The 46,002-nt window shown below is 60.4% G+C and carries 43 protein-coding genes; 27 read left to right on the top strand and 16 right to left on the bottom strand.

Annotated features, from left to right (window positions below):
* Positions 1 to 92 precede the first annotated feature (92 nt).
* Positions 93 to 1,517, bottom strand: coding sequence for a glycosyltransferase family protein (locus BAUR9175_RS16365; protein WP_257944361.1), 1,425 nt, complete (start codon positions 1,515 to 1,517; stop codon positions 93 to 95).
* A gap of 540 nt (positions 1,518 to 2,057) precedes the next feature.
* Here BAUR9175_RS16365 and BAUR9175_RS16360 point away from each other — a divergent pair.
* From BAUR9175_RS16360 to BAUR9175_RS16325, 8 genes are all read left to right on the top strand, one after another.
* Complete coding sequence (locus BAUR9175_RS16360; protein WP_180959267.1) at positions 2,058 to 3,974, top strand: polysaccharide biosynthesis protein; 1,917 nt, start codon at positions 2,058 to 2,060, stop codon at positions 3,972 to 3,974.
* The gene (locus BAUR9175_RS16355) at positions 3,974 to 5,011 is read left to right on the top strand and encodes an MraY family glycosyltransferase (protein ID WP_101584541.1); all 1,038 of its coding nucleotides are present in this window, start codon (positions 3,974 to 3,976) and stop codon (positions 5,009 to 5,011) included. Before BAUR9175_RS16360 ends, BAUR9175_RS16355 begins: the two co-directional genes overlap by 1 nt.
* Positions 5,008 to 6,369, top strand: a complete 1,362-nt coding sequence (locus tag BAUR9175_RS16350) for a glycosyltransferase family 4 protein (RefSeq protein WP_101584539.1) — start codon at positions 5,008 to 5,010, stop codon at positions 6,367 to 6,369. The genes BAUR9175_RS16355 and BAUR9175_RS16350 overlap by 4 nt, the downstream gene beginning before the upstream one ends.
* Positions 6,366 to 8,111 (top strand): glycosyltransferase family 4 protein, encoded by a 1,746-nt coding sequence (locus BAUR9175_RS16345; RefSeq protein WP_101584537.1) that lies wholly within the window; start codon positions 6,366 to 6,368, stop codon positions 8,109 to 8,111. The genes BAUR9175_RS16350 and BAUR9175_RS16345 overlap by 4 nt, the downstream gene beginning before the upstream one ends.
* Entirely contained in the window at positions 8,108 to 8,989 is an 882-nt protein-coding gene (locus BAUR9175_RS16340) for an ABC transporter permease (RefSeq protein ID WP_101584535.1), read from the top strand. The genes BAUR9175_RS16345 and BAUR9175_RS16340 overlap by 4 nt, the downstream gene beginning before the upstream one ends.
* On the top strand, positions 8,976 to 10,280 hold the full coding sequence (locus tag BAUR9175_RS16335) for an ABC transporter ATP-binding protein (RefSeq protein ID WP_101584534.1): 1,305 nt from the start codon (positions 8,976 to 8,978) through the stop codon (positions 10,278 to 10,280). Before BAUR9175_RS16340 ends, BAUR9175_RS16335 begins: the two co-directional genes overlap by 14 nt.
* Positions 10,277 to 11,167, top strand: a complete 891-nt coding sequence (locus tag BAUR9175_RS16330) for a DUF6270 domain-containing protein (RefSeq protein ID WP_101584532.1) — start codon at positions 10,277 to 10,279, stop codon at positions 11,165 to 11,167. Before BAUR9175_RS16335 ends, BAUR9175_RS16330 begins: the two co-directional genes overlap by 4 nt.
* Positions 11,168 to 11,468: 301 nt before the next feature.
* The gene (locus BAUR9175_RS16325) at positions 11,469 to 12,830 is read left to right on the top strand and encodes a hypothetical protein (protein WP_257944360.1); all 1,362 of its coding nucleotides are present in this window, start codon (positions 11,469 to 11,471) and stop codon (positions 12,828 to 12,830) included.
* A 2-nt stretch (positions 12,831 to 12,832) separates the two neighbouring features.
* Here the strand turns inward: BAUR9175_RS16325 and BAUR9175_RS16320 are convergent, their stop codons facing one another.
* The 6 genes from BAUR9175_RS16320 to BAUR9175_RS16300 form a co-directional block, all read right to left on the bottom strand.
* Positions 12,833 to 13,744, bottom strand: coding sequence for an LCP family protein (locus tag BAUR9175_RS16320; RefSeq protein ID WP_101584530.1), 912 nt, complete (start codon positions 13,742 to 13,744; stop codon positions 12,833 to 12,835).
* A gap of 112 nt (positions 13,745 to 13,856) precedes the next feature.
* The gene (locus tag BAUR9175_RS16315) at positions 13,857 to 15,032 is read right to left on the bottom strand and encodes a YbfB/YjiJ family MFS transporter (RefSeq protein WP_257944359.1); all 1,176 of its coding nucleotides are present in this window, start codon (positions 15,030 to 15,032) and stop codon (positions 13,857 to 13,859) included.
* 248 nt (positions 15,033 to 15,280) lie between these two features.
* Complete coding sequence (locus BAUR9175_RS16310) at positions 15,281 to 17,254, bottom strand: DUF3732 domain-containing protein (protein ID WP_101584527.1); 1,974 nt, start codon at positions 17,252 to 17,254, stop codon at positions 15,281 to 15,283.
* Positions 17,254 to 17,745 (bottom strand): three component ABC system middle component, encoded by a 492-nt coding sequence (locus BAUR9175_RS19970; protein ID WP_219618140.1) that lies wholly within the window; start codon positions 17,743 to 17,745, stop codon positions 17,254 to 17,256. The genes BAUR9175_RS16310 and BAUR9175_RS19970 overlap by 1 nt, the downstream gene beginning before the upstream one ends.
* Entirely contained in the window at positions 17,742 to 18,932 is a 1,191-nt protein-coding gene (locus BAUR9175_RS19215; protein WP_141322680.1) for an ABC-three component system protein, read from the bottom strand. The genes BAUR9175_RS19970 and BAUR9175_RS19215 overlap by 4 nt, the downstream gene beginning before the upstream one ends.
* Before the next feature lie 608 nt (positions 18,933 to 19,540).
* A complete protein-coding gene (locus BAUR9175_RS16300) occupies positions 19,541 to 20,920 on the bottom strand; it encodes a cation:dicarboxylate symporter family transporter (RefSeq protein ID WP_101584524.1) in 1,380 nt (459 codons plus the stop codon).
* A gap of 163 nt (positions 20,921 to 21,083) precedes the next feature.
* Here BAUR9175_RS16300 and BAUR9175_RS16295 point away from each other — a divergent pair, with 163 nt between their 5' ends.
* From BAUR9175_RS16295 to BAUR9175_RS16240, 11 genes are all read left to right on the top strand, one after another.
* Entirely contained in the window at positions 21,084 to 21,521 is a 438-nt protein-coding gene (locus BAUR9175_RS16295; protein WP_101584522.1) for a hypothetical protein, read from the top strand.
* Between the two features lie 40 nt (positions 21,522 to 21,561).
* Complete coding sequence (locus tag BAUR9175_RS16290; protein ID WP_101584520.1) at positions 21,562 to 23,262, top strand: ATP-binding protein; 1,701 nt, start codon at positions 21,562 to 21,564, stop codon at positions 23,260 to 23,262.
* A complete protein-coding gene (locus BAUR9175_RS16285; RefSeq protein WP_096146897.1) occupies positions 23,249 to 23,950 on the top strand; it encodes a response regulator in 702 nt (233 codons plus the stop codon). Before BAUR9175_RS16290 ends, BAUR9175_RS16285 begins: the two co-directional genes overlap by 14 nt.
* Positions 23,951 to 23,988: 38 nt before the next feature.
* On the top strand, positions 23,989 to 24,888 hold the full coding sequence (locus BAUR9175_RS16280; RefSeq protein ID WP_240513796.1) for an alpha/beta fold hydrolase: 900 nt from the start codon (positions 23,989 to 23,991) through the stop codon (positions 24,886 to 24,888).
* Positions 24,889 to 25,051: 163 nt separating this feature from the next.
* Positions 25,052 to 26,137, top strand: a complete 1,086-nt coding sequence (locus BAUR9175_RS16275; RefSeq protein WP_092104163.1) for a helix-turn-helix domain-containing protein — start codon at positions 25,052 to 25,054, stop codon at positions 26,135 to 26,137.
* 11 nt (positions 26,138 to 26,148) lie between these two features.
* Positions 26,149 to 26,745, top strand: a complete 597-nt coding sequence (locus tag BAUR9175_RS16270) for a hypothetical protein (protein ID WP_096146896.1) — start codon at positions 26,149 to 26,151, stop codon at positions 26,743 to 26,745.
* A 153-nt stretch (positions 26,746 to 26,898) separates the two neighbouring features.
* Positions 26,899 to 27,606 carry an NADP-dependent oxidoreductase gene (locus BAUR9175_RS16260; protein WP_096146895.1) on the top strand — a complete coding sequence of 236 codons (708 nt, stop codon included), beginning with the start codon at positions 26,899 to 26,901 and terminating at the stop codon, positions 27,604 to 27,606.
* Positions 27,561 to 27,863 carry a zinc-binding dehydrogenase gene (locus tag BAUR9175_RS16255; RefSeq protein ID WP_101584518.1) on the top strand — a complete coding sequence of 101 codons (303 nt, stop codon included), beginning with the start codon at positions 27,561 to 27,563 and terminating at the stop codon, positions 27,861 to 27,863. Before BAUR9175_RS16260 ends, BAUR9175_RS16255 begins: the two co-directional genes overlap by 46 nt.
* Positions 27,864 to 27,916: 53 nt before the next feature.
* Entirely contained in the window at positions 27,917 to 28,561 is a 645-nt protein-coding gene (locus BAUR9175_RS16250; RefSeq protein WP_101584517.1) for a 2-keto-4-pentenoate hydratase, read from the top strand.
* A gap of 105 nt (positions 28,562 to 28,666) precedes the next feature.
* Positions 28,667 to 29,440: a type II toxin-antitoxin system antitoxin SocA domain-containing protein gene (locus BAUR9175_RS16245; protein WP_009881659.1), complete on the top strand. Its 774-nt coding sequence runs from the start codon at positions 28,667 to 28,669 to the stop codon at positions 29,438 to 29,440.
* A gap of 14 nt (positions 29,441 to 29,454) precedes the next feature.
* Complete coding sequence (locus tag BAUR9175_RS16240) at positions 29,455 to 29,805, top strand: type II toxin-antitoxin system death-on-curing family toxin (protein WP_164513785.1); 351 nt, start codon at positions 29,455 to 29,457, stop codon at positions 29,803 to 29,805.
* A gap of 36 nt (positions 29,806 to 29,841) precedes the next feature.
* Here the strand turns inward: BAUR9175_RS16240 and BAUR9175_RS16235 are convergent, their stop codons facing one another.
* Positions 29,842 to 30,474, bottom strand: coding sequence for an AraC family transcriptional regulator (locus tag BAUR9175_RS16235; protein ID WP_101584515.1), 633 nt, complete (start codon positions 30,472 to 30,474; stop codon positions 29,842 to 29,844).
* Between the two features lie 48 nt (positions 30,475 to 30,522).
* Between BAUR9175_RS16235 and BAUR9175_RS16230 the strand changes: the two genes are divergently transcribed.
* Both BAUR9175_RS16230 and BAUR9175_RS16225 read left to right on the top strand, forming a co-directional pair.
* Positions 30,523 to 31,011 (top strand): DUF2000 family protein, encoded by a 489-nt coding sequence (locus BAUR9175_RS16230; protein WP_096146892.1) that lies wholly within the window; start codon positions 30,523 to 30,525, stop codon positions 31,009 to 31,011.
* 78 nt (positions 31,012 to 31,089) lie between these two features.
* Entirely contained in the window at positions 31,090 to 31,956 is an 867-nt protein-coding gene (locus tag BAUR9175_RS16225; protein ID WP_009881655.1) for a uroporphyrinogen-III synthase, read from the top strand.
* On the opposite strand, the gene BAUR9175_RS16220 is transcribed toward BAUR9175_RS16225, so the two are convergent.
* The 4 genes from BAUR9175_RS16220 to BAUR9175_RS16205 all read right to left on the bottom strand — a co-directional run bounded on the left by BAUR9175_RS16220 (position 31,932) and on the right by BAUR9175_RS16205 (position 35,475).
* Positions 31,932 to 32,549 carry a DUF4166 domain-containing protein gene (locus tag BAUR9175_RS16220; protein WP_096161056.1) on the bottom strand — a complete coding sequence of 206 codons (618 nt, stop codon included), beginning with the start codon at positions 32,547 to 32,549 and terminating at the stop codon, positions 31,932 to 31,934. The genes BAUR9175_RS16225 and BAUR9175_RS16220 overlap by 25 nt on opposite strands.
* 62 nt (positions 32,550 to 32,611) lie before the next feature.
* Positions 32,612 to 33,313 (bottom strand): GntR family transcriptional regulator, encoded by a 702-nt coding sequence (locus BAUR9175_RS16215; protein ID WP_101584514.1) that lies wholly within the window; start codon positions 33,311 to 33,313, stop codon positions 32,612 to 32,614.
* 6 nt (positions 33,314 to 33,319) lie between these two features.
* Positions 33,320 to 34,255: a hydroxymethylglutaryl-CoA lyase gene (locus BAUR9175_RS16210; RefSeq protein ID WP_069599434.1), complete on the bottom strand. Its 936-nt coding sequence runs from the start codon at positions 34,253 to 34,255 to the stop codon at positions 33,320 to 33,322.
* Positions 34,255 to 35,475: a CaiB/BaiF CoA transferase family protein gene (locus tag BAUR9175_RS16205; protein ID WP_069599435.1), complete on the bottom strand. Its 1,221-nt coding sequence runs from the start codon at positions 35,473 to 35,475 to the stop codon at positions 34,255 to 34,257. The genes BAUR9175_RS16210 and BAUR9175_RS16205 overlap by 1 nt, the downstream gene beginning before the upstream one ends.
* Positions 35,476 to 35,630: 155 nt before the next feature.
* Between BAUR9175_RS16205 and BAUR9175_RS16200 the strand changes: the two genes are divergently transcribed.
* Positions 35,631 to 36,983, top strand: coding sequence for a 2-hydroxycarboxylate transporter family protein (locus BAUR9175_RS16200; protein ID WP_257944358.1), 1,353 nt, complete (start codon positions 35,631 to 35,633; stop codon positions 36,981 to 36,983).
* A gap of 7 nt (positions 36,984 to 36,990) precedes the next feature.
* Here the strand turns inward: BAUR9175_RS16200 and BAUR9175_RS16195 are convergent, their stop codons facing one another.
* On the bottom strand, positions 36,991 to 37,644 hold the full coding sequence (locus BAUR9175_RS16195; RefSeq protein ID WP_101584511.1) for a histidine phosphatase family protein: 654 nt from the start codon (positions 37,642 to 37,644) through the stop codon (positions 36,991 to 36,993).
* 224 nt (positions 37,645 to 37,868) lie between these two features.
* On the opposite strand from BAUR9175_RS16195, the gene BAUR9175_RS16190 reads away from it, so the two are divergent.
* Both BAUR9175_RS16190 and BAUR9175_RS16185 read left to right on the top strand, forming a co-directional pair.
* Positions 37,869 to 38,801, top strand: a complete 933-nt coding sequence (locus BAUR9175_RS16190; RefSeq protein WP_226824082.1) for a CoA transferase subunit A — start codon at positions 37,869 to 37,871, stop codon at positions 38,799 to 38,801.
* Positions 38,798 to 39,610: a CoA-transferase subunit beta gene (locus tag BAUR9175_RS16185; protein WP_096158173.1), complete on the top strand. Its 813-nt coding sequence runs from the start codon at positions 38,798 to 38,800 to the stop codon at positions 39,608 to 39,610. The genes BAUR9175_RS16190 and BAUR9175_RS16185 overlap by 4 nt, the downstream gene beginning before the upstream one ends.
* Here the strand turns inward: BAUR9175_RS16185 and BAUR9175_RS16180 are convergent.
* Positions 39,598 to 40,266 carry an NAD(P)H-dependent oxidoreductase gene (locus tag BAUR9175_RS16180; RefSeq protein ID WP_101584510.1) on the bottom strand — a complete coding sequence of 223 codons (669 nt, stop codon included), beginning with the start codon at positions 40,264 to 40,266 and terminating at the stop codon, positions 39,598 to 39,600. The two genes, BAUR9175_RS16185 and BAUR9175_RS16180, sit on opposite strands and share 13 nt — an antisense overlap.
* Positions 40,254 to 40,796, bottom strand: coding sequence for a TetR/AcrR family transcriptional regulator (locus tag BAUR9175_RS16175; protein WP_009881642.1), 543 nt, complete (start codon positions 40,794 to 40,796; stop codon positions 40,254 to 40,256). The genes BAUR9175_RS16180 and BAUR9175_RS16175 overlap by 13 nt, the downstream gene beginning before the upstream one ends.
* Positions 40,797 to 41,001: 205 nt before the next feature.
* On the opposite strand from BAUR9175_RS16175, the gene BAUR9175_RS16170 reads away from it, so the two are divergent.
* Together BAUR9175_RS16170 and BAUR9175_RS16165 are read left to right on the top strand one after the other, a co-directional pair.
* On the top strand, positions 41,002 to 41,976 hold the full coding sequence (locus BAUR9175_RS16170; protein WP_257944357.1) for an Abi family protein: 975 nt from the start codon (positions 41,002 to 41,004) through the stop codon (positions 41,974 to 41,976).
* A gap of 542 nt (positions 41,977 to 42,518) precedes the next feature.
* On the top strand, positions 42,519 to 43,727 hold the full coding sequence (locus BAUR9175_RS16165) for an NAD(P)-dependent malic enzyme (protein ID WP_101584508.1): 1,209 nt from the start codon (positions 42,519 to 42,521) through the stop codon (positions 43,725 to 43,727).
* Between the two features lie 122 nt (positions 43,728 to 43,849).
* On the opposite strand, the gene BAUR9175_RS16160 is transcribed toward BAUR9175_RS16165, so the two are convergent.
* Positions 43,850 to 44,938, bottom strand: coding sequence for an SPFH domain-containing protein (locus BAUR9175_RS16160; protein ID WP_009885181.1), 1,089 nt, complete (start codon positions 44,936 to 44,938; stop codon positions 43,850 to 43,852).
* Positions 44,939 to 45,359: 421 nt separating this feature from the next.
* Here BAUR9175_RS16160 and BAUR9175_RS16155 point away from each other — a divergent pair.
* The coding region (locus BAUR9175_RS16155) for an IS110 family transposase (RefSeq protein WP_146000923.1) at positions 45,360 to 46,002 on the top strand (643 nt) is incomplete at its 3' end.

The raw sequence follows: 46,002 nt of genomic DNA, 5'->3' as shown, positions 1-46,002 counted from the left end.
CAATGGTCGGCTCGAGCACCTTCGAGGATCGGCACTCGGGTTTCGTAACCTGACTCATTACATCGCGAGGTGCCTACTTGAGTCCGGTGGTTTCAGACCGGTTCTACACTCTTATTTACGATGAGCCCGATATCGCGGGACGTGAGGTAGAGGTAGTGTGCTTGTTTCCCGACGAGGTCTGCGCCCGAGTACCGAAGTGCGGCCAGCTGATCGGAAAGGTAGTGCGCGCCGTAGATATCGTCATCGTCCATCTTGGCGATGACGTCGCCTCCAGCCGCCGATATGCCGCGGTTGAGGCACTCGCCGAGCGATTCGGTTGAGTCGACCTCAAGGATCTGGAAGTTCTCGATTCCGGAGTCGGTAGCGCGTCGAGCGAAATCCGTAGGGACTGTGAAACCGTGGGCGACAAGGACGAGTTCCCGGTTGGCATGAGTTTGCTGAGCGTGCGTTGAGATGATCTTCTCGAGGTGCTGAGGCCGGTTGGTCGAAACGACTGCCGATACCGAGGCGCTTATCGGGTCCGTGTGGTCGATGGCAAGTGCATCCATAACGGATATAGCTCTATGGGTATACGTGTGCTCTGCCCAAATGCGCCGCTGAGCTTTGTGTACGGTTCGATCCCGCAACTCTTTGCTGCGTACGAGGGAGCGGAGCACGAATTCTGCATCTTCCTTGGTCTCTGGCTGAGCAACTTCGTCTATCGGGAAGAACGCCTTCGTCGCTGCGCTCGGTGTCGTCACTACGGGAGTTCCTGCCGCTGTGATCTCGAAGATGCGTCGAGCACACATACTGGGCGAGTCGACCACGGAGTTGACGTTGAGGAACACTTTGAAATATTTGTAAGCCGTCAGCAGGTTCCGGTACGGCAGGGACCCGACTACGTGCTCGGCCAACGCGCCCGGGAATTGATACCGTTCATCCTCGCCGAGGAAACGGGAGAAGATCTCGAGTCCGTGTTGCATTCGGCCCGAGACGGCGGCTGCGGCACCGAGGAGAAGGTCCATCTGCTGGCGGCGCTCGGGGAACTTGTGTGCGAAGTACATCCCCGCAAATGCAATGTCCCGGGCGGCGAAATTGTACGCTGGCCGCGAAGGATTGTGGATCGCCGGCTGAGCCGCGAACGGTAACGCTGCGACTCGATCATGACCCAGTTTGGCTTGATACTCGGGGATGAGCCGGACATCGCTCGTGAAGACGACATCACAGAGTTCGGCCAGGGGCAGGAAATCCTCGAAGTGCGGGGGATCCTCCTTGTTCCAGAAGACTGTTGGGATTTTGCGATGACGACACTCCGCCAGCAGTTCGACAACCTCGGGGCTTGGTCCGGCGGTGCCAGTGAGCTTGAACTTCCAGTCCCCACCATTGCCATTCCATGCTGATTCGATGAAGACGAAGTCGACCGAGCCCAACTGCGATTTCCAGCCATCGCGTTTCAGGGGGACAATCGCCCATTCGTAACCGAAGCTCTCCGCTGAGAACTCGTCGAGGATGGTGCCAACTCTGAGATCGTCGAACACAGGCCGACGATCGGAATTCGGAGCTGCAGGAAACGCCTCTAGCAGATTGTCCGCAGTGAGCTGATCGGTCGTCCGCCCGTCGGCAACTCCTTGGTGAAGATTTCGACGGCGCCTCCACTTTGAGAATTGAGCTGGGCCGCCGTGGCGCAGATGCCAGAGACCGGCCCGCAATGTGCGAAGAGGGGTTTGAGGCACAGTCGGATCCTTTCGACCTGATCAGAATCGCGCAAAGTCCTGTTTCGCAGAGACCCGGTTCAAGTAAGCGCGAGCGTAACGGGATATACCCGACTCTACTTGCAGTGGGGCAACCGAAATGAAACCATTTCTTAACGCTTTTAGCAGTCTCCCTGTGTGGAAGCTGACAAGCCCAATAGTACAATCAAGAGGTTGCAAGAAGCTCGGTCGGCTGCCGCGAGATGTACACGGCGCAATCGTAGACTGGGTTGAACCAAGCCATGTAAGACGAGGGAAAAGAGGACAGTGGGAAGCAACACAGGGCCCATTCCCTCACGGACCCCAATGAGGCGGCACGGCAGAGCCATGGCTCTGTCACTCATCGATGGTCTCGTCTTCGCGTTCCTCGTCGCATCGATGACGCTCGTGAGGTACGACTTCCATGCGTCTCTCGTCAATGTGCCGGGAATGCTCGTCTGTTCGGCGGTTGGTCTGATCGTCTTCGTCATCGGCGGGCCCCTGGCGATCTACCGCGGTCGCTACCGACGTGGTTCGACCGATCAGTTCGCAGCAATCGTGGGAACGGTTGCTCTGGGCGTCGGAATCATGTGGGTGGCCGAATTCGCCTTCGCCAGTAGACTGCTCATCCCGACCAGCGTCCCCATTACAGCGGGAGCGCTCATGGTCGTGGTCAAGAGCCTCGAGAACTGGATTCGTCGCAACTTGAGGCAACGCAGCCTCACCACGTCCGGTGCGTCCCGGCCCACAATCGTCGTCGGCGCGGGAAACCAGGGCATGCTCGCTCTCGATATGATCGCCCAGGATACTCACAATGAGTTCGTCGCTGTCGGCATCCTCGACGATGACCCGGCCAAGCGGCATCTGCGCTACAACGGAATCCGCGTGCTCGGGCCGATCTCCGACATCGCCATCCATGTCGATCGCACCGGCGCCGGGGCCGTTATCATTGCGATCGCTGACCTGCCGCCCGAAGAGCTCTCCCGGATCGCGTCGAATCTCGAATCCCGGCCGGTCGAGATCAAGATCATGCCGAAACTCTCGGACTCCGCGTTGGCACGTCCCGAGCCTGACGTCCATGATGTCGCCGACCTGCGTCACCGAAGCTTTCGGGATGTCAGTCTCGAAGACCTCATCGGACGCAAACCGATCTCGACGAATATCGACGACATCGCTTCGGCGATCACCGACAAGGTCGTCCTCGTCACCGGTGCAGGCGGCTCCATCGGTTCACAGCTGTGCCGTCAGGTCGCCCGGTTCGATCCGGCCCGACTCATCATGACCGACCGGGACGAATCCGGCCTGCACGCCACTGAGCTCGGTCTCGAGGGGTCAGCCCTTCTGACCAGTGATGACCTCGTCCTCGGAGACCTGCGAGATCCGCCATTCATCGATGCCCTCGTCGCCGAGGCGAAGCCGGACATCATCTTCCACGCCGCGGCTCTCAAACACCTGACTTTCCTTGAGCGTTTCCCGGAGCAGGCCGTGCGCACCAACATCGGAGCCAGCCTCGACCTGCTCAACGCGGCCGTGGCTCACGACGTCGATTCCTTCGTCCACATCTCCACCGACAAAGCCGCTGGTGCGACCTCAGTGCTGGGGCGGACGAAGTTCTCCATCGAACGGGCGATCGCCTCTGTGGCAGCCGCAACCGGGCGACGTTATATGTCGGTGCGGTTCGGGAATGTGCTCGGATCCCGGGGGTCCGTACTCGAGACCTTTGTGGCCCAGGTGGCGGCCGGAGACCCCGTCACAGTCACCGATCCCGAGGTCACCCGGTACTTCATGACCGCCGATGAGGCCTGTGAACTCGTCCTTCAGGCCGCAGCGATCGGCGGCCCTGGAGAGACCTTGGTCCTTGACATGGGCGAACCGATCCGCATCGCGGCCCTCGCCAAGAGAGTGATCGCGCTGTCAGGTCGCAGCGATGCGCAGATCGTCTACACGGGCCTGCGCCCGGGGGAGAAGCTGACTGAAGCCCTTCTGTCGCCCGGTGAGGTCGACAGCCGCCCCAACCATCCGCTGATCACTCAGGTGCCGATCGCTCCGATCGATCTTGAGAAACTCGGTGCCCTGGTCGCCGAATCACGTGACCCGCGGGTTTTCACTCACAGGTCGGGCCTCGAAGAGCACCTGACGCGTCTCCTCGACTCCGAGCCGGCACCGACCACCTGTGACGCGACGGAGGCCATCGAGCCGGCAGCGACAACGTCAAGAACCCCCGAGTCAGGCGCAGACCCCCATGACACCGGAGTCGGCCTCTGATGGCTCTGCAGTCGCTGGTGATCCTGGTTGTGGCCGCGGTGGTCACGGTTCTCAGCGCCCTCATGGCCTTTCCGCTGCTGCGTCGAGCGGGGGTCGTTGATGTCCCTTCTCATCGCTCCTCGCATACGCTGTCGACCGTACGCGGCGGGGGAATCGCCATCGGCTGCGGTATCACCGTGGCCACGATTCTCGCCATGGTCTGGAGCGTCAGCGAAGACGGGGTCTTCGGTCTCGGCGGCGTGCTCCTGGCGATCGGTTTCCTGGTCCTCACCTGGTGCTATTCGGCCATCGGGATGAGCGACGACCTCGACTCCCTGCGCCCTGCCGGGCGACTGATCGGACAGGTCATCCTGGCTCTGCTGTTCAGCGCGATCATCGCGATGTTCTCCACCCAGGGAATCGCCCACGTGATCGCCTTCGCTGTCATCGGAGTGACCACGGTCAACGCTGTGAACTTCGTCGACGGACTCAATGGCTATGTCACCGAATGGACCATCGTCACGGCCGGATGGTTCGCCTTCGTCGGTTCCTGGGTAGGAGAGAACGATATCGCTCTGCTGGCTCTGGCGTTGGCTGGTGCTGCTGTCGGGTTCCTCCCGTTCAACCTCGGTCGGGCCAAGGCGTTCCTCGGAGACACGGGAAGCTACGGGATCGGAGCGGCCGTCTTCGCTCTCGCGGTGTGGCTGTTCGTCCAAGGCATCCCGATCGTCGTCATCATCGCACCGATGATCTTCGTCTTCTTCGACGTCGGACTCACTTTGGTCCTACGGCTGTTTCGGGGAGAGAATATTCTCTTGCCTCATCGTGAACATATCTATCAGCAGATCCAGCAGGCGGGCTGGCCACACAGTTCCGTTTCGCTCTTCCACGCCGCGCTGAGTGTCCTTGCCTGCATTATGGCTGTCCCGACTCTCATCAGCGGAAATACGGCGACGACGTACCCGGCCCATGTGTTCTGGGTCGGATTGCTCGCCCTCTACGCGCTGTTGCCGCTGTGGCTACGGCGACGGGCGCTGAAAGAGACGATGACCGCATGAGAATCGTTCTGCTCAGCCATTATTGCTATCCCGAGGTCGGTGCACCGCAGCGACGGTGGCGGATTCTCGTCGACCACCTGCGCGCTGCCGGACACGATGTCATCACGGTGGCACCGCATCCCCATTACCCGTATTCCGACCGCAACGGGTTCTTCGGATCGAAGGTCGGGCGGGGCCGTCGTCGAGTCGACGTGCGCCTCGGCGGCACATGGGACACCGGCGTCGACGGTGAGCGGATCCTTCGCGTGCCGTACCTGCACAGTGGATCGTCGATGGCTCGTCAGCTGCTCGATCAGACGGTATCGGCGACGGGTGCGATGTCGGCTGTCATTGACCGGCTGCGGGGCAGAATGCGTCCCGACGTCATCGTCTCCACGACTCCGGCACTGCCGTTTCTGCTGGCGGGCGACACCCTGTCGCGACTGCTGCGAGTGCCGCATGTCGCTGAAGTGCGCGATGCGTGGCCGGACCTCATTTCGGAAATGAACTTGGTGACGGGAGCGGTCGGGCGATATCTTCCCGTGACGCTGACACGCGGCCTCGAGCATCGACTTCTGCCGGACCTGCTCACTCGTGCCCAACGGCGTGCGGCGGTCGTCGTCGTCACTACTGAAGGTTTCAAACGTCGCCTGGAACAGCGTGGAGTGACCGCCGAGGTCGTTCGCAGTGGAGTCTCACCGGCGGAGTTGGAAGGCGCGTCCGGCCTGACCGCCACGGGTGCGATCCCCGTTGTCCCTGTCCCAGATGAGACGGGCACCGCCGGCGACGTCGTCAAGGGCACGACTTCTGCCGATCGCCGAGGGCTCAACCTGCTGTACGTGGGCACTGTCGGTCGATCCCAGGATCTCAGCACCGCGGTTCGCGCCTTGGCCCGCACTGAAGGTGTGCGACTGCGCATCGTCGGTGGCGGCGTCGATACCGGCGAGCTCAAAACCACAGCCGCGGCGTATGGGGTGCCGGTCGAATTCCATCCCCAGATCGCAGGCGCCGAACTCGCTGCCCACTGGGAATGGGCAGATGCCGGATTGGTCAGCCTCAGCTCCCTCGATTCCTATCAATGCACAGTCCCGTCGAAGCTCTATTCGTTGATGGCCCGTCGAATTCCTGTCCTCGGCGTCGTCGCCGGTGAGGCCGCCGACATCATCACGCAGACCGCGGCGGGAGAAGTCGCGGTTCCCGGTGATGTCGATTCCGTAGCAGCGGCGATGTCGAGGATGATAGAACGAGTCGAAGCCGGTGAGGAGTTCGGATCGAATCCGCCTGGAGATCAGAACCCGCGCGACTGGGTGGTTCGACATGCTTCGGCCGCCGCAATGGGGCGCACTTACGAACGCGTCCTCGAGCAGGTGGTCTCGTGAACCTGCGCTTCCTCGCCCGACAGCTGACAAACGTCGTTGTGACGACGGTCGGACACATCAACGATGACCGCGTGTTCTTCGGTATGCAGTTGGCACGTCGCCTGCCGGGCCCTGCCTCGCGTTTCGTCGGACACACGCTCGGACGCTTGCCGGGCGACGCCAGTCGGGCGGCATCTGCGTGGCTGCTCGGACAAGAGACGGTGGCGAAGTCATTGGTCGCAGGTTCTCCCTCGACGTCACGCCTACTCGGCGAAATCGCACTCAATCTGGGACTCCTCGACGAAGCCGAATCGATCGCTGCTGCTGTCGCCGGTGCCCGCGCTCTGAGCTCACGTATCGAGTGGACCAAGGGACACATCGACGAAGCCATCGCAATTCTGCCCGACGGCGCACGCCGGACACGACTGATCGATGAACGACAGTGTCTGCAACCTCAATGGTGGCCCGAGGTTTCGAGCCATATCACGGCTCGTCGGATACGCGGCCATGCGGATCATGACCGAAGTCAGCATCCGACGGCGCTGCATGTGCTGACGAATTCCTTGCCGCATACCCGCTCCGGCTATGCGTACCGGTCACATGCCATCCTCACCACTCTGTCGGAGGCCGGCCATCAAGCGGCTGCGATCACGCGCCCGTCGTATCCCGTGACCGTCGGTCGCTTGAGCCAGGGGCCGGTCGAGGTCATCGATGGTGTCGAGTACATCCGTGATGTGCCGTTGAGACCCCGTCCCACGCCATCCGAACGGCTGAGCGAGCAGGCGAATCGCATCGCTGGAGAAGCGCACCAACGTGGTGCTCAGGTCCTTCACACGACAACGCATTACGTCAACGGCTTGGCTGTTGGAGCGGCGGCGGCTGCAGCGGACCTGCCGTGGGTCTACGAAGTCCGCGGTGTCCTGGAAGAGACATGGGCGGCTGCAGGTAGCAACCAGGAAGAGCGTTCTGCGCGGAGGGACAGTCAGCGCTTCGCGCTCATGCGGGCCAAGGAGATCGAAGTCGCATCGGCTGCCGACGCTGTCATCACTCTGGGCGAGACGATGCGTGCGCACCTGATCGCCGGGGGAGTGCCGGCTGAAACCATCACACTCATTCCGAATTCGGTCTCCGAAGCCGTCGTCGATACTGATGTCACCCGCACTCCGGCCGAAGTGAGAAGAAGCCTCGGCCTGCCCGACGACGGGGTCTGGGTCGGAACGGCGGCGTCAATCGTCGGCTATGAGGGCCTCGACGACCTCGTCGATGCCGTCGTCCTGGCTCGGAGCCAGGGCACGGATCTGCGTCTCCTCATCGCCGGCGACGGTGTCGCTCTGCCGGATCTGCGGGAGCGTGCAGCAGTTCTGGGTGAGAACGCAGTCTTCACCGGTCGGGTCTCTCAAGCTCAGGCAATTGAGTACCAACTCGCCCTCGACGCCATCGTCGTACCGCGCAAGGACGAGCCGGTCTGTCGTCTGGTCACTCCGATCAAGCCGATCGAAGCGATGGGTCTTGCGCGGCCAGTTGTCATCTCCGACCTTCCGGCACTGCGTGAACTGGTTCCGGACAGCGCAGGTTTGTGGACACCGCCGGAGAGCCCGCAGAAACTCGCGGAACTGTTGTCCGAGCTCGCCTCTGATGACCCAGCGAGGGCAAGATTCGGGGACAATGGACGAGCACACGTTCTTGCAACGCTCAGGTGGAAGGAAATCGGACGACGATATGGGCAGGTCTATTCTCAAATCGTGGGGAGTGATGCGCGATGAGTGAGGCGAAGAACCCCCTTGGGCTGAGTTCGATCCCGTCCGTGTCGAGTGAAGGCCTCGTGCCCGTTGGTCGACGGACGAGCCTGAGCAGCTACCTCGCCGCCTTGTGGAACCGCCGGCATTTCATCATCGCCGAGTCTCGAGCCAAGATGTCGAGCTCGACGCGGAAGAACTTACTCGGATACGGCTGGCTGTTCCTCAATCCCCTGCTGTCAGTGCTCGCTTACTGGTTCGTCTTCGGATTCATCCTGCAGACCTCACGTGGAATCGACAATTTCGTCGGATTCCTCGTTATCGGGGTGTTCGTCTTCGGCTATACAGGCAAGTGCATGACCGGCGGAACCGGGTCGATCCGATCCGGTGCGTCCATGATTAAGGGATTCCAATTCCCGCGTGCCGCGCTTCCGATCTCCACGGTAGTTCGTAATTTCCTTGACTTCATGCCGACTTTGCTCGTCATGGTCATCGTGCTCGCTGTCGTGCCCCCACTTGAAGTGATCACCTGGCGAGTCATTCTGGTCATCCCTGTCATTGTTCTGCAGACATTCTTCAACGTCGGTCTCGCCTGTTTACTTGCGCGTCTTGGTCACAAGATCCCGGACCTCACCAACTTCATGTCGATTGTCAGCCGATTCTGGCTCTACGGATCGGGGGTGTTCTTCTCCATCGAAGACCGATTGGGAAGTCACCCGGCGCTCTTGGAGGCAATGCAGTACAACCCGATGCACGCCTATCTGACACTTGTGCGCAATTCACTGCTCTACGGGGTCGATTCGGATCCGAAGATGTGGATCGTCGGCGCGGTCTGGGCCTTTGGCCTCCTCATCGTCGGCTTCCTGTTCTTCTGGAGAGGGGAGGAGAACTATGGTCGACTCTGAAATCCAGGAACCGAATATCATCGCGGAGAACGTCCAAGTCCGGTACACGGTCAATACCAACGATCCGAGCCAACGGGCTACGGGGCTGCGTCGACTTTCCAACGCAGTCGCCGGACGCGCAGGCCAGACGACTGTCCGCGCTTTGAGAGGAGTGAACTTCGTCGCGCGCGAGGGGGAGATGGTCGGTATCGTCGGAGCTAATGGCTCAGGCAAGTCGACGTTCCTCCGCAATGTCGCTGGCGTCGAGCAGCCCGACAGAGGCCGTATCCTGGTTCGTTACCAACCCCTCCTGCTCGGCGTCAGTGCGGCGCTCCAGCCAGCTTTGTCCGGCAGTGAGAATGTGCGCCTTGGGTGCCTTGCGATGGGGCTCTCGCCCGAAGAAGCCGAAGATGCCTTTGACTACGTGGTCGAGCTGTCAGCATTGGGAGCTGCGATTCACCGACCTATGGGCACGTATTCGTCGGGGATGGGCGCTAGGTTGCGCTTCGCCATCGCTTTGGCGGCTCGGCCGAAGATCATGCTCATCGACGAAGCCCTCTCGACAGGTGACGCAACCTTCGCCGAGAGAAGCGAACGTGCGATGGACGAACTCCTTGCCGAGGCAGGAACGGTTCTGCTCGTCAACCATGCCGCCAAAGTGATTCAGGAGCTGTGTACCCGCGCAGTGTGGATGCACCGAGGTGAGATCCTCATGAACGGTCCTGCCGAGGCTGTCGCTGAGAAATACCGGTGGTGGGCGTGGAATGTTGCCAAGGGCAAGGAAGATATCGCGGACAAACTCCTCGCCGATGTGATGAGTAACGCCGTCAAAGAAGAGATCAATATCCTCGAGCCCGAACTCATCAAGAATCCCATCCCGCGGCATGCAGCGCGCCCGTCTAAGAAGAAGGCCGCTCGGGCCCGCCATGTGAAGCGCCAGGACACGGTCGTAGTCGAAGAGACTCCGACTCCGATGCTGGCTGCTGCCGAAGAACAGGTCTGGCCGAAAACCTTCGACGCTGAGATGCCGAAGGCCAAGTTCCCGTCGTTGCCCAAACCTGCCTCTCAGGCGGTGAGCGCCCCACGAATTACCGATTCGCCTCCGTTGCGGCTGAATCCCAGGAAGAGCAGAGTCGTGTTGAGGGCAGCAAATCCAAATGATCGCGCATCGTCGGTTGCCGCTGCCGATGACTTCACTGGCCGCAGACTCGCTTCTCGCGCGCGCAAGATCGCCGACGAGCGATATGAGGAGCGGCAGCGCTTGCGGCAGGAAGATGAAACGTCTGCCGTCCATCAGGATTCGAACCGATGAAGATCGCAATCTTTGGTTCCTGTGTGAGCCGTGATACGGCGGAGTTAATGCCCGAAGCTGAGGTCGTCGCTTACGTAGCCAGGCACTCGGTGACGAGCCTGGAGTCTCCGCATGGGACAGCCGGAATCGATCTCAGCGACCTGACCTCCGCGTTCCAGAAGCGAATGGTCAGCAGTGACCTCAAGGGGAGCGGCATTGAGAGGATCGTTAAGAACGCTAGGGACCTCGACGTTGTCCTTCTCGACTTGGTCGATGAACGACGAGGATTCTGGAAGTTCCCCGACGGTACGACTATGACGAATTCGATCGAAGTCGAGTCTTGTGGTGCCGCGCGTGTAGCACGTCGCGACGGTGCTCGACTAATCGAATTCGGTACGGGAGAACACTTCGACCGGTGGAAGTCTGGGTACAGCAAACTGATTGCGGGGCTCAAAAACGCTGAGTTGTGGGAGAAGACAATACTGCTCGACATTGAGTGGGCCGGTGCATTCGACGGGGCCCTGCATCCGCACAGCGATAGTTTGGCCAAAATTGGTCGCAAATGGCGCCGACTACAACGCGGAAGTCGTGAAGCTAGCCGCGGTCTGTCTCGCGGGCAAGGGATCGCTGAAGCACTGACCAACTTGCGACACGTTCGTCCGACAGAAGCAGAAGAATATGCGGATAGAGCTGCGGCCGCAAACGCAGACTATGTCCGATACCGCAGTGTTTCCCAGTCGCTGGTCGCTTCAACAGTAACAAAGACTAGCAGTCAGGTCCGGATCAATAGAGAACACAAATGGGGTCCGCAACCGTTCCACTACCGCGACGAAGACTACAGATCGATTGTGCAAAGCATTCTCGAACTTGTAGCGACCACGGGGACGTCTTCGACGAACACTCAGTGAAATAGTAGAGGCGAAAATCGGCGCCAGACTTGACCAATTGTTGATTCCGAGGGAACAAAGCAAAGTTATTGCAGTGGACATCAGGCGAAGTATCCAGGGGAGCGTCTTTGCGCTCGCCCTCCTTTTGGCAGGGTGCACAGGATCCGATTCCGATGGACCATCGCCTTCGTCGGAACAGACCGCGGAACCGAATCCTACTCCTACCGAATTCGAGCAGTCATTTGCCGACGCAACCACCGGCGAGGCGTCCGCTATCACTGCGACCGGTGAACGGCTTGGGCCTCGAATCTCCTCAGAGAATGTGGGTATCTCCTTCGAAACAACCGACTTGGCCGATCCTCGGCTGGACCCAGGCTCATCCAACCTCGAGGAGCAACTGAAATCTCTCGGTTCACCTGCGCTCCGTTTCGGAGGCAATGCTCTGGACCGCCGTACATTCTGGACGTCTAAGGGGGAGAAGCCGAAGCAGTCTGAGAAGACCACGATCACTCCCGACGACATCAAGCGACTGAAGAAACTTGTCGATTCCACGGGCTCCACGGTCACCCTCGGAATCCCGTTAGGTATTTACGATCCGGCAAGGGGAGCCGACATGGCCGCACACGCGGTCGACATCCTCGGCGATTCCTTGGTTGGTCTGGCCATTGGAAACGAGCCGAATGGGTACTCGGTGAAGGATGTGCCCAACGGGGCGGTTCGAGGCAAAGGGTGGAACAAAGAGAAGTACGTCAAACAGCTCGAAGCGTATGCGAAAGCGATCCATGCGAAGCGACCTGACGCGCCCATCATCGGTCCTGACGTTTATGACGGCGCGTGGATGGACGCATTTGCCGATTCAGATGTCAAGAACAAGACCGCGCTCTCGCAGCACTGGTACCAGCTCCCAGAGTGCGATTCCGGTCAGGTGCCCGGACGTGGACCTCAAGCAGAGAATCTCATTGATCCCTTGGCGAAGAAGTCAGCGAAGAAGAATATAGGTATCGGCAAGGAAAAGGCCGATGCGGCTGATCTGCCTCTGTGGTTGGAAGAAACCGGACCTACGAGTTGCCCCGGAACGAACGACACCTCATTGACCAACGCTTCTGCTCTGTGGGCAGCCGACTACACGCTCTACGCAGCGCAGCTTGGCGTGGAACGGATGGCGATGCACTCCATGCTGGGCGCGTGCAACGGGGGAGCGCCGATGTCCCTTATCTGCGACCCAGCCGATCACGGACAACAATCCGATACATTCGTTCCCCGCCCTAATATGCTGGGGCTCAGGCTCGTCGTCCCGAGCATCGGGGGAACGTTCACCAAGACCTCGGTGAAAGGCGGCGGCAATACGAGCGCCTACACCGTGTCGAAGGACAAGGGGAAGACGCTCGTGACGACGATCATCAACGCCAACGACGCCGCAGATGTTGGTGGCAATCCGGTTACATTGAAGATGCCGTCAGGATTCTCAGTGGACAAAGCCTCCCAGGTGTATGGGCCATCCAACGATGCGAAGAGCGCGACGAAGGTGATTCCGGCCAATCCTCTGCCGGACTCGATCCCTTACAGTGGCCCGACGAAGACCGGTAGCGCCAGTGCGTCAGCGAGCCCGGGCGCTGACGACAACGAGCTCAACATCGACATCGCAGGCAGCTCGGTGACCGTGTTCATCATGCGCAAGCAATAGGGTCAATACCCCAGTGATACGAGGTATCGGAAGAAGTCAGGCAGGTCCTGGCCGGTCAGTGCGTCCTTGAACGCAGGCATGGCTTCGGCATCGAAGTCGATGATGACGGTGCCATCGTCTGCTCGGCGCGACGTCGTGGGGATGGTTACCACAGCGATGTCTTCTGATTCGAGCTGGCGGAGGCTGTTGGCGATCTTGCCGAGCTCCAGGGTCGTCAGTCCCGCATCGTGGTGAATGCCGCTGGCGAAATGGCCGAGCACAGTCGCACCCTTATTGGGATCCTTAGCCAAGCCGCCAGTCTTGAGGGCCTGGATGAGGGCGCGCAGTGCGGCGCGCTGATTGCGGGTGCGTGTCTGTCCGGCGTCGTCGATCGGATCAGCCGTGGTGAAGATACCCGCAGTATCGGCAGTGAGATGGTTGGTGCCCTCGATGAAGTCGCTACCACCTGCAGAGAATGCAGCGCGGCTGTAGACGGGAAGGCCGCCGAGTTCGGTGATGACCTGGCCCAGCGCCGCTGATTCGAGTTCGGCCACGTGATCGATGCGTGCGCCGAGGATGTCTTCGACCATGGCGACAACGACCTGCAGTCCGCCTTCATCGGCGATGGAAGCGAAGGTCAGTCCTGATTCGATCTGCGCCGAAGGGTTGAGCGTCATCACGGCGGCGAAGTCATTGGTCGCTGGGATATGGATGATGGTGAAGGTGTCACCCTGACTGGTGGTCTCCTGAGCTTGACCGGGATGTGTGATCCGCAGCAGAAGCGTGCGAGCATCGGTGCTGCCCGGGCGGATCTCGTCGGGTGGGTAGATCGCCTCGTCGGGCAGGATGCGGGAGGCATCATCGAACTCGGCTCGGGCGCTGTTGAGGTCTTTGATAGACCCTACTGCCGAGACCATCTTCTTCAGCTTCGCCATCGCGGTGCGTCTCCCTCGGTGTGATCAGTACTTAGCCTGCCGTTTCAATCATAGCGGGGAGGCGGCAACAGATGTCGTTGGGTGGGTACGGGAGGTAAGGGCCACCTCGGCGTCACTTCTCGGTGGTGCCGCTCAGCGCACCGAACAGGGTCAGTCCCATGCCCAGAGCCAGAAGGATCGCGGCCGCGATGAAACTGCCTATGATGGTCTCGCTCAGGGCGAGGGCCACAAGTGCGGGGCCGGCGATCTGGCCGAGGCTGTACCAGGTCATCAGCTTCGCGGCCGCGGCGAAGATGCCCATCTGCGTGCCCGCCCCGATGACCATCATGACCACCCCGATGAAGGTTCCGCCGAAGAGGATTGCGGAGACGAAGAGCAGGATGGGATTGGTGGCGAAGACGGCGAGGACGGCCCCGCCGACCTGCAGCGAATAGCACAGGGCAAGCCCTCGGCGAGTGCCGATGTGGGCAGCGACCTTGGACCAGATCAGAGGTGAGACCGCGGTCGCCGCACCAGCGACGATCCAGGTCGATGCGGCCGCGCTCTCGCCGAAGACAGGCTCGGCCAGAACGACCAGGTAGGTGCCGATGATGATGTAGCCGGCGCCCTGGAAGAAGTGGCCCGCGGTGAGGGAGGTCAAGGCTCGGCGGCGGTTCGGGGTGACAGGGGCATCTGTTGCTTGCGTGTGTGAGGAAGTGGTCTGCGCGGGTTGGCTGTTGTCTTCATTGCGGGCAGGCAGAGGCCAGTTCCAGGCGATGAGAGTGAACACGGCGCTGATGAGAGCGCAGACCAGCCAGAGCCCGCGCCAGTCGAGGACACTGCTGGCGGCCAAAACGATGGCCCCGGAGATGAGGATGCCGGTGCCCACACCGGCATAGACGACACCGGAATCCAGAGGCCGGCGGGCCACGAACGGGATGCGCCCGGTGATAGAGACGAAGATGAGGCCTGAGGCCACGCCCGCGAGAGTGCGCACCACACCCTGCCACGCGAGACTTTCGCTCACCGGCACGGCGAACAGGCACAGGGTGGAGGCGACGAGAGCGACTCGGTAGGTGACGCGGTCGGGATCCACCCAGCCACGGGCAATGACCAGGCACCCGAAGAAATAACCCACATAGTTCGCGGTCGCGATCCAGGCCCCCGGTGCCGAGCTCCAGTGCAGGGCCGCGACCATGAGTGGCAAGGCAGGGGTATAGAAGAACCGTCCCATGCCCATGGCCAGCGCCAGCCCGAGCGTGCCGCGGAAGGCGGTGGGGTTAACTTTGGTGCCAGTACTGGGTCCCACGGTCATGCCTCCTGTTCGCTCGTCCTCGGGAATGATGTCACGAAAACGGGGCGGCCACCTCGGCGGGGGCGGATACGAGACAACGCGGGTGCCGAGACTCCCACGATGGGGGTGGCCTCGCGGCGGAGCACTCAAAAGCTGTTTGGCAAGGAATGTACCAGGTGTGAGGGGCGGCTGGATTCGGTTGATCTCTGTAGCCCATGAGCCACAGGCGGATACTGTCGACGAAGGCGTATTGAAAACTGCAGCTAGTTCGTCTCATTGACGATCATGCGTGCTTCTGAAGAGAGCCAGTCAGCTGGGATGAGCGTCTTGCCGTTTCGCCAGTTATAAACTACAGATCGTTTAAACCAGTCGTCATCGTAGTCGGCATGATCGATGACAATGACCTGTATTTGTCCCTTGAGCTCTTCAACGTACTGGACAAACAGTTTGAACATATTACGAACGGATTCGCGATCTGGATCCAAAAATTCATCGTCCGTGCTGCGTGGCCGGTCGGATTGGAAGTGTGCTTTGCTAGGTTGATCCAACATGAGGAACCTAGGCACGGGACGATGTTGCATCAAGAAAAACTCGTGTAGAGCCAGATGGGCAGCGACGTGATACCCGACCCAGTTCTCCCCGCTTCCAATATTGGGCAGTGGAAGAGGTCCATCCTCAGTGTCTACAACGATCGTAAGTTGATTTATGTCGAGGCGTATCGGCGATCCAGCCTGCTCGAGGTTAAGCCTCTTGCTGTATTTGCCCAGTATCGTGCTCAGCGCATTCAGACGAGAAGTCAATTGCTCTCGGGCTTCACCACCGTCAAGTTCTGCTTCAAGAGCTTCTACGAGGGCCTTCGCTTGGTCTCGAGCAACTCGTAGTTTTGCGATCGCATCGACGTCTCGGCTCTGCAGTCTGCTTAGAGTGGCATCGATTCGCCCGCGAACGAACTGCTGTGACTCCCTGAGGGCGCTCGGGTTCATATTGAGATCAGACACGACAAGCCCAGACATGACCGTGTCAACGGCGCTTAGTTCTCGCCGGACCCGTTCGATCTCCTCGCCCACTTCGCGCAATGCATGCTGCCGCTTAGGTCGTCTAGATTCTACTGCCTCAAGTTCATCACGCAATGTATGGAGACTGGAGTTGAGGGCATCGACTGTCGCATCTGAATACGGCATCTGTTGTTCGCATACTGGGCAAACACCTGCGTCCTGTGCTCTCTGCGGAGTAATGTCAAGCACACTTAAGCGGTCGATTTGGAGCGAAAGCGAACCGTGGTAATCTCCTTCCCCTTCTCGGACATCAAGCAACAGGTCTCGATTGCTCAAATGGCGATTCAATTCTTGTGCGAGCTCAAGGCGCTTCGCCTCATTTCGCCGGCGCTCATCTTGGGCAGAGAGGTCAGCACTTGCGGCCAACGACTCTGAGGAGCGTGTAAACCGCACAGAGTTGAGCACGTCTACTAGGTCTTCGCCAGAATCTTCGACGCTGGAATTGATCAACCCGACGGAGCGTGCTTCGCTGTGGAGCTCACGGAGTTCTTGGTGCTGGTTCTCCAACTCTTCTTCGGCGGTAGTGAGAGCGTTCTCCGTGCGCCTAAGTGCTTGACGGGCTTCTCTTAGGCGCGCTCGGTTTGCAGCTTGCTCACCGTCTACTGCGCCAAGAAAGAACGGGAGCGAATCCTTAAGGCCTTGTGCGATACCTGGATCTTCCTGGCGGTGGAACAACGCCACTTTGTTGTCGATTTCATGTTGTTCCTGAAGAGTAAAGGGGACGGCGGTTCCGAGTCCTACAGTTACCGGGCCTCGGGTGGAATGCTCTCTGGAATCCAATTGCACGCCTTCAAGACCCATATGAGCTCCGAGTTGTGTACGCAAGGCATGAGTATCGATGTTGAGCCGAAGTTGGTCCATCGGTGGCGCTGTAAATTCGGCATTTCCGAATTCCAACATCGCGCGTTGATTCGAAACTCCCGGAGGATGTGGCTGTCTGGCTATAAATGCGCGGTTGCCTCCCGGAAGGCGAAATACAACTGCAAACCAAGCAATAGTCTTGAACCATTGTGTTTGAGGAATGGAAGATTTTTTGCGACCTAGGCAATAGTCGACGATATTCAGCAGCGAACTCTTGCCGGTCTTTGAATCGCCAGTGATGATATTTAGCGAATCGAGACGAAAATTGACATCCCGTTGGCGGCCATCGCGGTGGTATATAGAGATGCTGACGATCTGCATTAGGGAGACACTCCAAACTGCGTAAAGATGTTTACGGAGGACCCGGATTTTGAGAGGATTCCTCCAAAAGTGGCTGCTGAAGAGAGGATGCCACGAAGCTCCGTCTCTTCATGGAGCTTGACCCCTGACCGCATTGACGCTCGGAGCGTTCCACCGTCGTTGAGAGTGATCTGTCCGCTACGCAACCCATACCTGATGCCTTCGCGAACGTGGGGAACAAACTTTCTAGATCGGTTGGGAAACCCAGCCAGGACATTTTGATTATTGTTGATCCAAACAGGAAGATGAGTTGCTGAAGTTTGAGGGAGCGCCTGCCGCGTTAGTTGGTGGAATACGAGGGGCACCACCAGGAAGGAATACTCCCAGGGCATAAGTTGCTTACTCGTAGTTCGAAAGCGATGACTCGCCCACTGTATTGAAGCAGCAATGAGCGCAGGGTTGAGGATTGTATTCGACAAGGCTGGTCGATGTTTTTCTGGTGAGGATGTCATGCTGGAATCCCCAAAATTTCTCGAACACGCTCTTGGAAATCGGGGTGCCAGCCAATCACTCCTCGATCTGCGATGAGGTGTCTTGTCCCGCCAACTAGGAAGCGCTCAGCGAAACCCGGCTGTACGACCACGTCGTTCATCTCGTAGAGCTTCTCGAAGAGAGTCCGACCAGCTTCAACCCTTGCAAGCTCATCGGTAGCACCGGAACGCTCAAGCCGGTCGCAGGCATTCTCAAACTGGATTTCCCATTCTTCGACAAGCCGGCTTTCAAAAATATTGAGATCTTCTGCGACGAGGTCCCCGTCCTGCAGCCACTTGCTCGTTTGCGCATATGCTCGGTGGTAATCGATGAAGGCTCGCTGCATGTTTCGGCCGCGAATGTCAATCCACTCAAGTTGCTGTGCGAACGGCTTTCCTGAATGTTCGTCCTCGAGTTCTTCGGCTGTGATCTCGGCTAAAGTATCGTCGATCGGGAGGGACCCTTCGGTGTAGCTGTCGCGGAGAATGTGTAACTTGGCCCGCAGACGTTCGGCAGAGATTGTTGCGACACCCTCAGCATTGAGGACGTTGAGACATTGTTCGTTCCACCATCCCCATAGCTTCTCAGTGAAATGATCCATGTGCTCGTCACGTACTGTCTGCGAGAGCTCCTGCCTTAGAAGCTGATCAATCTCGTCGACTTTTGGGTTGTTGTCGACAACATGGAACCGAGAAGCGAGTGCCAATCGGACCGAAGTTGGCGCATTAAGCCAAGCCTCCCGTCCTGCCTTTGTTGCGTCTGCTGTGTACCTTTTGGCAGCTTCCGTAAGAAGTTTGCACGCGCGCTTCGGATCTCGTTGCTCAATTTTTAAACAGGCCAGAGCAGAGTCTTTGGGGGCTTCCGATGTGGTAACCAGGTAGAGCAACGGGCCGTTATCTATACGTAGGGCAGGTGTTTCAAGCCATACGCGCAGTGTCTTCCAAAGATCTGGACTGGAGTCGGTGATCGGTGATGACTTGCAGTGGTGCTTGAGCTGTGTTGCTGCGTGCACTTGGCCATCTGTACCTAGTTGGGCGATGTCATCGTAGTCCTCAATTGACAGACTTTTAGTTGCATCAGTTCGCATCGCGCGTAGAAGGTCTAGGAGACCCCACCGGAATTGGTAGATGAATCCAAGTGCAGATGCGGTCGCATTGAACTGACTCAAAGCCTCGCCACCTTAGGGATTGTGTGCAACTACGTCCGTCTAGATCCTACTGTTTCTAGACTATAGCTCTCGACGTTCCGTACCCCAACCGATCGGAACTCGCACATGCGATTCTTCCGGTGGCCGGCTGGTGCGGCTAGTAAAATCCCTGCGTTCGTTGGTTTGGCGTGCGCGTGGAGATCAGCGTCGGACCTTTTTGACCGCCAGGCAATTGGGTTCTTGCTCTAGCTCGGTATAGTGCCGAAAATCGCGCAGGACGGCCCACGGAGTCGCCGAAGCTGGATTGCCCGACCAGCGATATACCGGAGCTACCCCTAGCCAGATTTCGATTCCGAGTGAAACACCGTTAGTCGCGCTGACGATGCCGCGATTCAACCTGTAGTATCACGAGTCAAACTCTGGCACGTAGCGAACGGCCGAAATAGTGAAGTGGCGATCGCTAGCTATCAAATTGGGGAGTGGGTAATTCCTGGCGGCTCCCTACCCAGGACTCATTGGAAAGGGCGGCCACCTCGGCGGGGGCGGATACGAGACAACGCGGGTGCCGAGACTCCCACGATGGGGGAGTACCGGCACCCGCGTTTGGGATGGCCTCGCCGAGGTGAGGGTCAGGCGGTGACGCCGACGCGTTTCTTTTCGTCAGGTTCGTCGCTCTCATCCCAGGCTCCGGGAGCCGGGGCGCCGTGGGCATCCGGTTCGAGCGAGAGCTCATCGAACGGGCTGGAGCCGTTCAAGGCCGCGCGTGCTTGGTCCATGTCGATCTCGTGGGTCCACTTGCCGATGAGCAGGGTGGCTACGGCGTTGCCGGTGAAGTTTGTCAGGGCACGGCACTCGGACATGAACTTGTCGATGCCGACGATGACGCCCATGCCATCAAGCAGCTCGGGACGGTGTGACTGCAGGCCTGCGGCCAGGGTTGCCAAGCCCGCACCGGAGACTCCGGCGGCACCCTTCGAGGCGATGATCATGAACACCAGCAGCGAGATCTGCTCGCCCAGGCTCATCGGCATGCCCATCGCGGTGGAGACGAACAGGGAGGCCATGGTCAGGTAGATGGCGGTGCCGTCGAGGTTGAACGAATACCCGGTGGGCACGGTGATGCCCACGACTGGCTTCGAGACACCGGCATGCTCCATCTTCGCGATCAGACGCGGCAGCGCCGACTCCGAGGATGAGGTGGAGAAGATGAGCAGGAACTCCCTAGCCAGGTACTTCAGCAGCAGGAAGATGTTGAGGCCGGTGACGATCTTGAGGATGGAGCCTAAGACGATGACGATGAACAGGGCGCAGGTGAGGTAGAAGGCACCCATGAGGGTCGCCATGGCACCGATCGCGGCCCACCCGGTCTTGCCGACGACTGCGGCGATGGCACCGAAGGCACCGACGGGGGCGGCCCACATGATCATCATCATGAGCTTGAAGACGACGGCCTGGATGTGGCGGATTCCGGTCAGCACTGGCTCGCCGGCCTTGCCCATGGACTGCAGGGCAAATCCGACGAGGAGGGCGAGGACCAGGGTCGGCAGGACCGCGATGTCACCGGGGATGAGGCTCATGAGGAAGTCAACGGTGCCGTTGGATTCGCCGCCGGCAGCCGCCTCGTAGGGTTCGAGCTTGAGACCCTCACCGGGGTGGATGAGGTTGCCGACGACGAGGCCGATGACCAGGGCGAAGGTGGCCATGATGAGGAAGTAGATCAACGCGATGCCGCCGACCTTGCCGACGGTGGCCGCCTTGGCCACGGAGCCGACGCCCAGGACGATGGTGCAGAAGATGATTGGGGCGATGATCATCTTGATAAGTGCGATGAAGGCCTTGCCCAGCGGTTCGAGTGCCTTACCGGCCTCGGGGGCGATGAGTCCGATGGCGGCACCGGCGAACACGGCGATGATGACCATGATGTAGAGCCAGTGCGTACGGTCCTTCTTGCGCTGCGGCGGGGTGGGACCCGCCTCGGCGACGGTGTTGTCTGATGGCAACGTTGCCATGTCTCCTCCTTGAGTGGTGGTGCTCGCGACATCGGGCCGCGAAGAATTTCTCGTTTAGCTTTCCAGGGACTGTGACGGCTGTCTCGGTTGCGTTCATAGTGTTCATGGCCGCGATCACATCGTCGGCTAGTCTGGGGCTGTACGACATCACGAATCGAAGGGAATGCTCATGAGACTCGATACAGCACTTCTGCGCGCCGTTCCCGGTGCGTTCATCCTCAACTCCGGCATCGGCAAACTCGGCCTCGATGAGGAATCCGCCGCCGGCCTGCAGCAGATGGCTGCCAATGGTGTCCCGTTCGTTGAAGAGATGACGCCGGCCCAGTTCGGGAAGTTCCTGTCCTACGGTGAGGTCGCCGTCGGTGCCGCACTGCTGCTGCCCTTCGTGCCCACCCGCATCGCCGGAGCCGCGCTGACGACGTTCTCCGCCGGGCTAGTTGCGAACTACTTCTCCATCGACTCCATGACCCAGGACGACGGCATCCGCCCCTCCGAGTCCGGCACTGCCGTGGCCAAGGACACCTGGCTGGCCGCGATCGGGCTGGCCCTGATGTTCACGACCGGAGACAAGAAAAAGAAGAACAAGAAGAACAAGAAGTAGTCGACGGCGGCATCGTCATCGACGAAGGGGCAGTTGGGCAGTGAAGGCATCCGGGACGCTCGGCCGTACCCGGCACCGGCGGCGCAGCGGCACGTTGGCGCGCAGGCTCTTCTTCATGCAGCTGGCGCTCATCGCCGTCGTCTGCGTCGCACTGTCCATCACCAGCTACGTCTCGACGCTGGGCTCTGCCCGGCAGGCGACCTCGGAGCGGGTGCTCTCCATCGCCGAGACCCTCGCCCATGACCCCTTCGTCATCGAATCCGTCGAGGACTCGGGAGATTCTGCCGCCTCGGCAAAGCTGCAGCCCTATGCGCTGACCGTCATCGACACCGCCGAGGTCGACTTCGTGACGATCATGGACCGCGACCGCACCCGCTACACCCACCCGGACCCTAAGCAGCTGGGCAAGCACTATATCGGCAGCATCGATCAGGCGCTGTCCGGTGAGAGCCAGGTCGAGGAGTACGAGGGCACGCTGGGGGAGTCGGTGCGCGCGATCGTGCCCGTCACCGACTCATCCGGCGAGGTCACAGCCATGGTCGCGGTCGGGGTGACGCTGAAGACCCTGTCGGTGGCCCGGGCTGCCGCACTGCCGCAGATCATCATCGTCGGACTTGCCGCGATCGGCCTCGGTGGGTTGGGCTCCTGGATACTCAGCCGCTATCTGCGCCGAGTCACCCTCGGCTACGGACCCGAGCAGCTCAAATCCCTGTTCGCGTTCTACGACTCCGCGCTGCATTCGCTGCGCGAGGGCCTCATCCTCGTCGACGATGATGGGCAGCTGGTCCTCTACAACGATGAGGCTGCTGAGCTGCTGGGTCTGCCCGATCCCGATGACCGCACCCCCATTCCCCTCGCCGAGGTGGCCCTGCCTCAGTCCGTGTCATCGTTGTTGTCGTCGGGTCGGGATGCCGTCGATGAGATCCACCTGACCCGTGACCGGGTGCTCGTGGTCAACCAGAAGCAGGCGAGCCAACCGGAGCGCGGAGGATTCAGGTCGGGAAGTGTTTCCAGTTCCGGAGGTGGCTCCGGCTCCGACTTCGGTGGGACCGTGGCGACCCTGCGCGATCGCACGGACATTCAGGAGCTCACCGGCGAACTCGAGACGATGCGGACCCTGTCCGATGCGCTGCGGGCCCAGACCCATGAGCATTCGAACCGCCTGCACACGGTGGCCACGCTCATCGAGCTGGGGCGCTCCCGTGAAGCCCTCGACTTCGCGGTCCGCGATCAGCAGGAGTCGCAGAGGCTCACCGATTCGTTCGTCGATGCCCTCGATGAACCTTTCGTCACGGCCCTGATGATCGGCAAGGCTGCTCAGGCCCACGAGCGCGGAGTCGAGCTCACTGTCACCGCTGCGGGGGAGCTGCCGCCCCATAGCCTCGACGCCCGTGACCTGGTCACCGTCGCCGGCAACCTCCTCGACAATGCCATCGATGCCGCGGCGCCCTCGGAGGAACGGCATGTGTGGGCGGACTTCGTCGCCGCCGAAGGGGAGCTGATCATCACGATTGCGGACTCCGGGCCGGGAATCGACACGGAGGAGTTCGACGCCATCTTCCACCTCGGCGCTTCTCGGAAGGCTACTCCGGCTGGATCCGGCGGCCGAGGTTTCGGGTTGGTGCTGGTGAGCCAGGCTGTGACGAGACTCGGCGGAGATCTCGAGGTCGAATCCGACGGGGGAGCGATCTTCACGGTGACATTGCCGCTGACTGAAGGAGGTAACGATGGCGAACAATGATGACCTGCGGGTGCTCATCGTCGAAGACGACCCGATGACCGCCGAGGCTCACGCGGACTTCGCGCGCCGCGTGCCCGGATTCGTCGTCGCCGGCACCTGCCTGTCCGGCCACGATGCGCTCGAGAAATTCGAGGCTTTGGCGGTTGCCGGTGCTCCGGTCGACATCGTGCTGCTGGACATGAACCTCACCGATTCGCACGGAATCGACGTGGCCCAACGAATGAACGCCAAAGGGTACGGTGCCGACATCATCGCGATTACAGCGGTGCGCCACCTGCAGGTTATTCGGTCCGCGATCTCGAGCGGGGTGACGCAGTACCTGATCAAGCCGTTCACCTTCACCATCTTCCGCGAGAAGCTGGAGAACCAGCGGGACTTCCGCCTCAACCTTGACGGTGCCGGATCCTTGGCCACACAGGCTTCGGTGGACAACGCGCTCAGCGCCCTGCGGTCCGTGTCCTCAGGTAGGTTGCCCAAGGGGTTGATCGAGGAGACTCTGACGGCGATCTCCGGTGTTGTGCGGGATGCTGACTCTGCTGTGTCGGCCACCGAGGTGGCAACGACCTTGGACCTCTCTCGGGTGACGGTGCGCCGGTATCTGGAGCATCTGGTGAAGACGAAGCAGGCGGTCAAGCAGCCACGGCACGGGACGCCGGGCCGGCCTGAGTACGAGTATCGGTGGGTGTGATGGTTATGGCCAGCAACGATCCGTTCGACAATGCTTCTGTGGCAGCACGACTGGCAGAGCTGCCCTTCGTTGCGAATGCGCAGGCGCTGACGGTGAGCACCTCGGGCGGGGAGTTCGCCGGTTTCCAGGCGACACCGGCTCGTTCAGATCCGCGGCTGGGAGATGCGCTGCTGCTGCACGGGTGGCCCGAATACGCCTCCTGCTGGGAGAAGACAGCCGCGCTGCTCTTGGAGCAAGGGATGAGCGTGTTCGCCTATGACCAGCGAGGATATTCGCCGGGAGCGCGCCCGGAATCTGTTGACGAGTACACGATGCCCCATCTGGTCGCGGATCTCGACGAGATCTCACGCTCGGTGGGACTGGGCCGCTTCCACCTCATCGGCCATGACTGGGGTGGGATGGTCGCGTGGCATTACGCTGCGAACCATCCAGAGCGTCTGCTGACGAACACCGTCGTCTCGACTCCACATCCGATTGCCCATGCCAAGCAGGTGCAGGCGGATCCGGATCAATACGAGCGCATGGAATACATGCGCGCGGTCCAGGACCATCCGGACGGAGTTGCCCGCACTCTGCTGCGCAATGACGGAGAACGACTCATCGATCTCTACGCTGGTGACGTACCTGATGACATGGCGGCCTCCTACGTAGCGCGCTTGAGCGAGCCTGGAGCAATGGACGCGGTGCTGAAGTACTATCAGGCGGCGGACGGCCGAGCTCGATTGTCGAGCACTCCAGTCACCGTGCCGACAACCTTCGTGTGGGGCAGCGAGGACATCGCCTTCCCTCGTGCCACTGCGGAGCGTAGTGCTGAGTATGTGGAGGGCCCATACCGATTTGTCCCCCTCGAAGGCTCATCCCATTGGCTCCCAGAGTCTAGCCCGGAGGAGATTGCGCGGACCGTTCTTGAGTGGGTTCGGGAACACGTCGGGGAGTAGCTGTTTGCTGGGGCGGCCGTTCAAGCGGCAGGCAATCCAGGTGCTTGGTGGTAAGAGCGCAGTAGTTACGTCGCCAACCAGGATTGTGCCTACGCGAGTGGCGACTATGTGAAGTCCGGAAATGAAATTGGGAATTTCCCAATTTCCGGTCTAGAATTGGACTATGAGTTCTATAGGAGACAGAGTCATTGCAGTCATGCGGAAACGTGGCATGGCTCAAAAGACGCTGGCCGAACATACTCAGATGACACCCGACGCGATGTCGCGAGCGCTTCGTGGGCAGAGAGGTTTTGCCGCAGTCGAGCTTGCAGACATTGCGCGGGCTCTCGATGAAGATGTGTATTACCTGATCACGGGCGAGCTCGATCCGGCTCGGCTTAACTTTGCTGCTCGGCATAGATTCGACCATGAGACAAAAACACGCTCAGTCGACGGTCTTGAAGAAGACAGAGACGTCCTGATTAAGATTCAGACTGCCTTCAACCTGGCCGGGGAGCTTAGCGCAACTTCGAAATTGCCTGCGGATCCAGCGAAGTTCCGGGAGATTCTTGGTCCAGGATTCGTCGAACGATTTGCAGATAAGCTCGAAGTGCTCGGCGTGGATGTTGTCGTTCTATCGGAGCTGACTACTGCCTACTCTTTCACCGTCACAGGCCGAAAGGTCATTGCCGTCAATGGTTCAGGCAATTGGTTCAATGAGAATTGGTCGATCGCCCACGAGCTTGCACATCATGCTCTTGGTCATGAAGACGTTCGCCCTTGTAGCGATAAAGTCGATGTGTTTGAAGCGAAGGCTAATAACTTTGCCGCTCAATTGCTCCTCCCAGAAGAGTCAATGCGCGCATTCGATTGGCAGTCGACACTGTGCAACGACTTAGCTGACTTTCTATGGGAGTCGGGAGTGTCAACGGGGACGGTGAAAGCTCGGTTGAACAAGCTTGGCATCGTTCCATCGCATGAGATTTCGGCAGCGCTCGAACTCAAGACTCAGGGCGTCCTGCGGAAATACTGGAGCAAGAGTCGACACGTACAGGGCCCGGACAAAATCACTGACCGAATGGCTCGCGCGAGTGCGCGCTGCTTTCCCACATGGTTGCGATCTGCTCACCTGCAGCGGATCGAATCCGGCAAGCTGAACAAGAGCTATCTTGCTTGGATGCTTGGTACTGATGAGGCGGAACTCGAGGTTCCCGACCCAGCTCCTATGACTCCCATTGAGGGCGATGAGTTGCTATCGCTTCTTAGATAAGGCTGCTGGATGTGGATTCAAAACCCCTGTTCTTCTTCCATGACACCAACGTCCTCATCAACTTTAGTCTTTGCGATGAGATGGACTGTCTGAAGGAAATCCTGCAGGGTAGAGGCACCTGGACAGCAACTGTCCAGCGTGAGTGCGATGGTCGTGGACCGTCGAATTATGGGATATCGGGCCTTGGCTACGCGGCTGAGCTTGTGCTCGGCGAACCGGTCTTTCCCAGCGACGACGAGCATGTTCAAATTCGCCGACTGCGGTGGGAGATGGCATTTGCAGAGGCGCTCGACGTAGATCTCGCTGAACAGAATATGAAGAATGGCGACGACAAGCACTTAGGCGAGGCTGAAACAATCACCATTATCCAGCGTCGCATGCTCAAGGCGATATTTGTAACAGATGACTTCAGGGCCAGACCGTTTGCGGAGGGAATCAAGTGTATTGACACTTGGTCATTGGTGAGTGTCGGTCTGAGGCTCGAAATTTTGAATGAGGAGCGGGTTCGTGCGATGCGTGAGCGGCTCATGAGTTTCAATAGGATCTCCCGTAATCACCGCAGAGAGATCTTCGACGCGGTGAAATTTGAAGAATGGATTGCGGGATAGATCTACGGCCCGTAGCTCTTCAATGGGAAGATGATTCACAAGACATAAATACCAGGCGCCGTCCCTTGGGCTCGCCGGAAATGGCAAGTGAGTTGAGACTGGTCATGGACGCCGACCGATGCGGCCGCCTCGGCGACGTTGAACGGTGGAGAGATGAGCAAGATGCGTGCGGTAGTCCAGAACGAATTCGGCGGGCCTGAAGTCCTCACCCTGATCCACGACGCACCGATCTCTGAACCCATTCCCACCGAGGTTCAGGTGCGCGTCAGCCATGTGGGAGTCAACCCGGTCGACGGAAAGACTCGTGGCGGAGCATCCGTGGCAAAGCTCATGGGCGCTTTCCCCATCACCGTCGGATGGGATATTGCCGGTGAGGTCTCCGCCCTGGGCAATGGGGTGAATCGCTTCGCACTAGGTGATCGCGTCTTCGGGATGCCCCGTTTTCCCTACCCGGCCAACGGGTATGCCGAATTTGTGACCTCACCGTCTCGCCACCTCGTGCGCATTCCCGATTCTCTGGATTTCGCGACTGCTGCGTCGATCCCTCTGCCTGCCACGACGGCGTACCAGATCGTGCACGAAGCCGCGGATGTGCGCAGCGGGCAGACCGTGCTCGTCCTCGGCAGTGGTGGCACCGTGGGTACCTATGTCGTGCAGATGGCGAAGAAGCTGGGCGCGACTGTCATCGGTCACGCAACGGGAGAGAAGCTGAAACATCTCGAGTCTCTCGGTGTGGACCGGGCGATCGACTATGCGAGTGAGGAATTCGACGACCCCAACCTCGGTGCCGGAGGAATCAGTGATGTCGAGTCGTCATCGACCTCATCGGTGGGGAGTTCGCAGTTCGCGCAGTTTCACTGACCAAGCAGGACGGGATCGTCGTGGGAGTGCCCTCGGGACAGCAGCAGGGCCTCGACGAGGCGGCCACGCAGGCAGGTGTTCGCTGGACGAACGTCATCGTCGAACCGGATCATGTTGCGCTCGAATACGTCGCTGAGCTCATCGAGAACGGGGAGCTTCATGTGCCTGCTCCGGCCACAGCCCCGCTCGAGGACGTTGTGGAGGTCCATCGGCAGATGGACGAGGGTCACCTGCCGAAGACAGTGCTGACGATGTGACCGATTGCCGGTCGCTCCTCCACGATTGACTTGCGCCGTGCCACACTGATCTCATGACGGACGTGAATGCGATGTCTTCGACGGAGAAGATCGAACGCGGTGCCACCGCTGTGCACCAGGTGGGTCTGCAGGGGGCGGCGATTGATGCGCTGCCGGCAGGAGCTGTTCCTGGAACTCGAGCAGAGGCCTACTCGATGCAGACCCGCTATGCCGAGTTGGAAGGTCAGCCCACCCTCGGATGGAAGATTGCGGCGACGAGTGAGGCCGGGCAACGGCACATCAATGTCGAGGGCCCGCTGGGCGGTCGCGTGCTCGCTGATCGCGTCCAAGTAGATGGGGAGGCCGTGTCGCTGAGCGGCAATTCGATGTGTCTGGCCGAGCCGGAGTTCGTGTTCGTCCTCGGCACGACGCTGCCGCCGCGCCCAAACCCTTACACCCTCGACGAGGTTGTGGCGGCGGTGGCTGCGCTGCACTTCGGAATCGAACTGCCAAGTTCTCGCTTCACCGATGTCACTACGGCGGGTGCTCTGCAGATGATCGCCGACAACGCCTGCGGGCACCGGTTTGTGCTGGGGCCAGCGGCGAAGGAGACCTGGACCTCGCGCGATCTGGCTGAGGTGTCGATGACCGCCGAAGTCGACGGCCCAGCAGGGCCCCGAACCATTGAGGGAGTCGGCACCTGCACGTTCGTTGACTGAATCGGTGGGGTGGAGGTTTCTTCCATGCAACCATCAAACAGATGACGGAGCCTGACGGGCAGAACGAAGACGGCCCGTGTCATACCCGTCTGCCATGCTGTTTCCATGTCTGAAACGCAGCCTTTTCAGAGCAATGTCGACCAATCCGATCTCAATGATCTCAACGACCGACTGGCCCGAACTCGCTGGACGGACCAGCACCTCGGTATCGGCTGGTCGCATGGGGTCAACGGCGACAATCTGCGAGAGATGGTCGGTAGCCAGAGCATTTGCTTCGCTTCAGTTCGTCCCTCGCGTAGAATAGGGATAACTAATAAAATCTCGTTCGAGGTGGTGGGCGCAATGACAACTTCTGTGGATGTACTTCAGTACATCAAGTTTGCATTGCCCGAGGTTAGTGTCACGAAAGCCATGAAGCTGGTCTATTACACACAGGCTTGGTCACTGGCATGGACTGGACAAGATGCTTTCTCCGATCCAGTTGTAGCTTGGCAGTACGGGCCGACCACAGAACTCGCGTACAAGAATTTTACCGCCACGGTGCCTCGATCGGACGGCATTTCCGCCGAGCTCAAGAGCGTCGTCGATGCGATAGTCGGTTATTACAATCAATTCACGGCTACGCAGCTCGTGGATCGGACTCATAGCGAGTCGCCTTGGAAGAAGACGTTCAACTCTCTTAGCGGGGGGCACGAAGCTGGCAGGGCGATTGCCCCGACGGATATGAAGAAGGAGTACACGATGCAGGCGCTGAAGGGCGAGGGTCCAACTAGGCCTAGTTTTGATGCTGCCATCATCGGTGATGAGAAGTTCGAAAAGCTTCTGAGCAAGATCCGCACCGAGCGGAGAGAAGCCCTGGACCTCCTCGCATCTAGGTGATCGAGTATTTAAGCGTGGATCTTGTTATCAAGATCCACGACAGAGAGTCCTCGGCTCCTCTACTTGAGTACGGCAAGCTCGAGTCGGCGGTCCTCTCGCCACAGACCGACTATTTCGGCCAAGTGCCGTATCCGACTCTGTTTGAGAAGGCAGCTGTCCTCTTATCTCATATCGCCAACGCTCATGCCTTTCTCGACGGGAACAAGCGTTGTGCGTGGGCCTCATGCGAGCTATTCCTCTTGGCCAACGGCGTGGAACTCAACCTCGGGACACAGTCACTTGTTGCCTTCATCGAGGACGAAGTTGTCGACAACAATCTGTCTGTTAAGGAGATAGCGGTCTGGCTCAGTCAACGCCAGGCTTGAATAACTTCTACTTCGCTGGTGGGTCTGCTCCTAGCTTCAGGCCGCGAAGACTCCCGGTGTCGTTCCCAACGTCCGGCGGAAGTGCCGGGTGAGATGGGACTGGTCGTGGAAGCCCGACTGGGCGGCCGCCTCGGCGATGGTGAAGGTCTCGTCCAGGCGATCATCGAGCAGATGACGCAGACGACGGGCCAAGGGCTTGTCAGAAGCAATGTCGACCGGTGACTTCAGATGCGGCTGCACGAGCTCGCGCAGGGCAAGGACCCCGCACTCGGCGGCGAGGACATCGGCTGGATCATTCAGTGCGGCATGGATCTGGTCGACAGTCGACGTGACGCTCGGATCGAAGAGCGTCGGAGCCTCCGCCGCAGCATCGACGGCGCTCAGGGACAGCCATTCGGGTTCGAGGTAGAGCACGCGTTTGCGGAACGGAACATCAGGAGTCGCCGAGCGACCATCGTGGGGCACCTGCGGCGGCAGCAGCGTCACCGTCGAGTTCGTCGTCCGGTGCTCGTGCCGGTCCAGATCGTAGGTGACGGTGCCCTGATCGACGAGCAGAACCGTCCACGAATCATGAGTGTGGGACGGGTAGGCATGATGCTCGAACTGTGCGTGGAGGACCTCCTGCACCTGGGGCACATTCGGGTGCCATGCGTGGATCACATCTGCCATGTCACAAACGTACAAGACCCACCTGTGGAAACCGGTCAGAGTGAGAGCATGCACGAAAACACGAACACAGCAGAAACAGATTCAGGCAGCTCCACCGATTCGGTCGGTGCAACCGGCGCCGAGGTGGTCCGATTCGATACGAAGGTCGTCGTGGTTCTCCGCGATGACCTGCTTCCCTGGCAGGAACTCAACGTCACGGCGTTCCTGACCAGCGGCATTGCCACGAGCGAATCGGGGCTGGTGGGGGAGAACTACCGCGACGGCGACGGCAACGACTATCTGCCGATGCTGCGCCAGCCAGTCCTCGTCATGACAGCCGATGGAGCGCTTCTGGCGAAGGTGCGAGAGAAAGCGCTCGGCCGCGGGATTCCTCTGGCGGTCTATACGCAGGAACTGTTCTCGACCGGACACGACGCGGCCAACCGTGAGGCCGTGGCATCGGTTGCTGCTGAGGATCTCAACCTGGTGGGGATTGCTCTGCGGGGGCCGAAGAACGCAGTCGATCGGGTGGTGAAGGGTGCGCGGATGCATGGGTGAGGTGGTGAGCCGGGGTTAGCGGTGGTCGTCGCGATGTACGAGTTGCCCTGACAGTCGTGCGGCGGCAAGGATATGTCCATGGATGAGTCTCGAAGTGACCTGAACGGCAAGCTGTCCGGATGTCGCGTGGTCCTGACTGCTCAGCGGAAGGCCGAACAGTTCGCGACCGCCCTCGAACGGCACGGTGCGGCCATCGTTCATGCGCCCACACTGTCGGTCATCCCCAACGTCGATGACCCCGAACTCGTTGCACGCACCCGTGCACTCATCGACACCCACCCCGACATCGTTGTAGTCACAACCGGCGTCGGCTTCAATGGCTGGGCTGAAGTCGCCGAGGCCGAAGGGCTCAGCGAACAGTGGCACGCCATGCTCACCGGAGCCCAGATCATCGCCCGCGGTCCCAAGGCCCGCGGTGCGATTCAGTCCGCCGGCCTGACACCGGCCTGGGTTGCCGAATCAGAGACCAACTCAGAGATCCAGCAGGTTCTGCTCGAACAGGGAGTGCGTGGCCTTCGGATCGCGGTGCAGCACCACGGCGCTGGCGCCGATGGTCTGGACGAAGCCTTCTCCGCAGCCGGTGCCGAGGTCAGCTCGTTGGTGGTCTACCGGTGGGGTCCCGCACCGGATCCAGACGCCGTGGTGGCCGCCGTCGAACTCGTCGCGAACCGCCGTTGTGATGCCGTGGCCTTCACCTCGGCGCCCGGGGTCACTGCCTTCTTGGACGCCGCTCGTGATCAGGGGCTGCTGCCCGAAGTCCTCGAAGCTTTCAGCGACGAGGACGGTGTGCTCTCCGCTGTGGTCGGCAACGTCACGGCAGCACCGCTGTTGGAGCACGGAATCGAGCCGTTGATCCCCGAGAGGTTCCGTCTGGGTTCGCTCGTGCGCACTATGGTCACCGAACTCACTGCGCGGCAGAGTCAGGCTTCCTCTTCAAATCGATAGGTGAACGAACCGTGGTACTCATACACTCGGCCCAGGACGGGGACGTCAACGGTGAGTCGCACGTACTGGCGAGCCACCTCGGCGACGTAGCGCTCGCTTAGGGCGATCACTGGACGAATGACCTTCGGGACAGGAAAACGGATTGGCCCCAACCGCACGGTGACGCCACGGCTGTTCAGGCTCAAACCACCATTATCCGCCGCGACTTCGAAGGCGGCTTCGACCAGGGCCGGGCTGCCCAGCACATCGACGACCTGGCCGGACTCGGACAGTGAGACCGCGTCGACCATCGTCCAGGTACCCGACTCCAGCTCCAGGGTGCGAGCTGCGGTCTGTTGGCCGTCAACGGTGCGGTTCTCGATCCGAAACGGGACTTGATGGTGCATCCCGGGTACGATCACCTGACGTCGTGCCACCCAGGCAAGCACCGGTCGCAGCCACCAGTGCTTGGTGCCGAAGCGTTGGAAGGTGCCTTCGCCGACCCCGACCGAGCCCGCAGGAATCGCCGCGAAGTAGCGTTGCAGCACCGGATGCAGCTCAGACAATCGGGAGCCGAGGGCCCGCTCGTACGGCGATCTCGTCTCAGGCTCCATGCCTGCGAGTATAGGCGCAGGTCAAGGTTGGGCGGGCCGGGCAGTAAGGCAGCGAGCGGCGACTATTCTGAGTCATCCTGGCCCGGTGTCTGTTCCATCTGCATGGCCTTGAACCGGTTGAGTCCGCTGATGATGTGGGCCTTACTCACTGCAGCGACCCATTCCTTGTCTTCTGCTCGGGCCGCAGAGATGAGCTCATCGTGATGGTTCATGCTCGACGACACATCGTTGTCCGAGTACGAGGCGAACAGCGTCGCCACGACGATGGGAATCATGAGGTTGGACGTCGTCGAAATGAGGGACTGAGCCGCGCTGTTGCGGATGAAGATGGCGTGGAATTCGTTGTTCACCGAGGCGATGTGGTGCCGCGTTCTCGGATCCGACCCCAGGCTCTTCATCTGTTCGGTCAGCTCGGACAGAGTTGCGAAGTCATCCTCGGTGAGCCGACCGACGCTTTCGGACATGACGTAGGGTTCGATGACCGCACGTGAGCGGTAGATCTGCTCGATCTCTTCAGCGTCATAGCTGCGCACACGCGTCCCACGCCTCGGCACAACCTCGACGACACCGACGCCCACCAATTCACGGAAGGCCTCACGAATGGGCGTCCGGCTCACGCCGAGGCGACCGGCAAGGTCGTTCTCGCGTATCCACGATCCCGGCGGCAGGTCCCCAGAGACCACCAAGCCGAGGATGCGTGAGCTGACTTCAGTCCACTGTGAGTCGCCGAACTGAGGCGGTGTGGCGTCAACGTCTACAGGCATCGGACACTAGTCCCACGTGGCGTTGGCGAGTTCCTCACGAGTACCACCTCGGCTGACGAACGAGCTGACTGGGAACTTCGTCTCTTCGATGAGACCTTCAGATATATGTCTGACACGGTTCAAGTCTATGCCGGTGGAGATGCCCATTCCATCCAGCAGATGGATGAGATCCTCGGTTGCCATGTTGCCGAGGACGCTCGGATCGCCGGGGAACCACATGTCTCCGCCGAGCCCGGCAACTGAGGATTCGAGCCAGTCGGCACCGGCAGACAGAGCCGCCAGTGCATTCGCCGGGGCGAAGCCGTTGCGGTTGTGCAGATGCGCCCCGACTTCCAGGTCCGGGAAATCGTGTTTCGTCTCGCTGATGCCGGAGAAGAGCTCCAACGGAGTCTCCTCACCGGTCGTCGTGGCGAGGTAGACGCCATCGGCGCCGACCTCGATCGCCTTGCGAACGACCTTGTCGCGCGCATCCTTCGACACCGGTCCGTAGCAGGGGGAGAAGAAGGCGCAGGCGACGGCGACGATGAGTCGTTGTCCCGCCCCTCCTGAGACCTCTCTGATCTCATCCAACTGGTCCAGCAGACCGTCCGTCGTCGTTCCCTGGTTCTTCAGCGCCATGCCGTCCTCTGCCGGAACGACGAACGTCAGCTCATCGAGCTCACACTTCGCGGCCCGAAGTGCACCCCTGGCATTGGGGACGAGAGCGCGGAAGCGAACATCAGGTGGGCGAGGGATTCCGGCCAGGACAGCCTCGGCGTCGGCCAATTGCGGAAGAACCTTCGGGTGAGCGAAGGACGCGACCTCGATCTCTTTGAACCCGGCGGCGATCATCTCGGAGACGATGGCAATCTTACGATCGGTGGACAACGGCGTCTCGATGGCTTGGAGACCATCTCTGAGCCCCACCTCGACGACGCGAGCACGCTCTGGCAGATTCCACATCAGCGGATCACTCCCTTGTCTCTCATATCCGTAAGTGCATCGTGATCGTAGCCGACCTCTGTGAGCACCTCGTCGGTGTCTTGGCCGAGCTCTGGTCCGACCCATCGCACGGCGGTGTCGGTGCGGCTGAGCCGGGGGAAGGCGTTCTGCATCGTGACAGCCCCATATTCCTTGCTCTCGACCTCGACGACAGATCTGCGGGCCTTGTACTGCGGATCGCTGAGCATGTCCTCGACCCGGAAGATCTTCCCGACCGGCACGGAGTGCTCGTTGAGGAGTGCGACCAGGTCATCGGCCTTGTACTGCAAGGAGAATTCGGCGACCAGTTCGTCGAGTTCCGCCTGGCGCTCGCCTCGAGCCGTATGGGTGGAGTACTCAGGATCGTCGGCGAGTTGGGGATTGCCCATGGCCGCAGCCAAGCGTGCGAAGACCGTGTCCTGATTGGCGGCGATGATGAGCCATTGTCCATCTGCGGTGGGGTAGACGTTGCTGGGAGCGATCTTGGGCAGGGTCGAACCGCTGCGTTCTCGTTGGATTCCGTCGTCGGCCCATTCGGGCACCATGGACTCCATCATTGCCAGGACGGATTCGTAGATCGCGGAGTCCACCACCTGGCCGAGACCGCTGTTGTGCCTTTCCTGGAGTGCTGCGAGAACGCCGATGGTTCCGAACAGGGCCGCCAGGGAATCACCGATCGACACCCCGACCCGTGATGGGGGAGTGGACGGGTCGCCGACGACGTAGCGCAGACCGCCCATGGCTTCGCCGATGGAGCCGTAGCCGGCCTGCTTGGCATAGGGGCCCGACTGGCCGAACCCGGAGACGCGCAGCATGATGAGCCCGGGGTTGTTCTTCTGGAGCTCCTCGTGGCTGAGGCCCCATTTCTCGAGCGAGCCCGGGCGGAAGTTCTCGACGACGATGTCGGCAGACTCGGCCAGTGCGCGTGCAGCTTCCTGGCCCTCCGGGGTGCGCAGGTTGAGGGTCACGGATTTCTTGTTGCGGGCCAGGACGGACCACCACAGTGATGAGCCCTTGATGGTGGCCTGTCCCCATTGGCGCATCGGATCACCGTTCTTGGGGTCCTCGATCTTGATGACCTCGGCACCGAGGTCGCCCAGCAGCTGTCCGCAGAACGGTCCGGCGATGAGCTGTCCCATCTCAAGAACTCGGATTCCCCTCAGCGGTCCTGTACCTGAGGGACGCGATGTCTCTTCGTTCACTGGTTCTCCTTTGAAACAACAAGTTGCATACAATTATGCGAAATTCTGAGGTATGCTTTCAATCGTTCCCAGCAATGGAGCCGATTCTAGAAACACCATACACTGATCTGTATGCAATCAACGAAGTTTGTCTACCAGGTAGGACCGGAACAATCATGACAAGTCGAGATGTCAAAGAGGACTCTGCGCCGGCGGAGCAAGTGGAGGAGAGTGCCACGTCCTTCGATCGCACGATCATGGGGCTGCCGGTCCTGGCGTTCATTCCGATGGCGATCATCGCCCTCGTTGCAGTGAGCCTCACCTCCGAGCGGACCGGAATGACGGCGGCCTTCGCCGTGGTCATCTCCTTGGGCGGAATCCTGATGTGGGTGGGAAACTCCATCCCCTATTTCAAAGTGATCGGCGGCGGGGTCATTCTCTGCATCCTCGTTCCCGCGATCTTCAAGTACGTCGGTGTGATGCCCGGCTCCATCGAAGGCTTGGTGGCCAGCTTCTATGACACCTCGGGGTTCGGGGAGTTCGTCGTGGCGGCGCTCATCACCGGCAGCATCCTCGGGATGCCGCGCAGCCTGCTCATCAAGGCCGGCGCCCGAATTCTCATCCCGATCATCGTCACGATCGCTGTGTGCTTCACTGTCATCGGACTGATCGGGCAGGTCACCGGCGTTGGTGCAGGCTATGCGATCTTCTTCGTCGCCGGACCGGTGCTGGGCGGCGGTGTCGCGGCCGGAGCCATTCCGATCTCAGAGATCATCGCTCAGAACAGCGGTGGATCTGCCGCGGAATACCTGACGTCACTGGTGCCGGCGGTCGCAGTTGCCAACATCATCTGCATCATTGTTGCCGCTGTTCTCAACAATGCGGGAAAGAGGCATGGGCACCGCTTCAAGGCCTTCAACGGCAAGGGTGTCCTCGCCCAGGGAGTCCGCCTGCCCGAGGCGACTGCCGAGAAGCTCCAATCGCCGACCGCGGCCGTCAAGTTGGCTGCGATGGGCTTCTTCATCGCCGGTGCACTCTTCACCGTGTCGAACCTGCTCAGCGATCTGTTTCCGGTGCTCCACGCCTACGTGTTCCTCATCGTCATCTGCGCACTGGCGAAGATCTTCGTCCCGATGCCGCAGTACGTGGAGGAGTCCGTTGACCTCTGGTACGTCTTCGTTGCCAATGCGATGATTCCTGCGATCCTCGTCGCCATCAGCGTGATCGCCATCAATATCGATGAGGTTCTCTCGCTGGTCTCGGACCCCGGATACATGGCAATGACGCTGCTGACCGTGGTCATCGCCGCTCTCGTCGCCGGCTTCGTCGGCTGGCTGGTCAAGCTGTACTGGATCGAATCGGCGATCTCGGCGGGACTGGGACTGGCCGACTTCGGTTCCAGCGGTGACCTCGCGGTCCTTCAGGCCTCACAGAGGTTGAACCTGCTGCCGTTCCTGTCGATCTCCTCACGCATCGGCGGTGGACTGGTCCTCGTCGCCTTGTCCGCGTTGGCTCCGTACCTGCTGTAGACACCGACTAGCGGTAGGTGACCTTCTCCGGAACCTGATGGCCGTGCTCGTTGAAGGAGACGAGGCTGGTGCCGCTGCGGCCGGTGATGATGCGCGTGATTCCGGTGTTGACGGTCACCCGGTTGAACGCCATCCACTGGTCGAAGCCGCCGCCGAGCAGTCTGGCTGCCGTCCACGCGATGGCCCCGGCGCTGGAGACGACGATCGTCGACTCACCGGAACTCATTGCCGCACACGCATCATCGAGAGCGGTGTTGACGCGGGTGGCGAACTCCTTGAAGGTCTCCGTATAGTCGCCGTCGTGCTCACCGCTGGCCCAGCGGGCAGCTCCGCGTTCGAGTTCGGCCTGGAAGACTTTCGAATCCTGCTGCGCACGAGGGTCGGGATTGGTCAGGGCCCCGGTGAGTTCCCACGCTTGGTACTCGTTCCAGCCGGAATCGATCTGAGGCTCCAAAGCGCTGCCGAGTCCGGTCTGGATGCCTTCGGCGGTCTGTCGCTGGCGCAGCATCTCTCCGTGGACGATGCGAACCGGCGCGACGTGCTGTGCGCCGAGGTGCTCGCCGGTGATACGGCTCTGCTCCTTGCCCAGATCGGACAGTCGGTCATAGTCATCGGTGCCGAATGATGCCTGGCCATGCCTGACCAGATACAGAACACTCATGCTTCTCCTCATCTCGACCGTCCGCCATTGGAGCCGGTGCGCGCAAATGCCTATCGAGTTCGAGTCTACGGCGCCGATCGAGGCTAAGCGATCGTTCGGTCGAAATAATTGCGTGACACGAATGCCGGGTGTAAATAATGCTCAAACTGTATGAATGAAGGGCAGTATTTACATTGGACTGGCATAAATGATTTTGGCAGGATGATCGAGGTCACAGTCAATCGATGCTCAAGGAGGACGCGATGGACAAGACGACGAGCCTGTCAGAGGCGATCAGCACCCATCTCAACGATGGGGACACCGTCGCGCTGGAAGGCTTCGGCCACCTCGTGCCGGTCGCCGCCGCGCACGAGATCATCCGACAGAAATTCTCGAACCTCACCCTGGCACGCATGTCCTGTGATGTCATCGTCGACCAGCTCCTCGGCGCCAACTGCCTCACTGGTCTGATCGCGGCCTTCGTGGCCAACAGTTCGGCGGGCTCGCTCTACGAACTGCGCCGGAGAATTGAGCACTCGGATCCGGAACCGCTGTGGTTCGACGAATACAGCCACGGCGGAATGGTGGCCAGGTATCAGGCCGGTGCCTCGAAGCTCCCGTTCCAGCCGATCGCGTCCTATCGCGGCAGCGATCTCGCCCAGAAGAATCCCCGGATCAGACCCGTGGAAGACCCCTTCGGCGGTCCGCCGATCTACGTCGTGCCCGCGCTCAATCCGGACCTCACGGTCATCCACGCTCAACGTGCCGACTCGGCCGGAAATGTGCAGGCCTGGGGGATGCTGGGAATCCAGACCGAGGCCGCGTTTGCAGGCCGGCGACTCATCGTGACCGTCGAAGAGATCGTCGACGAGTCCATCATCCGCTCCGACCCAAACCGCACAATCGTTCCCTCCCATGTCGTTGACGCCGTCGTCGAAGTTCCACGCGGCGCACACCCGCATGCCGTGCAGGGATGCTACGACCGCGACGATGCGTTCTCCCGCGACTGGTCGGCTCTCGCCCGTGATGCCGAGGCAGTCAAGCAATGGCTGCAGACCAACATCCACGCCACTGCAGATCATGAGGAATTCCTCGCACTGCTGGGAGCCGACCATTTCGACAAGTTGGGCATCCGCGACGCCTATTCGACACCCGTCAATTATGGAGGTCGGGAATGACCGCTGGCACATCTGACCACACGGACACGAACAAGGACGACGGGGATGTCACGAGCAGCGAGCTGCTCACCATCCATTCGGCCCGAGCACTCGCCGGCCGCCGCGTCGTCTTCGCCGGACACGGCCTGCCGACGCTGGCTACTGCACTGGCCCAGCGCACCGTGGCCCCGGAGATTGAGATCGTCTACGAATCGGGCGTCACAGGAGCCAGACCGCCGGACCTGCCGCGCACGATCTCCGACTCGGTGCTGGTTCCGGGGGCCGCCTCGGTGATTCCGATGACTCACCTGTTCAACTACGTCCTGCAGGGGCAGCGCATCGATGTCGGATTCCTCGGAGCCGCACAGGTAGACCGCTATGGCAGCCTCAACTCCACTCTGATCGGTGAGGACTGGGAACACCCCGACAGTCGACTGCCCGGCTCCGGTGGAGCGATCGAAGCCATGGCCGGGGCGGCCGAAATCTTTCTCGTCATGCGTCGGCATACCCCGCGCACATTCGTCGAGACTCTCGACTTCGTCACCTCACCCAGCCCTCACCGGGCGGCACAGTCTGAGGTTGGCACCATGCCTGCCGGCGCGGGAGTCACGCACGTGATCACGGACCTGGGAATCATGACCCGATTCGCCCAGGACGAGGAACTCACGCTGAGCGCAGTGCACCCAGGAGTCGACCCCGCCGAGGTTGTGCGACAGACTGGTTGGGACCTGAAGGTCGCGAGCAATCTCGAAACAACTCAAGCGCCCACGGCAGAAGAGCTGGCGGTACTCAGGGACGATCTCGACCCCACCCGCATCTACCTGCGCTGAGCCGAACTCGCGAAGTGCTCCTCCTTGGCGTTTCGGGGCGAGCGGGTCGGAGACGCGAATGCGGTGGCGATGTTTCGTGCCTGGGCGATTCCGGCGCTTCGATTGTCGGCGTTGTGCTCGCCCTCGACGTCGTAGATGAGGTGGCTTTCCACATCGGTGATGCCGCAGTAGGCGAAGATGCCGATGTCGAGCTGGGCATACATCGCGTCCCCATACCCGTATTTGTCATAGGTGCGCTGCTTGGAGCCGCCGACCCCGATGAGTGCTGTGGGCGCGCGGGGGAGAAGCCCGTTCAGCGGCTCCTTGCCTCGATCAGCAACACCCGAGCCATACTGATAGGCCCAGTCGCCAGTGAAGACCCGCTCAATCCAGCCCTTCATCATCGCCGGCATCGACCACCAGTAGACGGGGAAGACGAACGCCAGCCGGTCAGCAGCCTCGACCCGCTGGTGCATGTCGGCGATACCGGGTGGGATCGGGCCGCCCCAGAAGTGACTGTGGTCCGCCTCGGTGAATCGTGGGTCGAAACCCTCGGTGTGGAGATCGAGGATATCGATCGAGTGACCGGCAGCTGCGAATGGTTCGTGGAAGGAATCCATCACCGCGCCCGGATAGCTTGTGCGGATCGGGTGGGCGAAGACGGTCAGCAGGTGCATGGATCTCCTTTCGTCAGCACGGCGCCCGCCGCACTGCGGGCCGCAGTGATTGCTCGCGGGCCCAGGTATGAGGCTGTTGATGTTGCACCCTCGAAGATGATGAGCAGCTCATCGCACAGAGTGTCATCTTCACGACCGAGCTCGTTGACGACGAGGTAGCCGATCAGCTCTCGCAATCGCCGCCGATATTCCGCGACCACGGTGGAGACCCCAGCCCCGGCGCCAAGCGTGTCGGCTTCGCCTTGGGCGCGCAGGAACAGGCAACCTCGGGCACCTTCTGCTTCTATCCAACGTTCAAGGCCGGTGAGCAGCTCGTCGAAGGTCGACGCTGTGCACGTGCTGAAGAAGCGTTCCATCCGCGCCTGGAGAACGGCGATCGTGAGCCCGGTCTTGCTGCCCAGATGCTTGTACAGGGTCCTTGAGGAGACGTTTGCTGCCTTGGTGAGGGCATCCATGCCGGTTGCCGCGAAGCCGTTCCGGTCGAAGACGGGCTCACAGTTGGTGACGATGTCGGTGCGTGTAGTGGACATGACGACAACGGTACAACGATCGTTTTACATTGGGCAAGCCCGTAGGAGATGAGCGCAATATCCATGAGTTTTCTAGCTTCTGATTCAGTCCAGTACTGATGCTCGACGTGGCCAACAATTCAGAGTAAAATCGACAACATCATGATCGGTTCGTTCGTCCCCTTGAGGGGCGGGCGAGCCGATTTTCTTCACTCTTGGAGGCAGAGTGGCTGATTACGAAAAACCGTGGCTCACTATCGATCAGCAAGTGGACCACCTCGCTGATCGAGGAGTTGACGTACGTCCGCGAGATCAGGCCCTTGCCTTGCTAGCTTCCACGGGGTACTACCGACTCACTGGGTATCTGTACCCCTTTCGCGATGCCGAGAGATACCGAGATGAGGACGGTCGATCGCGTGTTCGCGTCCTCGAGACTTATCGCCCAGGGAGCTCAATTGAGTATGTGCAAGAAATCATCGATTTCGACAGAAAATTGCGCTTACTCGTTTTGGAGGGGGTCGAACGCATTGAAATAGCTGTGCGTATGCAGGTTGGATACGTCTTGGGGCGCACTTCGCCATTCGCACACCTGAACTCAACCACTTTCCAGCCAAACTTTGTCCAGCCCCGCCTTGATAGTGAGATGCCCATTCAGCACGCGGTCTGGTTGAAGCGGGTTGCTGAGCGGCGCGATAGTTCAGATGAAGCGTTCGTTACACACTTTCGAAGTAGATATGACGACCAGATGCCTATATGGGCGCTGACAGAGATTCTTGAACTTGGCCAACTGTCCCGCCTCTATAAGGGCCTCAACGACGAATCTTCACTGGAAATCGCCCAAGCATTCAATGTCCCGACCAAGAGGCTCATGAGCAGCTGGCTGGCAAGTCTCAACTATGCGCGCAATGTAGCTGCCCATCATGCTCGACTCTTCAACCGGAAGCTTCAGAATTCCCCAGGCCGTCCCAAGCCCGATGTCATCCCCGTGCTCAACCATTTGCGCGAGTTCGAGCTCAAGGGTGGTTATGGTGCCTACAACATTCTCGCAGTGGTGGCCTATCTGCTGACGTGCATCGAGGGAGGCGAGACCTGGACTTCCAGCTTGGTCGCGTTACTCAACTCGTTTCCGCGGTCTGACATTCTTGATCTTTCGTCGCTAGGCGTTCCTGACGACTGGTCTGACCTCGAGCTTTGGAATTGATCGGTTCTTATCCAGAAGTCAAAACCAGTGACTAGGGGGCACAGCGTTTGACGGACTTCGGTTGTACTGCGTGAAATCAGGTGGGTGCTCTGCGAATGGGGCGAGGACGTCCTATGCATCGCTTGCCTAGATTGGGGTCGCCCTCGATATCGGAGGCGACACGGCTACTCGCAGCGGCGGTCAAACTACAGTCAAAGGTCTGATGAACATGCCGCTGGAATGACGGGAAACCTCGGCGAAGGTGACGATTTCGGGTGACCTGGTGACGGTGTTGGACTATGCTGGCAAAGTTGCCGGAAGCGACCCACAAGGTCGAAGCTCGCTCTTGTGCGTGCCGCTTCTGCACTGCGCATGGTCGCCGATTCCTTCACAAAGGGGTTCGAGTACGCACCAGCGCAGACGTCACCGCACCACCATTCGCGTGGCCTTCAGTCCTGACCGACCGCTGTTCCGAGCACCCCACGGTGCGGGCACGGCGATTGACGAACTTCGATGACAGCACTGGTATCCCGCCGGCCGTCACACGACCAAAAGGATCAATCATGACGACTACGACCGAAACCGCCGCAACGTCGGCACAGACCTCAGCTCCTGCCATCACCGATGGGGAGATCTTCGCCGCTCACGAGGGCGGAAAGCTCTCCGCCGAGCTCACCAGCCCGCTCGAGACTCAGCGCGATCTCTCGATCGCCTACACGCCAGGCGTGGCCAAGGTCTGCACCGCGATCAAGGACGAGCCGGAACTGGCACGCACCCACACCTGGACCGGTCGCCTCGTCGCCGTCATCTCCGACGGCTCGGCCGTCCTGGGGCTCGGCGACATCGGCCCCAAGGCCTCACTTCCGGTCATGGAAGGCAAGTGCGCGCTGTTCAAGAGCTTCTCCGGCCTCAACGCCATTCCGATCGTGCTCGACACCAATGACACCGATGAGATCGTCGAGACCATCGTGCGCATGGCCCCGACCTTCGGTGCCGTCAACCTCGAGGACATCTCCGCACCGCGCTGCTTCGAGATCGAGGACCGGGTCAAGGCCGCACTCGACATCCCTGTCATGCACGATGACCAGCACGGCACCGCCGTCGTCGTCCTCGCTGCGCTGACCAACGCTCTGCGCGTGGTGGACAAATCATTTGAGTCCCTGCGCGTCGTCGTCTCCGGTGCCGGTGCTGCCGGTGTGGCAGTCGTGAAGATTCTGCGTGATGCCGGCGTCGGCGACGTAGTCGTCCTCGACTCCAAGGGCGTCGTCGAAGCAGGACGCAGCGACCTCACCGAGACCAAGCAGGCGCTGGCCTCCGAGACGAATCCTCGCGGCATTGCCGGTGGAATCGATGCCGCACTGAACGGAGCCGATGCATTCATCGGCGTCTCCGGCGGCACCATCGCCGAGGAGCACCTGTCGCAGATGGCCGATGACGCGATCATCTTCGCCCTGTCCAACCCGAACCCCGAGGTTCTGCCCGACATCGCAGCGAAGTACGCGACCGTCGTGGCCACCGGACGCAGCGACTTCCCGAACCAGATCAACAACGTCCTCGCGTTCCCCGGAATCTTCCGCGGCGCCCTGGACGTGGGAGCCACCGACATCACGGATGCGATGAAGCTCGCCGCCGCGCGTGCCATCGCCGACCTCGTCGGTGACGACCTGCGCCCCGACTACATCGTGCCCGGCGCGCTCGACGAACGCGTCGCTCCTGCTGTGGCTACAGCGGTTGAGACTGCCGCCGATGCAGATGGTGTTGCTCGGGAGTAAGTTCCCTGGAAGCTGTAGACAGACGAATGGGCGCCGGTGCTGATGCACCGGCGCCCGTTCTGTCGTTCGTCTCAGACTGCGTCAGCCCTTGGGGCAGGCCTAGTAGCCAAGCTCAGGAATCCTCAGGAGTCCTCGGGAGTCTGATCTTGGTGATTGGTGTGGGGCCTGACTGCGTCGACTGCGCGCTTCATGGCTGACTTCGTCTCAGCGGGTGCACTCTGCGCTGCTTTCGACTCGGCCTGCTTCTGGGACCGGGGCCCGGTGGCGCCCTTGAGCCCCGAAGTGTTCTTCGCATCCTCAGACGCATTGGCCGCGAACAGGGTGTTCCTGATCTCCTGCGTCATCTCTCCCAGGCCGCCCGGGTTCGAGGGCATGAACAGCACGTTGGAGCGACCCTCTTGGGCTACGTTCTGCATGGTGTCGAAGTACTGGGTCAGCATCAGCAGCTGTTCGGCCGTCCTGTCGATGCCCACCGACTGCAGCTTCGAGTACTGTTCGGCGATGCCTTCGGCAATGGCCTTGCGCTGTGCGGCGACACCTTCACCGTGCAGACGCATCGCTTCGGACTCCGCCTGCGCCTGCGTGACGCGCTTGATCTTGTCGGCCTCGGCCAGGGACTGGGCGGCCACACGGTCACGCTGAGCAGCATTGATCGAGTTCATGGAATCGCGAACCTTGGAATCCGGGGTGATGTCCGTGACCAGAGTGCTCACAATCTTGAACCCGTAGCGGCGCATCGACTCCGAGAGCCGGCGTTCGACGTTTTCAGCGATATCGTCCTTCGACTCAAACGCCGTGTCCAGAGTCAGGCCCGAGAGTGCGGAGCGCACGGTGTCGAAGACATAGGACCTGATCTGCTCCTCGGAGTTCGCCAGCTTGTAGTAAGCGTCGGTGACATTCTCCTCCTCGACGACGTACTGCACGGCGACGGGGACTGTGACGAAGACGTTGTCGCTCGTCTTCGACTCGATGTTGACCTCGAGCTGCTGAACACGCAGGGAGATCGGTTTGCTGATCGTTTCGACGAGGGGCATCTTGAAGTTCAGGCCCGGCTTGGCGACCTTTTTGAACTTGCCGAAGCGCTCGACGATGACGTTCTCCTGCGTCTTGACCGTGAAGAACATGCTGGTCCTCAACTTGCCGAACAACAGTACGGCCAGGATGAGGACGACGACTACGACGGCAATGACGCCTCCGGTGAGAATTTCCATGGCTCCTCCGAGCGTGGGTGGGTGCGCTGTTTCCTACAACATCTGTTGCTGACCCACTCTAGTCGTCACGGAGCCTGCGGCGCGAGGGTCGACTGCTGCGAAACCATCTACTGTGCGGTTTTGATGGCTCTTCACTATAGATCTTGTGGACTAGTTAGTCTGACTTCTCGAAGGACGTGGCGGTCTCTACCAAACGGATCGATGATGGTCTTGTGGTCGGGTCTGACTCATGGCTCTTCTGACACCCCGCTGTCTGGGGTTGTCCTGTTTACGACGTGTCGACTGGCTCGGCTCACTGTAATAAGTGCAGCCCAGCAGGCCGTCATGTCCTGATAGGAGTCTGGCGTGTCCCCGATAGTGAACTGACTGACGCCGGCTGAGCTGCGCACCCGAGAACTCGAAAAGAAGGGGCGCAGTTCCTATGATGAACGATAAGCAGGTTAAGGTCTACGGCGGGATCGACACGCACGCGGACACACATCACCTCGCGGTGATCGACCAAGCCGGGCGCCGGCTGGCTGATGCCCAAATACCGACTACCGCGACTGGGTACCAGGCGGCATTGCGGTTCTTGGGTTCCTGGCCCGGGTTGGTCAGCGTGGGCATCGAGTGCACCGGCTCCTATGGAGCCGCGGTCACCCGAGTTGTGCGGGAGGCAGGCATCACGGTGTTCGAGGTGAATCGACCCAACCGGTTCGACCGGCGACTCCACGGCAAGAGCGATCCCTTCGATGCTTATTCCGCCGCTGAGGCTGTGCTGGGTGGCCGAGCCAGCGCGGCGCCCAAGGGTGGGGACGGGCTGGTGGAGTCGCTGCGAGTACTGCGGACTTCAAGGTCCTCGGCGCTGCAGGCTCGGACTGCGACGATCAATCAGATTAAGGGGATGCTGATCACAGCCCCAGAGGATCTGCGTACACGTTACAAGGGCCTGTCGACCCCCAAACTGATTGCAGCACTGGCGGCATCGCGACCAACAGCGACACCGGTCACCGCCGCCGAGGCCACGGCCTACAGCCTGCGGCTGCTGGCCAGGCGCTGGCAAGCACTGACCGGGCAGATAGAGG

It is taken from the genome of Brevibacterium aurantiacum, from assembly GCF_900169065.1.
Lineage (GTDB): Bacteria > Actinomycetota > Actinomycetes > Actinomycetales > Brevibacteriaceae > Brevibacterium > Brevibacterium aurantiacum.
Note: the sequence above shows the minus strand (reverse complement) of the source record. Positions and strands in the feature narration are given on the sequence as shown.

Bases quoted from the DNA above. Each gene is read 5' to 3' on its own strand.
- BAUR9175_RS16355 (WP_101584541.1), top strand. From the start codon at position 3,974: ATGGCTCTGCAGTCGCTGGTGATCCTGGTTGTGGCCGCGGTGGTCACG.
- BAUR9175_RS16230 (WP_096146892.1), top strand. From the start codon at position 30,523: ATGCACGAAAACACGAACACAGCAGAAACAGATTCAGGCAGCTCCACC.
- BAUR9175_RS16210 (WP_069599434.1), bottom strand. From the start codon at position 34,255: ATGTGGAATCTGCCAGAGCGTGCTCGCGTCGTCGAGGTGGGGCTCAGA.
- BAUR9175_RS16360 (WP_180959267.1), top strand. From the start codon at position 2,058: ATGGCTCTGTCACTCATCGATGGTCTCGTCTTCGCGTTCCTCGTCGCA.
- BAUR9175_RS16260 (WP_096146895.1), top strand. From the start codon at position 26,899: ATGAGCAAGATGCGTGCGGTAGTCCAGAACGAATTCGGCGGGCCTGAA.
- BAUR9175_RS16335 (WP_101584534.1), top strand. From the start codon at position 8,976: ATGGTCGACTCTGAAATCCAGGAACCGAATATCATCGCGGAGAACGTC.
- BAUR9175_RS16175 (WP_009881642.1), bottom strand. From the start codon at position 40,796: ATGTCCACTACACGCACCGACATCGTCACCAACTGTGAGCCCGTCTTC.
- BAUR9175_RS16225 (WP_009881655.1), top strand. From the start codon at position 31,090: ATGGATGAGTCTCGAAGTGACCTGAACGGCAAGCTGTCCGGATGTCGC.
- BAUR9175_RS16185 (WP_096158173.1), top strand. From the start codon at position 38,798: ATGACCGCTGGCACATCTGACCACACGGACACGAACAAGGACGACGGG.
- BAUR9175_RS16160 (WP_009885181.1), bottom strand. From the start codon at position 44,938: ATGGAAATTCTCACCGGAGGCGTCATTGCCGTCGTAGTCGTCGTCCTC.
- BAUR9175_RS16190 (WP_226824082.1), top strand. From the start codon at position 37,869: ATGCTCAAGGAGGACGCGATGGACAAGACGACGAGCCTGTCAGAGGCG.
- BAUR9175_RS16200 (WP_257944358.1), top strand. From the start codon at position 35,631: ATGACAAGTCGAGATGTCAAAGAGGACTCTGCGCCGGCGGAGCAAGTG.
- BAUR9175_RS16275 (WP_092104163.1), top strand. From the start codon at position 25,052: ATGAGTTCTATAGGAGACAGAGTCATTGCAGTCATGCGGAAACGTGGC.
- BAUR9175_RS16300 (WP_101584524.1), bottom strand. From the start codon at position 20,920: ATGGCAACGTTGCCATCAGACAACACCGTCGCCGAGGCGGGTCCCACC.
- BAUR9175_RS16285 (WP_096146897.1), top strand. From the start codon at position 23,249: ATGGCGAACAATGATGACCTGCGGGTGCTCATCGTCGAAGACGACCCG.
- BAUR9175_RS16215 (WP_101584514.1), bottom strand. From the start codon at position 33,313: ATGCCTGTAGACGTTGACGCCACACCGCCTCAGTTCGGCGACTCACAG.
- BAUR9175_RS16340 (WP_101584535.1), top strand. From the start codon at position 8,108: ATGAGTGAGGCGAAGAACCCCCTTGGGCTGAGTTCGATCCCGTCCGTG.
- BAUR9175_RS16320 (WP_101584530.1), bottom strand. From the start codon at position 13,744: ATGGCGAAGCTGAAGAAGATGGTCTCGGCAGTAGGGTCTATCAAAGAC.
- BAUR9175_RS16250 (WP_101584517.1), top strand. From the start codon at position 27,917: ATGACGGACGTGAATGCGATGTCTTCGACGGAGAAGATCGAACGCGGT.
- BAUR9175_RS16180 (WP_101584510.1), bottom strand. From the start codon at position 40,266: ATGCACCTGCTGACCGTCTTCGCCCACCCGATCCGCACAAGCTATCCG.
- BAUR9175_RS16165 (WP_101584508.1), top strand. From the start codon at position 42,519: ATGACGACTACGACCGAAACCGCCGCAACGTCGGCACAGACCTCAGCT.
- BAUR9175_RS19970 (WP_219618140.1), bottom strand. From the start codon at position 17,745: ATGACATCCTCACCAGAAAAACATCGACCAGCCTTGTCGAATACAATC.
- BAUR9175_RS16310 (WP_101584527.1), bottom strand. From the start codon at position 17,254: ATGCAGATCGTCAGCATCTCTATATACCACCGCGATGGCCGCCAACGG.
- BAUR9175_RS16350 (WP_101584539.1), top strand. From the start codon at position 5,008: ATGAGAATCGTTCTGCTCAGCCATTATTGCTATCCCGAGGTCGGTGCA.
- BAUR9175_RS16220 (WP_096161056.1), bottom strand. From the start codon at position 32,549: ATGGAGCCTGAGACGAGATCGCCGTACGAGCGGGCCCTCGGCTCCCGA.
- BAUR9175_RS16195 (WP_101584511.1), bottom strand. From the start codon at position 37,644: ATGAGTGTTCTGTATCTGGTCAGGCATGGCCAGGCATCATTCGGCACC.
- BAUR9175_RS16330 (WP_101584532.1), top strand. From the start codon at position 10,277: ATGAAGATCGCAATCTTTGGTTCCTGTGTGAGCCGTGATACGGCGGAG.
- BAUR9175_RS16295 (WP_101584522.1), top strand. From the start codon at position 21,084: ATGCTCATGAGACTCGATACAGCACTTCTGCGCGCCGTTCCCGGTGCG.
- BAUR9175_RS16245 (WP_009881659.1), top strand. From the start codon at position 28,667: ATGTCTGAAACGCAGCCTTTTCAGAGCAATGTCGACCAATCCGATCTC.
- BAUR9175_RS16235 (WP_101584515.1), bottom strand. From the start codon at position 30,474: ATGGCAGATGTGATCCACGCATGGCACCCGAATGTGCCCCAGGTGCAG.